This is a genomic window from Paraliomyxa miuraensis, from assembly GCF_026337845.1.
GTDB lineage: Bacteria > Myxococcota_A > Polyangia > Nannocystales > Nannocystaceae > Paraliomyxa > Paraliomyxa miuraensis.
Genome location: NZ_JAOVZF010000164.1, coordinates 115,344 through 173,014 on the forward strand (window position 1 = coordinate 115,344; position 57,671 = coordinate 173,014).

A 57,671-nucleotide genomic window follows, 5' to 3' on the forward strand; every position below is an offset into this window, starting at 1 on the left:
GATCCTTGCTCATCGGGATGTCGAAGCCCGTTGTGCCACTCTTGGTGTCGCAGCCGCCCAGGGTCAGGGCGCTCAGCAGGCCGATGCTGGCGAGAAGACGCTTCATATCGTGCTCCCAGTCGCGCACCGTGGCGCGGCGCGGGACTGTAGGACGCCCCCGCGCGTCGCGTCAACGAACGACCCCGCCGAGGTTTTCACCTCTCGAGCCCACTCGTTTGGTGGATGGGGTTGGTAGGTGGGGTCGGGTTGGGGCGGTGGAGGCGGCGAGGCCGACACACGAGCGTCCTCACAGCCGACCGCGCACGGCCAGGCCCAGTGTCCAGAGCTGCGGGAGCTGTCCGCGGAGATCGACCCCCTGCTGCTCGCCCGCCGCCTGCAGCACGCCCATGGGCAGCGCCACCCGCTGCTGCGGATGGTCGAGCACCGCCACGCCGTACCAGGTCCACATGTAGTCGAATTGCAGGCCCACCGCGAGGTGCTCCATCAGGTACACGCTGAGGTTGGCCTCGACCGGGACCTCGATCCCGTGGAAGTCCAGGCCCACGAGACCGACCGCGGTCTGATAGCGGGTTCGCAGCAGGTTGTAACCCACCCCACTCCCCACGAAGGCTCCGATTCGGCCACGAGGAACGAAGTGGACCCGGAACGACGGTCCGAGCTGGGCGGCCCGCAGCTCGTTCTCCTGCACGGCCAGCCCCGCGAGATCGACCTGCAAGAGGCCCGCTGCCTGGGCCCAGAGCGCCTGTTGCAGCACGGCCGGATCGAGACCGTAGAGCAGCAGGGCATTGGTGCCCGGCGTGACGTTGGAGGACAGCGTGCCCCACCCCCCACCGATGCCCGCCTCGAACCAACCGCGAACGTTCCCGCCGAGGAAGCCACCCACGCGGGCACCCGGACGTGCATCGTGACCCTGGCGGCAGAAAGCGCCGCGGCAGCCGAGCATCCCGACCCGTACGTCGGCGACCACCCCGCGGTGCTCGATCGAGCGAGGCCCCGCGGCCCTCGGCGCGTCCACGGCCGGGTCGTCGTCGAGGATGGGATCGGCTTCGGGGATCAGCGAGGGAGGCGGGCTTGTCGGACTCGTCGTCGACGGCGATGGGGGCGTCGCTGGGGCGGTGGTCGAGGTCGCAGGGGCCGATGGAGGCCGAGTCGTCGTGATCCGGGCGGGGGCTGTGAGCGGCTGGGGTTCCTGCATGCCCGTCGGCCGTTGCACGGGAACCACTCCCTCCCGGTCGGCAAAGGCGAGGGTCGGTGCGGCCTCCAGCGAACGCGGAGATCCCGCAGCATTGGCGGGAGGCAACGTGGGTGGTCCCGCCAGGGCCTCCTCGGGCACCGCCGCCGCGATCAAGGCCACCAGGAGCCCAACGAGCCAGCGCCGGGGGGATGGGGTCTGGAATCTCAAGGGAGCGTCTCCGACGGGCCTGCCCACGTTAGCAATGAAATGAATCGACGCTATGAAACCCTTCTTGCGAATGGTCGATGGCGTCGGCATCCATCATCACGGCCGACGGGGCTCCGAGTTGCCTCGTGGGCGATCCCAAGCAACGAGGCTCGTACGAGCGAGCGCAATCGAGCGGCCCAGACGAAACGAGCGAGGAGCGGTCGAACGCCCCTCGCTCGTGACGCCATGGGCCGCGACGTCGTCAGCCGAGCAGACGGCCGCGCAGCTCGTCACCGATGGTGCGGGGATAGCCGAGCAGCGAGACGACTACGGAGGTGACATGACGAACGAGGCTGAAGGGGATCATCGAGCGCATCTTCCTTTCTTTGGCTTTCGGTGCGTCTGAGACCCAGGCCACGCGCCTTTCATGCCCGGAGAATTGAATCTTTCGTCGCGCCCAACGTAGCGGCGGCTCACTTCGGCGGGTGAAACCCGTCAGGTCTCACCCCGCTCGTCTTCGTGGGCGGCGAGTCCCTGCCCGCGACTCGTCATGCGTCGTCGTCTTCGCCCGGTGGCAATGCGTCGCGAGCGGCGCCGGACGGAAGTGCACGACGAGCCTGCTCGATCGTCTTGGCCAGCTCGACGTTGTGCTTGGAACCCACCAGCGTCACGCGACGGCGTCCCTTGGCGTCGCGCCACTCGATCCGCACCGCTCTGCCCTGATCGCCCGGCATGTTGTACAGCCAGCTGCCGTCGGGCCCCCGGCGTATGCCCCAGCCACCAAACGCGGTCCATCGGTACTCCGTGGGCGCAACCGACTCGATCGCCGAGATCGGGATCGTCGGGCCGAACAACCCGTACTGCACCTGCACCTTGCCCTGCGACACCGTCACGCGAAGCACGGCGAACAACATCCACACCAAGAAGAAGATCGGCAGCCCGATGAGCGCACCGAGCCATGCGCCAGGCTGACCGAGGACCAACGGAACCAATATCCCCAGCGCGCCCGCACCGATGAGCGCACTCATGATCCACGGCGCCCGCTGCTTGTCGCGGTAGAGCACCAGGCCCTCGCCCTTCATGTACTGGCGCTCGTAGGGATCCGCGGTTTCGACCGAGGCGCCCTCGCGCGCGGTCATCGAGGCGCCTTCGCGTCGCGCCAGCGCTCGCTCGTCATCGTCGTCGTTGGGCTCGGCCATCGGGGAAGCTGCCGCGAGCAGTATCGCCGACGCGGGCATGCGAAGGCGTCTCGAAGCCCTCGAGGATCGCGATCGAGATCTGGCTGTTAGCGATTCCCGAGTTCGTGCGTTCGACCGAAGCGCGGCAAGCGGCACCCTCCCCGCCCTCCGCTCGAATCCCACCTCCACCCACACGAACGCCCTTCACCGTCCCAAAACTAACCAATGATTCAAATCCATTGTTGACTCAGGTTAGTTTTGAAAGTTATTCTACTGTCATGGAGATCGTCATGGACCAGCCCCGCGTCGACGTCTCCGCCTTCGATCCCCTGGCCCAGACCCGACTGGACCGTCCTTCGGAGGAGCCTTCCGAAGAGCCCTCGGAAGGACCCGAGACCGGAGCCTCGGCCTCCCGTGCATGGGATCTTCCCGAGCTCGAGGCCGTCGACGCCGAGCAGCGCCCCCTGCTCGGCCGCTTCCGGCTGCTGCGCCGCCTCGGGAGCGGCGCCATGGGGGTGGTGTTCGAGGGCTACGATCCCGAGCTCGACCGGCGGGTCGCCCTCAAGGTGCTGCGACCCGAGGTCGAGGCCCAACGCGGCCTTCAGGCCCGCTCCCGCATGCTGCGGGAGGCGCAAGCGCTCGCCAGGCTCCGCCACCCCAACGTGACGATGATCTACGAGGTCGGCACCAGCGACGACGGTGCGCTCTTCATCGCGATGGAGCTGGTCGAGGGCCGCACGCTGCAGCGATGGCTGCGAGCCCGACCCCGTGGCTGGCGAGACGTCGTCGAGGTGTTCCTCCAGGCCGGACGGGGCCTGGCGGCGGCCCACCGCGCCAGCCTCGTCCACCGCGACTTCAAGCCCGACAACGTGATCGTCGACGAGTCCGGCCAGGCGCGCGTGGTCGACTTCGGCCTGGCCCGCAGCGCCGGCCTGGCCGAGCTGCTGCCCACCCTCGACGAGGCCGAGAACGGCAGCGTGGCGCTGCACCTCACCCGCACCGGCGCGGTGCTGGGAACGCCCGCCTACATGGCCCCCGAGCAGTTCGAGGGCGGCCCACCGCGACCCGCCAGCGATCAGTTCAGCTTCTGCGTGGCACTGTTCGAAGCGCTCTACGGACGACGTCCCTTCCCCGGCAACGACTTGCCCTCGTTGCAGCGCTCGCTGATGCGGGGCCAGCCGGTGGGACCGCGCCGCGGCGTGCCCCGGTCGCTCTACCGCGTGCTGCGGCGCGGGCTGTCGATCGATCCCAAGCGACGCTACCGCTCCATGGAGGCCCTGCTCGAGGCGCTCGCCGCCTGCCGGCAGCGCCACAGCGCCCCCCGCTCGCTCGCGTTGGTGGCCGGCCTGGTGATGGCCGCGGCCCTGGGCAGCGTGCTGTCGCCCTACACGGGCTCGACCCTCAGCAGCACGTCGTCCTCGTCCACGTCGGCCTCGTCGGCGGGCACCACCTCGAGCACGCGCGCCGAAGATGGCAACCCTTCGCCGCCATAGGCCACGCGGTTGAAGGTCTTCATGACCTCGAGCAGGGCCACGGTGCGGCCCACCTCGATCACGTCGCCCGCCTTCACGAACGCCTCCTGGCCCGGGGCCGGCCGCACATAGAAGCGGCCGGACAACGGGCTGCGAAACACCAGGCCCCCCGCTTCGGCCTGGGCCACGCCGCCGCCCTCGCCCACTCCCGCGCGCGCGGGGCCGGCTTCGGGGTCCAGACGCAGCAGCTCGTCGTCGTAGGCCACGGCTCGACGCGCCGCCGCCGGGCCCGGGCGCTCGAGCACGACGCCTCCCGCGTCGTCGGGCGCCCGCAGGCGATGCAGCACGCCCAGGATCTCCAGCTCGCCCACCAACCCTCCGGGGCTCACCATGCTGCCCGCCGCCGGGGCTCCGCGCCACAGTCCCACGGCGGGAGAGCGCAGCACCAGGGCCGTGCCGTCGCGTTCCAGCCGCGCCACGAGCTCGGGGGTGAACAGCCGTCCGTCGACCTGCGCTCGCTTCATCGTGCCTCGCTCCTCGTAGTCCTCTCGTCCTCGTGTCGCCGTCGCTGGACCCGCCAGTCTCCTGTTCCGAACCTAGCGGGGCCCGTCGATCAGCACGTGGAGATCGTGCAGCGACCAGATGCGGCTGTTCTTGATCCTCCGGTGGCCGATCGTCTGATACGACGCTTCCACCAGCACCCGCAGGTAGTCGCGCAGCTCGTGCAGCGCCACGACCTCGTCGGTGTCCATCTGGCGCGCCGCGAGGTAGGGGTCCATGTCCTGCTCGATGCGGGCCTCGACCGCCTTCATGCCCTGCTCGATCTCCCGGCGCTTGTCGGGGTCGGTGGCCACGATCTCGAAGTCGTCGTCGAGCTTGGTGTTGTAGGTGGCGATGGCCAGCGTGCGCCCTTCCATCACCGACAGCCGCGAGATCGTGGTCGACAGCTGCACCACCGGGTCGTAGGGCAGCCCCGCCATCGCGTAGTAGCCGGCCCCCGAGGCCTTGCGCAGCAGCACCGTGAACATCGGCACCTGGTTGGTCGAGTTGGTGTAGATGAGGCTGCTGCCGTAGGCGAGCAGCCCCTGACGCTCGGCCTCCACCCCGATGTCGAAGCCCGCGATGTCCTGTAGCCACACCAGCGGGATCCCGTCGTCGTTGCAGGCGCGCGAGAACGCGGCGATCTTGGCGATGCCCGCCCGATAGAGGATGCCGGCGGGTCGTCGCGAGCCCGGCCGCTCCGGGTCGCCCACCAGGCCCTGACGATTGATCACGAACCCGGTGTAGAGCCCGCCCACGCGGCCGATCCCGCACACCATCTCCTCGCCCAGGCCCGGCATCACCTCCCAGAACAGGCTGCCGTCGCACAGCCGCGCCAAGACCTGGGTGGCGTCATAGGCCTCGCGATGGTCCGCAGGCAGGAGCCCCCGCAGCTCCGCGCTCGGGAACACGGGCTCCATGGGCCCCGCGTCGCCGCGATGGTAGGGCACGGCCGAGCTGGGCAGGCGCGCGACCTCCTGGCGCAGCGCTCGCAGCAGCGTCTCGTCGTCGGGCACGCGCGCGTCGGCACAGCGGCTGGCGTGCACGTGCACCTCGGGCCCGCCGATGTCGAGGCTGGTGATCTTCTGGCTCTTGGCGCCCTTGATGAGGGCCGCCCCCGCGATGACCATGTAGGCCTGCTCGGTCATGTACACGCGGTCGCTGATGATCGGCATGTAGCCGCCGCCCGCGATGCAATCGCCGAACACCCCCGCCAGCTGCGGCACGCCGTGGGCCGACAGCAGGCTGTTCATCTTGAAGATGTGCCCCGCCCCGGTCGCCCCCGGGAACGAGCGCGACTGCTCGGGCAGGAACAGGCCGCTGCAGTCGACCAGGTACACGGTGGGCAGCCGCAGGCGCAGCGCCATGGTCTGGGCGCGCTCGATCTTCTCGGGCGTGCGGGGCCACCACGAGCCGGAGGCGACCGTGTTGTCGTTGGCGATCACCATGCACCAGCGACCCTCGATCCGGGCGAAGGCCGTCACCACGCCCGCCGCGGGCGATTGCAGGCCCTTGTCGCCGAAGCGGTCGCCGTAATTGACGAACGTGCCCACCTCGTAGAGCCGCGTGCCCGGATCGGCCAGCCGATCGAGCCGCTCGCGGGTGGTGAGCTTGCCCTTGGCGTGGACGCGCTCGACGTACTGCGGCCCCCACCCGGCCGCCACCTCGGCCCGGCGCTCGCGCAGCCGAGCCTCGCGCTGCTCGATCGCGTCCACATGGGCCTCGAACGTGGCGTCGTCGCAGAGCTGGGCGCGAGGCGCCCCGATGGGCACGAGGGGGACGTGGGTCATGCGGGGCGATCTCCTGCGGGCGAGCCGGGCCGACTGGGCGAGCCGGGCGAGCCGGGCCAACCGGGGATGGCCCGCGTGTCATAGCGATTGTGACGAAAGGCCTCCGAGGCCAGGATGGCGCGGTGCATCGGCACCGTGGTGGGCACGCCCTCGCACACCAGCTCGGAGAGCGCGACGAGCATGCGATCGGCCGCGGCGTCGCGGCTGGGCCCGTGGGCGATGACCTTGCAGATCAGGCTGTCGTAGTGCGGCGGGATCCGATAGCCCGAGCTCACGTGGGTGTCCACGCGCACCGTGCTGCCCGTCGCATCGGCCGCGCCATCGGGGCTCTGCCAGCGGGTGATCGTGCCAGGCGCGGGCCGAAAGCCCTGCGAAGGATCCTCGGCGTTGATGCGGCACTCGATCGCATGCCCGCGCAGCTCGAGCTGCTCCTGCCGCAGCGACAGGGGGTGGCCGGCCGCCACCCGCAGCTGCTCGCGCACCAGGTCGACCCCGCTGCGCATCTCCGACACGCAGTGCTCGACCTGCAGCCGGGTGTTCATCTCCATGAAGCGCAGCACGCCGTCGCCGTCGAGCAGGAACTCCATGGTGCCCGCGCCCACGTAGCCGATGCGGCAGGTGGCCTCGACGGCAGCCGCGAGGCTCTGCGCCCGCACCGCCTCGGGGAGCACGGGTGAGGGCGATTCCTCGATGAGCTTTTGGTGGTTGCGCTGCACCGTGCAGTCGCGCTCGCCCAGGTGCACCGCCTGCCCGTAGCGATCGGCCATGACCTGGATCTCCACGTGGCGCCCGCCCTCGACCAGCCGCTCCATGTAGACCCGCGGATCACCGAAGGCCGCGCGCGCCTCGGCCTGGGCGTCGGCGAAGGCCTCGGCCACCTCGCCGGAGCCCCGGGCGATCCGCATGCCCCGGCCGCCGCCGCCGCTCTCGGCCTTGATGAGCACCGGGTAGCCGATTTCGTCGGCCACCGCTCGCGCCTGCTCGACATCGGCCAGCACTCCGTCGCTGCCCGGGATGAGCTGGAGGCCCGCCGCCCGCATGGCCTGCTTGGCCGGCGTCTTCTTGCCCATCAGGTGCATCACGTGCGCGGGCGGACCGACGAAGGTCACCCCATGGCTCTCGCACAGCGCGGCGAAGGTGGGGTTCTCGGCCAAGAAGCCCCATCCCGGATGCAGCGCCGTGCATCCGCTCTGGCGTGCCGCCTGGACCACTCGCACCGCGTCGAGGTAGCTGCCCGCCGCACGGCCCGGGCCCAGGCGCACCGTCTCGCGGCCGTCGAGGTACGCGGCCCCGGCATCTGCCTCGGAGACCCCGAACACCGGGGTGATCCCCAGCGCGTCGCAGGCCTTCGCGATGCGAACGGCGACCTCGCCGCGATTGGCGATGAACAGCCGGTGGAACGTGGCGAGCGCGGCCATGAGGCGCGCAGGCTAGCAGAAAACCGCTCTCCGCAGACCCGCCTCCGCGCGCGTGCTCGCCCGCCCGGTCCGACCCGCCCACATGTGCGCCGCCGTGCTCGCAAGACCGCCGGACCGACGCCGCTCGTCGATCTTTACGCTTGCGCATCGGGCTTGTTCTCGTTGTGATGGGGGACGCGATGGCCCGGGAAAACGTAGACGTCGACAATCTCCAGATCACCGGAGCCAGGCCCAGCGAGGGACCCGAGGCCCCGCTCACGGTGCAGGACGAGGTGATCATCGTCGTCAACCAGGCCTACGGCCCGGCCGGAGATCCCATCGTGGGCATCACCGACGTCGAGTTCGACGGCTTCCCGGCGCTGACCCTGCTGGTGCGCGCCGAGGGCCGCGAGGAGCAGGTGCACCTGTCTCCGATCCACGGCGATCGCCGCAAGGTGGGCATGGCCGACCTGCCCACCGGCACCAAGTGCGAGCTGCTGTGCCCCGTATCGCGCAAGCCCCTGCCTCGCGTCGGTCGCATCGGCGAGAGCGAGGCCGAGTACTGCGCCATCTACCTCACCAAGAAGCTCGACGAAGGCTCGATGATCTACGTGAGCGACACGTGGGGGCACCACCACTCGCGCATCGTGGACAACAACGAGATGATCTCGCTGTGGGTCGCGGCCGAGTCCGGCGAGTGAGCGGCTGGGGCTCCCAGTCGCAGGCCCGTGAGTAGGCTCGTGAGCACCCCCGCTCCGCCAGCAACCACGTGCATGCGTCGCGTCGTGCGAGCGGCGGCGCTGGGATGGACGCTGGCGATCTTCGTGCTGCTGTGGATGCCTCCGCCTCCGCCCCCGGAGCTGGTGTGGCCCTGGTGGGACTCGCTGGTGCACTCCTGCCTGCTCGCCGCGTTCGGTGGGCTGTGGACGTGGGCCGGGCGCCGTGGTGCATGGGTGCTCGTGGCGGGCGTGCTGGTCGGAGCGGTCACCGAGCTCGGCCAGGATCTGCTGCCCTGGGAGCGCCACACCAGCCTCGGCGACTTCGCGTTCGACGTGCTGGGACTGGTGAGCGGCTGGCTGCTGGCCCGCGGAGCGTGGCCGCGTGCGCTGGGCTCACGGCCACGCCGGTGGTAGCGGCGCACGGAGGGACGAACCATGCCACACGCTCGTCGTGCGCCGGGCTCGGCCGCGCGACGGTCGGACATCAGTAGGCCCAGGCGTCGATCGTCGGCATCGGCTCGGGCCCCGCGGTCGAGTCGTAGGCACGGCCGCCTTCGGGGCGCTCGCGCCAGAACAGCTCTTGATCGTACTTCGCCTCCTGGAGGAAGAACTGCACCGGCATCGCGATGGCGAGGGGCTCGCTGAGCCCGGCGTTCGCCAGCCTGGTCTCTCGCAGCGCCTGGGCCATGCACGCATCGCCTTCGGCATCGATCAGCGAGCCGCCCACGAGCATCGGCTGCGTCACGTGGCCGTCGGGCTCGACCGTGAGCTGCACCTCGACGCGCGTCACGATCACGGGGTCTCGAGTCATCGCGACCTCGTAGCAGCGCCGCAGCTCGGCGCGAGCGGACTCGATCACCTCGAGCCCCACGCGCCGTGCCGCCCTGCGCGTGGGGGCACCGGCATCGGCCTGTAGGGCCTGCGGCAGTCCGCCCGCTCGCACCAGCACCCGCGGCGCCTGGACGAGATCGTTGCCCGCATCGAGCAGGGACGGCCCCGTGTCACGGGTGTCTCGCAGGAACGCGATCACGCGCGGATCGTCGAGGCGCGCCCACTCGACCCTGCGCACGCGGATGAAGCGGTACAGCTCGCCCTCGCCCTCCTCGGGGAGCTCGCCCTCGGGCGCGGTCGCTGGCTCGGGGTCGTCGCTCTCGGAAGCGGCCCCCGGCGGCCCCGCCACGGACGGCGAAGGCGTCAGCGCCTCGGCCACCACGGCGGCGCTGGACTCGTCCGCGGTCGCGTCATCGTCGGAGGGCGCGTCGGCCTCGTGCTCGAGCCGCCACTCGAATTCGTAGAGCAGCTCGTAGATCTCCCCTCGCTCGGCGAGCGCCCGATCGGTCTGCCCGAACAGCTCCTCGTGCTCGGCCAGGTACAGCTCGCACATCGCCTTGCCGTCGCGGAGGTAGGCGGGGTCGTCGGAGGCCTTGAACGCCTGCAAGAGCCCGTGCCCCATGCGTGCGAGCAGCTTGTGACGCACGCCGTCGGCCGAGGAATCGGCGGGCAGCTGCAGCATCGCGTGACCCCACAGCGCGACCGCTTCCGGGTAGCGCGCCTCGGCGTAGCGCTCCTCGCCGAGCAGGTAGATCCGCGAGGCCGCAGCCGAGACGGGGCTCGCCGGCTCCGGCTCGACCTCGGGTGCCCGAACCTGCGGCGCAGGACTCGGCGTCACGGTGGGGACCCCAGCCGCGCTCGCACAGCCCAGCGCCATTGCTCCCAATCCGACCACTCCGACTCGCATCGACGGCTCCCAACGGCGGCGCATCCGCCTCCTTACGAACGAGGCAGGCGAAGCCTGGCGACAGGCCCGCGGCGCCGTCAGGCTACGCTCCCAACGGACCGGCGCAAATGCCCGTGGATCCGCCGCGATCTGCACACTCGACCGGCGTATCCGCCGCCACCGTCCGAGGGGCCGCTTTGAGGCTCGGCTTCGCGCCTCGACCCAGCTTTTTCGAGCCTCTCGATGTCGTGGGATCGCGCTCCTGGGGCGCGATCCCCGAAGTGGGCGGACGATGTGAGAGGACGGTCGGAAGAAGCGCCAACTCCATCGAGAACGCTGTACACCCAACTCAGTGCAAGAATCCCCTACGGAGCGGCCCGAGAAAGCACTTGATGTCCTGCTCCCGATGCCTCAATAATGGATAACAAATCACTCCCACATGGGTGGTGATTGGAACATCCAGGGATGTTGCTCGGAGTGGCCACGGAAGAAATCAGGTTTATCCTTACCTTCGCGAAAGGGGTTGCGACTGAAGGGCGTTCGGGCCCTCGGTCCTGTCCGGGAGGTGGTGGTGACACGGGGTTTCAACCTGGGGGAATGGCGAGCACGACGAGGGGCATGGGCGTCGACGGGCCGGAGCTCGGATCGCATGACGCGACCCGAACCGGGGCGACTGGGGTCCCTGCGTCGTCCGCCGCGGCGCGAGTCGACCGAGGTCGACGAGCCCGCCGAGCGGTGGATCATCGACGATCTCGAGCCGCTACATCACGAAGAACAAACGCTCCGCTAGACACGAGCTCGACTTGAGGCGATTCGGCCGGCGCCGTTGCCCTCGGGACGGGAGGGCGCGCCGCCGGCCACGGTGACGACGACTACGACCACGAGAGCGCGAGGGAAGGACGGTTGATGATGGCATCGAGGGAGAAGACGGTAACGCTCAGCATCGAGCCCGGTGAGGGCAAGGGCATGATCGAGCGCGAGGGAAGGCGGAGGGTACAGATCGACTTCTCGCCAGCGGCGTACGCCCGGCTAGACTCGATCCGTGAGCGAAGCGAGGCGCAATCCAACGCGGAGACGGTCCGCAACGCCTTGCGTCTGTACGACTGGTTCCTACGCCAGCGGGATGAAGGCTACGAGGTGAGACTGGTCAAGGGAGACGAGGAACGCGCGGTCGAGCTGCTGTGGTGAGAGCCACTGCCTCGGCCGCGCCTTCCGTCGAGGAGGCACGCGATGGCAAGGTCCGAGGCAAGGCCGCAAGAGCCCACGTCCGTGGATTTCGATCGAACGCTCGAGCTACCCGCCGAGCCGCTCGACGATCTCGACGAGCTCGAGACCACGATGGCGGGTCCGAGCCAGCCCCGCCAGACCCGCAAGCAGATCGTCTCGCACCCGCTCTCGCTCGACGACGATGACGACGACGACCAGCAGCAGGAGCAAGAGCTCCGCATCGCCCGCGAGCTCGCCTCGCGCCGGCTCTCGATCGCCCGCCGCGAGCAGCGCCACCGCCATGCGATCGAGCTCGGCGATCAGCGCCACCGCCACGAGCAACGCCTGCTGCGCGGTCGCCAGGAGGCTCGCATCGTGGCCGGCGTGCTGCTGCTGGTGGTGACCTCGGGCCTGGCGTGGATCACCATGCCCAACGCCGATGCGGCCCAGATCGTGTTCACCACCAGCTTCGGTGCGGTCGCCGGCTACCTCGGCGGCCGCACCCGCCGCGAAGGCCAGAGCTGAGCCGGACCGACCCCGGCCTCGAGCGCCTCGGCCGACCGTGGGTGCTCGGAGGTCGCAAGGCGTCGGGGGTGTCGAGCGCCTCTCAGCCGGGCGTGCAGCGGTTCACGAGCGAGAATTCGCCCTGACAGTACTTGCCGTCATATGGCCACAGCACGCCTTCGTCGTCGATGTAGAGCTCATTGGTCGGATCGAACGCGAACGGGCACAGATCGCACGCATCTCCCACCCCATCGAGATCCTGGTCGAGCGGTGGCAGCCAGCATGCGTAGGACCACAGGGCCTCGATCCCGCCCACGTCGTCGGGATGGAGCGGGAGGTTGGTCTCGAGGGTGAGGCCGGCCTCGGCCAGCGCCTGCTCGCAGCCCGGCGGGGGCAGCACGAAGCCCGGCGTCATCACGACCGAGGGGGGAATCCGACGGCACGTGGAGCTGGCCTCCTGCTCCTCGGTGCACTCCACGGCCAGGGGCACGCCGTGGGGGTCGAGGCGCGGGTACTCGCCGGGGTAGCTCACCGTGCAGCACTGACCGTTCGCCGACACCGGATGGAACCCGATCCGCCGCGGGTTCATGATCCCCTCGCAGGCCGAGCCCAGCTCGCACGCGTTGCCGAGGAAGTCATCGTCGGGGTCGTCGCTCAGCTGCTGCTCCTCGTCGCCGACCTGCAGGGGGTTCTCCACGAAGGGGCAGGTGTCACAGATGTCCCCGACCCCGTCGGCGTCGGTGTCGACGTGATCGCACACGCCGGCCGAGACCTCGCACTTACGGCCGGGTGGGCACTGGTCGTCGCTGACGCAGGCGATGCTCGGAGACACCGGCGCTCGCGGGCAGGCATCGACCAGGTTGGGCAGCCCATCCTGGTCGAGGTCGTCGTCGGGGCCGAACCCCACCACCCCGGCCGCTCCGGGCAGGGGGGCCAGCCCCTCGCAGGCATCGCCGATCCCGTTGGCGTCGACATCGGCCTGGCACAGGGTGGGATCGCCATCGGCGATGGGATCACCGGGCTTCCACGGCGAGGTGAGGTCGTAGCCCTCGCAGTTGGGCACGTGGATGCAGTTGTCGCAGGCATCGCCGATCCCGTCGCCGTCGGCATCGGCGGTGCTGGGCGCGTTGCGGATCCGCAGGTAGGGCGGCACCGCCGGGTTCGCTTCGTAGGCCGCGGCGGCTCGCCGGCATGGATCGCAGCTGTCGCCAAGCCCGTCGTGGTCGATGTCGAGCTCGTGGTTGAGCTGCGGGAACGCGACCACCGGGCACGCGTCGATCGGGTCGGCGATCAGATCGGCGTCCATGTCGCTCTGATCGGGGTTGTAGACGTTGCGCGCGTTGTCCTCGCCCAGGGCCACACAGTCGAGATCCTCATCCTCCAGGCAGGTCGGACCGTCGGGCCCGCAGACCTGGACCGGTGGATCACTCGGGTCGGTATCGGCCGTGCCGCCGTCAGCAACGCCAGTACCACCGTCCGTGGTGCCGGCATCGGTGTCCGTACCGCCGCCCGGAAGCTCGCCCACGTCCTTGCTGGGGATGACGCACGCGCTCTCGCACAGCCCCAGCCCCAGGATCCACGCACCAAGGATTCGATGTCTCATCGCCTCCTCATTCCGCGGGGCGACCTCTTCCGTCACTCGATCTCGATCGCGTTCGGGCAGGCCTGACGCACCTTGGCGACCTGCGCCGAGCCCGGATGCTCCCGAACGAAGCGCCCGGCTCTCGCGGCTGCGTCGGCGTGATGGAGCCGACAGGCCGCCACCGCCCGCCATGCGGAGCGCTCCTCGACGAGCGCACCGCGGGGAAAGCGTCGCTCGTGCTCGTCGAGCAGGCGCCACAGGACCCGAGCGTCATCCCGCTCGAGCGCCGTGCGAGCGCGATCCATGAGCGCGACCTCGGCCCGCAGGCGATCCTCGACCGGCCGAGCAGAGGTGTGAGGAGGTGATGGCGCGAGCGAAGTCTCGACCTCGGGAGCCCAGGTGGGCGACGGCGGAGCATCGGAGACCCCAGCGGATGCGGGCTCGGCCGCGGGTGCAAGCGTAGGAGGCTCGGCCTTCGACGCATGGCTCGAGGCTGCTGCGGGCTCGGTCGCGGGCGGCGGACCGAGTCCGACCCATGCCGTCACCGCGAGCTTGATCATCAGCAGCGTCCCCACGCCCAGCCCCACGCTGATGGCCGCGGGCTTGCCCAGGACCAACAGGCCCGCGGCCGCCGACCTACGGGTGCGATCGTGTCGAGCGTCTCGATCGCTCGACCACGGCTCGTCGTCCACCCGCTCGCCAGCGGCGATCCGCTCGCGGATCCGCGCCAGGTTCCGGGCCGCGCGCTCGGGGGGAGGCTCGAGGGTGGCCTCGTAGGCCTCCCAGTAGCGCTGCGCGGCCCTGGTCGTGGTGGTCGAATTGGTTCGGCGGCTCATCGGGTCCTCCGATCGCCCATGGCAAAGTGGCGGGCCACGACGCGCTCGAACCGGCGTCGCGCGAGGCGGAGCCGGGAGTAGGCGGTGTCGAGCTTGATGCCGAGCATGCGGGCGATCTCCGGCACGGCCAGCCCCTCGAGCTGGGCGAGCACGAACACCTCGCGCTGCGGCGGCTCGAGCCTGTCGAGGAATCGCTCGACCAAGGCCGCGGCGTCGCGCCGCGCCAGCACCTCCTCGGGCTCGACGGGCTCGGACGGCACCAGGGCCAGGCGCGGCGGCGCTCGTCGCCGTCGCTCGTGCACCTTGAGGGCCACGTTGCGCGCGATGCCGAGGATCCAGCTGCGGATCGGCGCTGCATGATCGAAGTGCGGCAGCCGCCGGTACACCACCAGGAACACGTCCTGCGTGGCGTCGTCGATCATGGCGTCGGGAACCCCGAGCGCTCGCAGGCACCGCCACACCGCGGCGTGGTGGGCCGCGTAGGCGTCCTCGAATGCGCGCTGCGGATCGTCACCCTCGATCACGCGAAGCGACCGAGGCGTCGAGCGGCTCGCGGCGTGGGGATGCAGCGCCACGCCCTCTCATCCCGCGAGGGGCATCGATCCGTCACCCGGATCCACGATTTCTCTACAAACCATTGGAATCAATCGATTTAATCGAGGCCCGAGCCCATCACGGCAGCAGCAGCTCCAGCCCCAGCGCCCCTCGACCCGCCACCGGCGACGCGCGGTACGCATCCCGTTCGAGGCCGGTCACCGAGAACCCGAGCTGCCGCAACGGCACCACGACCGACGCCCCCACCCACAGACCGACGAATCGGGCCAGGCGAAACGAAGCGGCGGCGGTCACGTTGGCCGCGACCCAGGTCTGCCTCGACGTGCGCCCGACGACGAGCCCCGCTCCCGTGCCCTGGCCACTCATGCGGCCGACGTCGAGACCCGCGCAGGGCAGCGCCGTCAGCCACGCACGAGGCCGGATCGCAGCGCACGCATGAGCTTCGACTGCCCACAGCGCCACGCGTACGCGCGCATCGGGTGCCACCGTGCGCTCGCGCGGCAGCCATCCAGCACCGCCCAGCTCCACGCGAAACCACCGGCGCTCGAGGCCCGCCGTCGCGGCTCCACCGAGGTTCTCCTGCGGGAGCAAGCCCGCCCCCGCGCGTGCTTCGACCCGCAGCAGCGCTCTCGAGGACGACTGCGACGAAGGAGGTGCCGCGTCCGATGATGGTGCCCGACCGGAATCCCGCACGGCGCCAGCATCGCTCTCGGACGATGAGTCCTCGACGGCGGCCTCGCTCGCCTTCGGATCCTGCGACGCCGGCTCGGTTGCATCCGACGCCACCGACACCAGCTCGCCCGACGGCCCGCCAGCGGAGTCGCTCGCCTCGGGCGAGCCCACCTCGGGCTCACCCGCGCTCGGCTCGGCCTCGGGCTCGGGCACCGCGAGGATCGGTGCCGTTGGAGCCGCATCGGTCACCGAGACCTTCGCCAGCAGCACGATCGCGTTCGCGAGCGTGTCGCACGTGGGGCTGTCGAGCTTGCGCGTGCTCTCCCCCCACTCCCCTCGCAGCACGACGGTCGCCTCGAAGCGCTCGTGCTCTCGACGCGAGACCTCGGCCACCACGTCCAGCTCGTCGGCCCGCTCCCCCAGCGCCTCGCTCAGCCGCGTGCGCACCTCGGCCTCGCGAGGGCAGCCCGCGGGTGCCTGCCAGCGCAGGCCCCCGCGCCCGACGCTCGCCGCCGAGGCATCGAGCCCCACCATGGACGCCACGAGCAGCAGCCCTCCTGCCAGCGCGCGCGCTCGGTCCCCGCTCACGACCGCTCCCAACGCGCCGCGCCCCCCATCGCTGACACATCCCCACGGCGCGGGCCGTTCGAGGCGATCGAGCTCGACCTCCAGGTGCTGTGGGCCGATGTGGTGCTGCCCGACGAGCCGCGGTGAACAGAGGGCGGGGGCTAGACGTTGTCCCAGGGGTTGGCGGCCGGGGTGGTCAGCAGGTCCTCGACGTCCTCCATGGTCAGCCTCTTGACCCCGCTGACGTCGCGCCCGAGCGCCCCTTCGGCGATCTCTCGCTTGCGCCGACCCAGCTCGACCATCTTCTGCTCCACCGAGTCCTCGACCACGAGGCGATAGACGTTGACCGGCTTGTCCTGCCCGATGCGGTGGGCGCGGTCGGTGGCCTGGTCCTCGACCGCGGGGTTCCACCACGGATCGAAGTGGATGACGGTGTCGGCCTCGGTGAGGGTGAGGCCGCTGCCGCCCGCCTTGAGGCTGATGAGGAACACCGGCGGTCCGCTGGGCTGCTGGAACTGCGCCACGAGCTCCTCGCGGTTCTTGGTCCCGCCGTGCAGCCACAGGTAGGTGATGCCCAGCTCGTCGAGCACCTCGCCGAGGATCTTCTGCATCTCCACGAACTGCGAGAACACCAGCACCTTGCGCCCCGAGCCCACGCAGTCGGCGATGAGCTCCCGGAACGCCTCGAGCTTGGCGGAGGGCGGGACCGCCGAGCCCTCGGGCAGGCCCAGCAGCTTCGGGTCGCAGGCCACCTGCCGCAGGCGAGTGAGCGCGGCGAGAATGGCCATCTGCGACTTCTCGATGCCCAGCTCCTCGATGCGCCCGGTGATCTCGTTCTTGGCCGCCTTGAGGATGCGGTTGTAGAGGCCGAGCTGGGCGCGCCCGAACTGCACGAACAGGGTCTGCTCGGTCTTGGGCGGCAGCTCCGAGGCCACGTCTTCCTTCTTGCGGCGCATCACGAACGGCCGCACGCGCACCTGCAACGACTCCAGCACCTTGCCGTCGCCGTCCTCGATGGGCTTGACGTAGTTCTTCTGGAAGTCGGTGAGCTTGCCCAGGAACCCGGGCGCCAGGAAGTCGAAGATGGCCCACAGATCCAGGAGATGGTTCTCGACGGGGGTACCCGAGAGCGCCAGCTTGTGATCGGCCTTGAGCATCTTGGCGCTCTTGGCCGTGGTGGTGGTCCAGTTCTTGATGTACTGCGCCTCGTCGAGGATGACGTAGCGGAAGCGCAGCTTGGACAGCTCCTCGATGTCGCGGCGCAGGATCGCGTAGCTGGTGACCACCACGTCGGTCTTCTTGAGCAGGCGGCGGTTCTCGCCGCGCTCGCTGCCGTGCCACACGAGCACCGAGAGCGTGGGCGCCCACTTGCCCACCTCTTGCTTCCACACCGAGAGCACCGAGGTCGGGCACACGATGAGCGACGGCGCCTGCCCCTCCTCTTCCTTGGCCTTGGTGAGCAGCGCGAGCGCCTGCACGGTCTTTCCCAGGCCCATGTCGTCGGCCAGGATTCCCGTCATGCGGTTCTCGTGCAGCTGCCACAGCCATGCGTAGCCCGAGCGCTGGTACTCGCGCAGCTTGGCGGTGAGCGCCTTGGCCTTGCGAGGCGCACGGCCGGCCTTGTCGCCGGTCATGCTCTGCATCAGCTTCTTGACCTCCTTGGCGACCTTGGCGGTGGGCACCTCGGAGAGCAGGCGCGAGAGGTTGCCGAGCTCGAGGGTGGAGACCTCGGCGTGGCCGCTCTTGTCGAACTGGATGTCGCCCGCGGCCTCGGCCACCGGCTCGAGGATCTTGGGGTCGAGCTTGACCACGCTGCCGTCGGCCAGGGTGATCCAGCGGCGTCCCTCGTGCAGCCAGCGCAGCAGATCGCGGAACGAGATCAGATCCTCCTCGCCCTCGACGTCGACGATGGCCTCGACGTCGAGGATCGAGCCGTCGCCGCCGCTGACCGAGACGCGCGGCGAGGGCGACTTGCTGCGGATGCGGGGCAGCTGCGGGATCCGCTTCTCCCAGGTCTCGGGCAGCAGCGGAATGCCGGTGATCAGGAACTCGATGGCCGCGTCGTCGCGGGCCGAGAACGCCTGCTCGGTCACGTCCCACTCGAGCCCGCGATCGAGCAGCACGCGGCGCGCGGCCGCCTCGGCATCGAGGTCGCGATAGAAGGAGATCGGGCTGTCGCCGACGTCGATGAGGCAGCGCGGGGACTCGGGATCCTCGCCGCCGACGCCCAGGGTCACGTTGCCGTAGGACGCGGCCAGGGCCACCTTGATGCGGCGCGCGTCGCCCTCGATGGTGGCGATGATCTTCTCGACCTTGCGCGCGTCGCTGGCCAGCGCGAACAGATCCTGCCGGGGCACGCCCACCGTCTGCAGGCGCTCGGACAGCGAGTCCATCTGCTCGGCGCCCATGCGCGCGTCCATCACGATGCGCGGCTGCTTGGCCACGGCCGAGAGCACCCACGGCGGGGTGTCGAGCACGGGGAAGGTCTCGCAGCTCTCGGGCACGATGTACCAGGTGGGCGCGCCGGTGACGATCTTGCCCTGGTCGGCCTCGAACGTGCGCCCGGTGCTGACCTGCTCGAGGAAGCCGTGCAGCTCGACCGCGCCGTCCTTGCGGGTCTCGGCCCGGACGCGCAGCACCAGCGACTCGGGCACGAACTTGAGCTTGCCGACCCCCTTGAGGCTGACCTGGCCGTAGCGCGCAAAGTAGAGCAACCCGGCCACCGCGGCTTCCTCGAGCACGTGGGCGCCTTCGTCGGTGCGCTCGAGCTGCTGGTCGAGGTAGTGCTGGATCAGCCGATCGGCGGGACCGAGCCCGCCGCCGGCGGACCGGCGCGCCATCATGGCGGTGCCGGCCTGGAACACGGTCACGGACCACTCGCCGCCGCGGTCGGCGAGCTGGTAGCGGCGCTGCGCCGCCCCGGTCTGCTGCTCGACGTCGACGACCCACGGATTCTGGGTGGTCGCGATCTCGGCCCCCTTGCGGTACTGGTCGGCCAGCGACATGCCCAGCGCCACGGCGTGGTGGCAGATCTTCTCCCAGCCATCGGTGAACGTGGGACAGGTGCACAGCCCCTCGAGCGACTTGCCCGCGAGCTTGAGCGTGGCCACGTGCGGCTGCGGGTGGGTCCCCTTGACCTTGCCACTGACGGCGTCGCCCTCGAACACGATGTCGGAGACGGCGCCTGCCTTGTACAGGTCTTGCCCGGCCTTGACCGCCTTGGGGCTGGCAATGCGGACCAGCGCCTGTGGCTCCACCAATGGAAGAAAGCTTTCGAGCTTCGACACTGCGGATCTCTTCGTTGGATCTCGTTGGATCGATGGATGGAGCACCGCCAGTGCGGCGCGATCCCGGGATGCCGTCCTCGACCGAACGGCTCGACTCTGCGATTCGGCGCGCCCCGGCGGCCTTCCTGCCGACGATGGCGGGGCTCGCCTGCAACGCACCCCCGCGGCGAGGCGCCGACGACCCCTCGAAACGATGGGTCGCGAGCTTCGCGCAACGACGGGGGTCTAGCATGGCCCCGCACGGGGGTCTAGCCTCCCGCGCTCACCTTCGACGTGAATCGTAGGCGCGCCAGCACCGCTACCACCGCGAACGTGGATGGGCTCAACCCGGGGGACCCGGGGATCGGGCTGCTGGCGGGAGCCGTGGCCGGGCCGCCATCGCGTGAGATTCTGCTCGTCTGCTGCGGCGACGTGCCCTCCGTGGGCGACGGAGCCCTGCGGTTGGTGCTCGACCTGCGCGAGCTCCAGCACGCCCGCACGCGCACGCTGCCGCCCGACGCCAATCTCGAGGCAGAAGGCCCGTTCGCGCATGCGCTGGTGTGGCCGCGTCCCCACCTGGGCAAGGACTTCAGCACGTGGTGCCTGGCTCGGGGCGCACTGGCGCTGCGTCCGGGAGGCTCGCTGTGGTGCGCCGTCCGCAAGGCCAAGGGTGCCGACAGCCTGGCCGAGCGCATGGTCGCGCTGATGGGAGAGGTCGACGTGGTGGCGCGCGACCGGGGCCACCGGCTGCTGCGGTCGCGTCGAACGGAGGCCATGGACCCGGCGCGAGCCCGGGCGTGGGTGGAGGCGGAGTACGTGATCGAGGATCCGGCCCTGCCCGGGCTGGCGCTGCGCTCGGGCCCGGGGGTGTTCTCGCGGCGCGAGCTCGATGCGGGCACGCGCGTGCTCATCGAGCATGCGGAGCGGCGGGCTGCGACGCCTCGGGGGGTGATCGATCTGGGCTGCGGCGTGGGACCGCTGTCGCTGTGGGCCGGCACCCGCTGGCCAGCGGCGCAGGTGCTGGCCGTCGACACCAACCTGCGCGCGGTGGCCATGGCCCAGGGCAACGCGAGCCGCCACGGGCTGGCCGAGCGCGTGCGGGTGCTGCCCAGCGATGGCCTTCCCCGACGGGAGGAGGCCGAGGCGATGGGACTGCGCACAGCCGTGGGGCTGGCCGTGGCGCCGGACCTGGCGCTGGTCAATCCGCCCACCCACGCCGAGCCCGAGGTGCTGGGGCGGTTCGCGGAGGATCTTCGGCAGTGGCTGGCGCCGGGCGGGGTGGCGATGGTCGTGGTGAACCGGCCGGGGCGCATGACCGAGCAGCTACGTCGAGCGGGGGCCGTCGTCGAGCCGTTCGAGTACCCGGGCTATCACGTGCTCGAGGCGCGCTGGCCCGCGGCGTGACCGGGCGTCGACGCGCGATGGTCCCTCGGCTCGTCAGCGCCGCGCCGGGGCGGGCGCCTGGATCCTCGCGAGGATCTCCTCGATGTCGGTGGGCTTGGTGAAGTGGACGTCGAAGCCGGCCTCGACCGAGCGACGGCGATCCTCGTCCTGCCCGTAGCCCGACAGCGCCAGCAGCCGAACGCTGGCGAGCCGAGGATCGCTCCGGATCGCCCGCGCGACCGCGTAGCCGTCCATGTCGGGCAATCCGATGTCGCAGATCACGGCGTCGGGGCGCCAGTGCTCCATGGCCTTGAGGCCCTCGCGGCCGCGCCCCGCGATGTAGACCTCGTGCCCGCGCGCGCGGAGCAGCGTCGCGAACAACTCGGCCGCGTCCTCGTTGTCCTCGATCAGCATGATCCGGACCCGTCCCGCGCTCCTGCGCGCGCCGGCACCAGCAAGCGCGGGCGCGGAACCGGGCGCGGAGGCGGGCTCGGGCTCACCGAGGGGCAGCCAGACCTCCAGCTCGCTGCCGCGATCGCGACCCTCGCTGCGCGCCTCGATGGTGCCGTGGTGGAGCTCGATGATGGTCCTGGACATCGCGAGCCCCAGCCCCAGCCCGCCGGACGAGCGCGCGAGCCCCTGCGGTGCCTGCTGAAAGGGGCGAAACAGGCGAGGCCGGAGCTCGGGCTCGATCCCCACGCCCGTGTCGGTGACCGTCAGCACCGCACCGTCGTCCCGGTGTCCGAGACGAACGCTCACCTCTCCCCGAGGCGGCGTGTACTTGAGCGCGTTCTCGATGAGGCTGTGGGTGACCTGCGCGAGTCGGACTCGATCACCGCGGACCCACAGCGGACGAGGGGGCATGTCGACGGTGAAGCGATGCTCGCGAACCCGGGGCCCGAGCGCGGAGACCACCTCGAGCACCACCTCGCACAGGTCGAGCAGGTCGGGCTCGATGGTGAGCTGGCCGCTTCGGACCCGCGTCAAGTCGAGCAGATCGTCGAGCAACCGTGCCATGTGGGAGATCTGCCGCTCGAGCACCTGTATGACGCGGGGGAGCTTGGCATCCTCGGTGACGACGGCACCGAGCACCTCGCTCGCGGAGCGAATCGCGGCCAGGGGATTGCGGAGCTCGTGACCGAGCACGGCGAGCAGCTCGTCCTTTTGGCGGACCTGCTGACGCAAGGCGGCCTCGATCGACTCGCGCTCGGCGATGTTCTCCGCGAGGCGCTGCGCCAGCTCCTCGGCCTCGCGGCGGCCCTCGACCGCGGCGCTCACCTCGAGCGTCCTCATGAACAGGTGGACGCCGGCCTTGGTCCATCGGACCCGCGTCGTCGCTCCAAGCACCGCCTCGACCGGCCCCCCGGTCTCGAGCACCGCCCTGGCGGCACGCAAGCACGCATCGGCATCCTCACGGGACAGGCACTCGCGGACGCGGCGACCCGACGAAGCCTCGGGGTCGACCCCGAGCGCATGGGCGGCCGTGCGCTCGACCAGACGGCACCGGAGGTCGACGGGCACTCCGGCCTCGTCTCGTATCAGGTCGAACAGCACCGCCCCCATGGGGAGGCTGTCGAAGATGGCGGAGAACACCTCGGACTCGAGAGGGGCATCGCTCATGTCGCGGCATCGGGGCACGCAACGCCCACTCGACCAGGAGCGGGGCTGCACAAGACTAGGCCCGCTCGACAACCGTACCAGAGCACGAGCGGGCTTGTCGAAGTCGTACGGCGATCGAGGCGCTCGTCTCACCCGCTCGGCGCCCTCGTCGCCCGGCACCCCAGCCCCCTCGATACGCCGTTTGCTCGAGATGAGCCATGGATCGAGCGCACGACGGTGGACATGGAGCGCTGCCGTCGAAGCATTGGGGTCGTGCAGCACGTCCTCGTCGCATCAGGAGTCGAGTGGCCCCGAGTCGGGCTGGGTACCTGGAACCTTCATGGCAGGGAGTGTCGCGACGCGGTCGAGCACGCCCTCGCGATCGGGTACCGCCACATCGACACGGCCCAGGCGCATGGCAACGAATCGGAGGTGGGTGCAGCAATCGCCCGCAGCGCCGTGCCGCGGGACCAAGTGTGGGTCACGACCAAGGTGGCCCGGGAATGGGCTCACCCGGCGCACGTGCAGCGCACGACCGAGGACAGCCTGCGACGGCTGGGGATGGACCACGTGGATCTGCTGCTGGTGCAGGGCCCTCCGAGCGAAGAGGTTCCGCTGAGCGAGACGTTGGAGGCCCTACGAAGGCTGCACGAGACGGGCAAGGCGCGATTCATCGGCGTGGCCGACCTGCTCTCCGAGTCGCTGCGAGAGGCCGTGGGTCTGGTTCCGGAGCTGCTCACCAATCAGATCGAGCTCAATCCCCTGAACGCTCACTACGGGCTGCGTGCAACGGCGCAGCGCCTGGGCGTCACGCTCACCGCGTGCTCGCCCCTGGCGCGAGGACAAGCGCTCGACGTTCAGCGGCTGGTGGAGATTGGCCGATCCGTCGGGAGATCGTCGGCCCAGGTGATCCTCCGATGGCTGCTGCAACAAGGCGTGGTGGTGATCCCCAAGGCGACCTCCACGGAGCACCAGCGCGAGAACCTGGAGGTCTTCGACTTCGTGCTGAGCGAGCCGCAGATGGAGGCGATCGACGAGATCGACCGCGCATCCCAGTTCATCGAGCCGATCGCGGTATCCCAGTGGGAGTGAGACGGGGCGGGATCCGCACCACCCGTGGGGCACGAGCGAGCGGACGGAAGGAGCGCACCGTAGGCGGGCGTGTAATGGCCGCGACACTCACTGGTTGACCGGTTCGCGAGCCGGCGGCGAGACTGGAACGAGCGGTGCCATCGAAACGGCATATCGTCGGCGGGCTGGTGAGCGTGGCACTCCACGCAGCCTTGCTGGCATGGGGCCTGGGCCAGGCGTCGCCGACGACCACGCAACGACCCCCGGCTCCGATCCCCGTCGAGTTCATCGAGATCACGCCGCCCACGCCGCAGCCGCTGGCACTTCGGGCCGACGGAGGCCAGGAGCGCGCAACCCCGAGCCCCACGCCGCCCCGCGGCGAGGGAGCCGAGCCGCTGCCTCGACCCGATCCCACCCCGGCCCCGCACGAGCCGCGAGCCGCGAAGCCGGAGCCTCCACGAGAGCCCGCGGCCACGCCATCCCCGGCGTCCTCCCTCGAGGCCGAGCCCGCGGACGAGGACGAGCCCGCCAACGAGGAGACGCCGTCGACCTCGGCGGACGAGGAGCCCGATGAGGACCCGGCGGGCGCTCGGCCTTCGGGCACGCCGGCCGGCACGGGATCGTTGGGTCGAGGCCGCGGCGGCACTGGCTCCCACGGCACGCCCGACCACTCGGCATATGGCGCGGAGCTCGTACGGTTGATCATGACCGAGATCGACGAGGATCCCGTGCCGGGCCTGAGTCCCAAGGACTCGATCGAGGTGGAGCTCGAGGTGCTCCCCAGCGGACGCCTGGCCCGCCGGGGTCTGGGCAAGTACGACTACGCCCGGGTGGTGCGCACGACCCTGGGGCCGATGCGGCTGCGCGCGATCCTGCGCCGGATCCTCCGGGCCTCCCAGGACTTCCCGCCGCACCCCTCGAGCTTTCCGCGGCAGCGCTATGTCGTTGGGATCACGGTCGAATTTCGAGGTCTCCACGGGTAGCGACGCGACCCTGGCGCGGTCGCACCGGCTTCGCTCGCCCCAAGGAACCTTCCGGCTCGCCCGTTGTCCCCCTCGCGCTCTTCCAACGAGCACGAGGTACTCATGCGAGCGCGGCCAGGTGCTTGGCTGCTCGGGTGCGTGCTGACGGTCGCGGGCTGCATTGCGTCGCCCGCCACCGAGCCGACGCCCGAGTTCACGGATGACATCCAGGACGCAGGCCCTCCGACCGCGGTCCAGGCCATCCATCACGTGCGCCAGCAGGTGAGCCCGGTGCTCACGTGGCGGGAGAACCCCTCGCCCACCGTGCCGATGACCCTCACGGCCAGCGACGGCACGGGGCTCGACCTGGTCTCGATGAAGGCCCGGGTGGTGATCGAAGATCCGCTGGCGTTCACCGAGCTGCACCTGGTGTTCGACAACCCCGAGCCCCGCCGCCGCGAGGGTCGCTTCGAGATCGAGCTGCCGCCCGGCGCGGCGCTCTCGCGGCTGGCCATGAAGATCCGCGGCGAATTCCAGGAAGGCGAGGTGGTCGAGCGGGCCAAGGCTCGGCGCACCTACGAGACCTTCATGCATCGCCGCCCCGACGTGGATCCGGCGCTGCTCGAGCGCGAGGCGGGCAATCGGGTGCAGGCCCGGGTGTTTCCGATCCTCCCGCACGAGCGCAAGGAGATCATCGTCTCGTTCTCGCAAGAGCTGGGTGCGAGCCCCTACCGCCTGCCGCTGCAGGGGCTGTCGACGATCGAGGACTTCGACGCCCGCGTGGTGGTCAAGACCCACGACGGCGCTCGCGATCGCAGCTCGCTGTCTGGAGCGATATCGGCCCAGCGGGTGGTGGAGCTGCAGCGAAGCCACTTCACGCCCGAGAAGGATCTGGTGATCGAGCTCGATGGAGCGGGCGAGGCGGCCGGTCTGCATGCGGGCGATCTGACGGTGGTGCGCGTGCGCCCACGGGCCGAGCGCCCGGCCTCGCGCCCCGAGTCGCTGCTGGTGCTGTTCGACACGAGTGCGTCGGCGGGCGTGGGCTTCGAGGACCGAGTGGAGCGGCTCGGTGCCGTGCTCCGCGAGCTGGCGCTGGAGCAGGACTTCGAGCTGCGGCTCTTGGCGTTCGATCAATCGATCCACACCGTGTTCGAGGGCATGGGCTCGGAGCTCGGGGTCGACACGCTGGCCGATCTGGTCGAGGGCCGAGCCCTCGGCGCCTCGAACCTCGAGCAGGCGCTGATGACCGCCGCGGGCCTGAAGGGACACTGGGACCGTGCGCTGCTGGTCTCCGACGGCGTGGCCACGGCGGGCCGCACCGAGCGCGGGGCGCTGCGGATCGCGGCGCGCGGGCTCGAGGCGGTGGGCGTGCGGAGGATGGACGCGCTGGCTCCGGGGGCTCGAGAAGACCGCGAGGCGCTGGGCGATCTCACCACCGCGCTGCCCGATCCAGGGGTGATCCTCGATGACGAGGCCACCGCGGCGAGCATCGCCGAGGGCCTGGGTCAGGCGCCGTTCGACGACGTGGCGATCACGGTGGAGGGCGCGACGTGGAGCTGGCCCAAGTCGCTCGAAGGCACCGGGCCCGGCGACGACGTGCTGGTGTTCGCGCACTACGAGGGTCCGCGACCGCCCCTGGTGCGGGTGATGTTCTCCGATCCCTCGATTGCGACGCAGGAGGTCGAGACCCTCGAGGTCGAGCGACCGCTGGTGGAACGGGCGTGGGCCCAGGCGCGGATCGATCGCATCGAGCACGAGAAGTCACGGGTGGCGACCTCGAATCCGTCGGTGATCACGGAGCTCGATGCGCGCATCGTGGAGCTGTCGACTCACTACCGCGTGCTCACCGAGCTCACCGCGCTGCTCGTGCTGGAGACCGAGGCCGACTATCGCCGCTTTGGGATCGATCGACGCGGCAAGGCCGACATCATGACGGTCGACGGCGGCAGCATCCGGCTACAGCGGCGAACCGAGGAGGCCCGCGAGACGCTGGCGGTGGCGGCCGATCTCGCCGCGATCGACGACGCCGGGGAGGACGAGCCCCTGGTCGTCGCCGATGCGCGTACGCGAAGCGCCGGCGAGGAAGCGCGCAGCTCGAGCGTCCTGGGGTTGATGGCGCAGGAGAGCGGGCACTTCGTGGCCTCGACCCACGACGGCGATGACGGGTGGGGAGGCCTGACCGGCACCGAGGTCGGCGAGGCGTTCGGCGTGGGTGGCCTTGGTCTGGTGGGTCAGGGTCGCGGAGGCAGCGGCACGGGTGAGGGCACGATCGGCCTGGGCGAGCACGGGCTCATCGGCCACGGCGGCGGCGGCGGCGGGACGGGCTCGGGCTACGGCCGAGGATCGGGCGCGGGCTTCGGCGGACGTGGCCTTCGGATCGACGACGGTGCGATGGGCCTGGGCACGATCGGCACGGTGGGCGGACCGTGGGGTGGGCTCGATCAGCCCCAGGGCGCGTCGTCCGGCTGGGGCAGCCCGATCGGGTGGAGCGAAGCCGGCCGTCACCAAGCGGTTCCGAGGGTGCATCAGGCCAAGGCCAAGGTGCAGGGCTCGATCGACGAGGACATCATCCGTCGGATCATTCGGGCGCACATCAACGAGGTACGCCTCTGCTACAACCAGGGCTTGACGCGCAACCCATCGCTGGCGGGGCGCGTCGAGGTCGCGTTCACGATCGGCGAGGCAGGCACCGTGATCACCTCGGGGATCACGTCGTCGTCGCTGACCGACCAGGGCGTGCAAGAGTGCATCGCCAAGGCGGTACGCCGCTGGAGGTTCCCCAAGCCCCCGGGTGCCGGGGTCGTGCAGGTGGCGGCTCCGCTGGTGTTCTCGGCCGAGGGCGTGCGCATGGCGGGTCGGCCCGTCGGGCGCGTCCGGCCGTTGGGTCCGCCACCCAAGCGGCGCCGCGCCGCCAAGGCACCGCACTCCGGCCGCTTCGCCGAGGCGCAGCGGCTGCTCGCGGCGAACCAGACCGACGACGCCTACGACCTGGCGTGGGACTGGGTCGAGACCCAGCCCGGCGACATCCTGGGCCTGTTGGCGCTGGGCGAGGCGCTCGAGCAGCGCGGCCGCCCGGCCCTGGCCGCGCGGGTGTACGGGTCACTCATCGATCTGCACCCCTCGCGCGCCGACGTGCGACGCGCGGCCGGTCAGCGACTCGAGCGGCTGGGCGAGCCCGCGCTGGCGCTGGCGATCGACAGCTACGACAAGGCCGTGAAGGCGCGGCCCGATCATCCCTCGGGCGCGCGGCTGCTGGCATGGGCGCTGGTGGAGCAGGGCCAGCACGAGCGAGCATTCGAGGTGCTGAGGCAGGCCCTGCACCGGCGCTACCCGAGCGGTCGCTTCGAGGGGGTCAAGAGCGTGCTGCGACAAGACCTCGCCGTGGTGGCGGCGGCCTGGCTCGCCGCTGGCAGCGAGGCCGACCGCCAGGACGCACGGCGACGCCTCACCGAGCACCACATCGATCCGGCGACCTCCGCTTCGACGCGCTTCGTGGTGACGTGGGAGACCGACACCACCGACGTGGACCTCGCGCTCCGGGCTCCGGGCTCCACGCGTCGTCACGGTCGACGGATCGCCGACGTGACGACCGGCTACGGGCCCGAGGTGCGCGTGCTGACGGGCAGCCAGATCCCGTCGCGGCTGCGGGCCACCGTGCAGTACTACGATCGCAAGGCCATGGGGCATGCGATGGGCACGCTGCAGATCGTCGCGCACGACGGCAACGGCGGGCTGCGGGTGCAGGCGCAGCCGTTCGTGCTGATGGAGCAGGGCGGGTCGCTCGTGCTGGGGGTGTTCGACACGGGCGTGGAGCCCGGGCTCAACGCGAGCTGAGGCCCCGCGCCAGGCATGGACGCACGGGGTCCCGTCGCCGCTCGATCCGCGATACCCTGCCCTCGTGGTGGACTGCATGCGAGGACGAACCTGGGGATGGATGTGCCTCGGCCTCTTGCTCGGCTGCGCCCAGGGCGACCCGCCCGGCAGCACCAGCTTCGGCCCCGGCCCATGGATGCTGCCCGGCGAGAGCGGTGATCAGGAGGAAGGCGGCTCGGGAGCAGCCACCGAGAGCACGACCGGCAGCGCCGACGGGAGCGGCGGCGGCTCGATGGGGCCGATGACCACGGCCGATCCGAGCACCAGCGGCATGCCGATGGGCAGCACCGACGACGGCGATCCCACCAACGACTCGCAGGGCGGAACCTTCGGCATGGATGATGGCGGCACCGGCATGCAGCCCGCCAGCGGCTGGTGGGCGCACTGCATTCCCAACTCGATCGCGTGCGATGCAGGGCTGGTGTGCCTGAGCACCGACGCCGGCAACGACGGGGTGTGCACCAACGTCTGCAACCCACCGGGCAACCCGGGCAGCTGCGGTGCATCGCCGGGCGGCACGAACATGCCGATCTGCCTGAGCGTGGGCGGCGACAGCGTGTGCGCGCTGGGCTGCGAGGGCGGCCTGACCTGCCCGGGCGGGATGATCTGCATCAACGAGAGCGACGATCTGGGGCCGATCTCGATCTGCATCTGAGCCGCCCCCGTCGAGCGTCCAGACGCGAAAAAGAGGGGCCCAAGGGCCCCTCTTCGTGTTCCACCGTGCCCGTGCGGGCCGGCGACGCCGGGTGCTCCCGCACCCGCCTGGCTCAGATGATGAACGGAGCGATCACCACCGCCACGATCGTCATCACCTTGATGAGGATGTTGAGCGACGGGCCGGCGGTGTCCTTGAAGGGGTCGCCCACGGTGTCGCCGATGACGGCGGCCTTGTGGCGCTCGGAGCCCTTGCCGGTGTTGACCTTGGCGTCGAAGTCCTTCTTCTGCTCCTCGACCTGCTTCTTGGCGTTGTCCCACGCACCACCGGCGTTGGACATGAACAGGGCGAGCATCACGCCGGCCACCAGGGTGCCGGCGAGCAGGCCACCCAGGGCCTTGGGCGACCAAAAGCCCATGATGACGGGAGCGGCCAGCGCGAGCAGACCGGGGGCCATCATGCGCTTGATCGAGGCCTGGGTGGAGATCGCCACGCAGCGAGCGACATCGGTCTCCTTGGCCGCCTCGAGCACGGTCTCCTTCTCCTCGTCGGTCAGCGCGCGCTCCTCGTCCTCGGCTGCCTTGACCAGCTCGAGCGCAGGGCGCAGAGCCTTGATCTCGCGGAACTGACGACGTACCTCCTGGATCATGTCCATCGCGGCGTCACCCACGGCCTTCATGGCCATGGCCGAGAACAGGAACGGCAGCATGCCACCCACCAGCAGGCCGATGAGGACCGGCGGGTCGGTGAGGTACATCGGCATGTTGATCGTCGACCGGTAGGCCGCGAACAGCGACAGCGCCGCCAGGGCGGCGGAGCCGATCGCGAAGCCCTTGCCGATGGCCGCGGTGGTGTTGCCCACCGCGTCGAGGTTGTCGGTGCGATGCCGGACCTCGGGAGGCAGGCTCGCCATCTCGGCGATGCCGCCCGCGTTGTCGGAGATCGGACCGTAGGCGTCGACCGCGAGCTGGATGCCCGTGGTGGACAGCATGCCCAGGCCCGCCAGCGCCACGCCGTAGAGGCCCGCGTACTGGTTGGCCAGGAAGATCGCTGCGCAGATGATGACGATCGGCAGAGCAGTGGAGCGGAAGCCCACCCCGATGCCCGCGATGATGTTGGTCGCCGGCCCGGTCATCGACTGCTCGACGATGCTGGTCACCGGGGGCTTGTACTTGGAGCAGTAGTAGCCGGTGATGAGGCCGATGGCGACGCCAGCCCCCAGACCACCGGCCATGGCGATGAGCAGGTCGAGCGTCTCGAGCGTCTTCTTGCCGCCCTCGAGATCGAGCGCGACCGGGTGCCCCCCCGTCTTCGCCATGCCCAGGAAGTAGTCGATGATGAAGTACGACAGGACCAGCATCACGCCGGCGGCACCGAACGAGCCGCCGTCGAGCGCGTGCTGCGGGTTGCCGCCTTCCTTGGTCTTGACGAAGAAGGTCGCGATCACCGAGATGATGATGCCGACCGCGGCAATGACCAGCGGCAGCAGCACCAGCTCGAGACGACCGCCCGCCGCGACCGCGCCGAGCATCATGGCTCCGACGATCGAGGCCACGTAGGACTCGAACAGGTCGGCACCCATGCCGGCCACGTCACCCACGTTGTCGCCCACGTTGTCGGCGATGGTGGCGGGGTTCAGCGGGTGATCCTCGGGGATGCCCGCCTCGACCTTGCCCACCAGATCGGCGCCCACGTCGGCCGCCTTGGTGTAGATGCCGCCGCCCACGCGAGCGAACAGCGCGATCGAGGAACCACCCATGGAGAAGCCGGCGAGCAGGTTCACCACGTCGTAGAGGGCTCCACCGCTGCTGCGGGCCTGGCCCTCGACGTTTTCGAACGCGCCGAACTGGCCGTTGAACACGAAGAAGAGCACGCCCAGGCCGAGCAGGGCGAGGCCCACCACGCTCATGCCCATCACGGCGCCGCCGCGAAAGGCCACGGTGAGCGCCGGGGGCAGGCCGGTCCGAGCGGCGGCAGCGGTGCGCACGTTGGCCTGGGTGGCCACCTTCATGCCAGCGAAGCCGGCGAGGGCCGAGCACAGCGCGCCCACCACGAAGGCCAAGCCGATGAGCGGCGATCCCTTTCCGGTGGAGACGTTGAGGCCCACGAGCACACCCGCGACCACGAGCACGAAGAGACCGAGCACCTTGTACTCCGCCGCGAGGAAGGCCATGGCGCCCTCCTGGATCTTGGCGGCGATGGTCTTCATCTCGGTGTTGCCGGCATCCTGCTTGCCGATCCAACCCGCGGTGACGAACGCGTAGGCCAACGCGACGACACCAGCGATGGGTGCGAGGAGGAGAAGCGTCTGACTGTCCACGAAGAGCGTTTCCTTTCGGCGAGCGGCTACATACCAGAACCTCTACGGGATGGCAGCAGGACCGCTCGGGGGAGAAGATTGATTGAAGGCGTTCATGGCCGACCGCACGCCGTCGCGGATGACGGCGGTGGCGGCCCGGGCAGCGCGGTCCACGACGTCGGGCAACATTGCCGTGTCGTGCGGGTCGAAGTCGGTGAGCACCCAGCGGCTCACGTCGCCGCCCCGGAGGGGACGGCCAATGCCCACGCGAATGCGCACGAATTCGGAATTCCCCGACTGTGCGATGATGTCGCGAAGGCCGTTGTGGCCCCCATGACCCCCGCCCAGCTTGATCGCAAGGCGACCGGGCGGGAAGTCCAGCTCGTCGTGCACGACGAGCACCTGCCCCGGGGGTACCCGATGGAACTGCGTAGCGGCGACCACGCTCTTTCCGCTGCGGTTCATGAAGGTCTGGGGCTGAAGCACCACCACCCGCTGGCCGGCCACACTGGCGGTGGCGGTTCGGGCGTGGAACTTCTCACGCCATGGCGCGCTCGACCCCGGGGGGAGGTGATCGTCGAGCCAGCGCTCGACCACCATGAACCCCACGTTGTGCCGGTTGTGCGCATACTCGCGGCCGGGATTGCCCAGACCCACGAGCAGCCAGGGGGATCGATCCTCCATGGCCACGGCCCAAGGCCGTGCCCGACCCCCCTCGGGGGCCGGACCCGACCACGATGAGGGCTACTTCTTGCCCTTCTTCCCCCCGCCGCCCTTGGCGGGGGCTGCTTCCTCTTCCTTCTTGGCCTTGGGGGCCTCGACGAGGGCAAGCGGAGCCTCGGGGTTCTCGAGGAAGGTGGTGTTGGGCAGCGACACGTCCTTGATGCGCATGGTCTGCCCCGCGTCGAGCGGCGACAGGTCGATCGCGAGCTCCTCGGGCAGGTCGAGCGGCTTGGCCGACACGTTGACCAGGCGGCGGTAGGTCTTGAGCTTGCCGCCCTTCATCACGCCCGCGGCGCGGCCGTGGTAGGTGACCGGGATCTTGCGCTCGACCGGTACTTCGAGGTCGACGCGCAGGAAGTCCACGTGCAGCACGTGGTCGCGCACCGCGTCGCGCTGCAGGTCGACCACCATGCAGGGCACCGTCTGCGCCCCGCCCTCTTGCTCGACCTCCACGTGGAACACGGTGTTGAGGTTGCGGGCGGGGTCGGTGGCCTTCTGGAACAGGTGGGGATCGATGGTCAGCGACAGGTTGTCGCCACCCTGCCCGTACATCACGGCGGGCACCTGGCCCTGGCGGCGAAGCTGGCGTGCCACGCCCTTGCCGTGTCCGGTCCGCACCTTGGCGGAGATTCGTCCGTACTCGCTCATTTGTCTTGCTGTCTTCTTGCTTGGTGGGCCTCGGATAGGAGCCTCCACCATGGGGGCTCGCCGCCGAGGGCCCGGGAAATTTCGTGTGTGAAGTGCTCGAGGAAGCCGTCGGTCCGTTCTGGCGGCAACTAGGCCCCCCTCTGGAGGGCAAGCTGGCTGCACCGCCAGCCCGAAGCGGTTGCGGGGCGAGCAGTGTAGAGCGCCCCACTGCCCACCAACGAAGCCCCCCTGTGGGGGGCAAGCTGGCTGGCTGCTTGCCTATCGGTGAGCGCGGGGGGCATGGCTAGTGAAAGAGGCTGCTAATCGAGTCGCCGTGGTGGATGCGCTTGATCGCCTCGCCGAGCAAGCGGCCCAGGCCCAGCACCTCGAGCCGGTCGCAGCGCTCGACGCGGTCCTCTTGCGGGATCGTGTCGGTGACCCAGACCTTCTCGAGCACCGACTTGTTGAGCCGGTCCATCGCCGGACCCGAGAACACGCCATGGGTGGCCAGGGCATAGACGGCGGTCGCGCCGTGCTCCTTGACCGCGATCGCCGCATTGCACAGGGTGCCCGCGGTGTCGATCATGTCGTCGATGAGGATCGCCCGCTTGCCGGCCACGTCGCCGATGAGGTGGTGCACCTGGCTGACGTTGGGCCGGTCGCGTCGCTTGTCGATGATGGCCAGGCCGCACTCGAGGTGCTTGGAGTAGGCCCGGGCCCGCTCCACGCCGCCCGCGTCGGGCGACACCACCACCGTGTCCTCGCCCCCGAAGCCCTCGCGCTCGAGCTTCTCGCGCAGCACCGGGGTGGCCAGCAGGTGATCGAACGGGATGTTGAAGAAGCCCTGGATCTGGCCCGCGTGCAGCTCGACCGACAGCACCCGGGTGGCTCCCGCCGCGGTGAGCAGGTCGGCCACCAGCTTGGCCGAGATCGGCGTGCGCGGCTTGACCTTGCGGTCCTGCCGCGCGTAGCCGAAGTACGGCATGATCGCCACGATGCTGCCCGCGCTCGCCCGCTTGAGCGCGTCGATCATGATGAGCAGCTCCATCAGGTTGCGGTTGGGCGGCGAGCACGTGGACTGCACGATGAAGCAGTTCACCCCGCGGACGTTCTCCCCGATCTCCACGAAGATCTCGCCGTCGGAGAACCGCTCGACACGCGCGGCTCCCACCGGGATGCCGAGGTAGTGCGCGACGTCCCGGGTGAGGTTGGGGCACGAGTTGCCCCCGAAGATGGTCAGCGTCTTGTGCACGGGTCGCGAGCCCAATTCGAGGGTGGTTTCGAGGCTGGTTTCGAGGCCGAGGTCGAGAGGGGTTCGGGGGGAGCGACGGACGGCGAGGCGAGCGAGGAGTGCTTGGTTGGGGCGGTAGGATTCGAACCTACGAATGTCGGTACCAAAAACCGATGGCTTACCACTTGCCGACGCCCCATCGGAGGAGGGTGAAGAACGGCGGCCACGGGCCCGTCGAGCGCGGCGTTATAGGAATGGGGCCCGGTCGCTGTCAATGTGAGGGCACCCGACGACGGCGCGTGGCCGCGCGAGGGCAGCGCGCGGCGGGGAGGGCGACCCGGTGGCCCCAAAGGGCCTCGACCCCGCGCTTGCGCCCCACCAGACCCGCGCCAAGCCGGCCGAACGCGCGCGACGGGACCCGAAGTGTACGCTGGATCGCATCAGGCTCACCCTCACGGGGCGCAGCCTCCGCTTTTTTCCCTCACTTGCTTGGAGTTCCGTGGCGCTCGGACGGACAATCAAGGGAACGATGGCCGGGACCTCTCCTTCGTCGTGATCGGCGCACCCAACAAGATCTGCCCTTCGTGCCAGGCCCGCTGTCGGGCCGACGCCGTCTATTGTGCGACCTGCGGCGCCGACGTCCGCAACGTGGCCGCAGTGAGCGGCGACCCGTACCTCGGCCTGGAGATCGCCGGCAAGTACAAGGTGGAGCGATTGATCGGCGAGGGCGCGATGGGCCGTGTGTACGAGGCCAAGCAGGTCACGCTCGACAAGCCCTTTGCCGTCAAGATCCTGGCGCCGCACCTCATGCACGACGAGCAGAGCCACGCTCGCTTCGCCGCCGAGGCCCACAACTGCGCCAGCCTGAACCACCCCAACGTCGTCTCCGTCGTCGACTACGGCCGCACGGCCGAGGGCGTGACCTTCATCGTGATGGAGTTCATCAAGGGGGTCACGCTCGAGCGCATCATCACCGAGCAGTACCCGCTGGTGCGCGAGCGCATCGTGGATCTCACGCTGCAGGTGCTCGCGGCGCTCACCGAAGCGCACGGCCTGGGCATCCTGCACCGCGACCTCAAGCCCGAGAACATCCTCGTGCAGCAGCTGCGCACGCACGGCGAGCTGGCCAAGGTGCTCGACTTCGGCATCGCCAAGCTGATGGACAACCCGGTGGGGCCGGGGCTGACCTCGGCCGGCATGGTCTGCGGCACGCCCGAGTACATGTCGCCCGAGCAGTGCCGCGGCCACAAGCTCGACGCGCGCTCCGATCTCTACTCGGTGGGCGTGATCCTCTATCAGATGCTCGCCGGGCGTCCGCCGTTCGAGAGCGAGTCGGCGGTGGAGATCCTGCACAAGCACCTGCACGACGCTCCGGTCCCGCCCAGCCGCCTGCGCGGCACGGCCCCCGATCCGCTCGAGGCGGTGTGCCTGCGCGCGATGTCCAAGGATCCCGCCCATCGCCACGCGTCGGCGATGGAGTTCCGCGAGGAGGTCATCGCGGCCAGCAGCGCGCCGCGGGTGGCCGCCACCATCCGCTGCAACACGTGCGGCGCCAACCTCAAGATCGAGCATCGCTTCTGCCCCAGCTGCGGAGCCCCGGCGCCGTCGGCCGAGCCCTCGCCCTCGCTCCAGCGCCGCACGAGCCAGACGCAGCTGGCGGTGCTGGACACCGACCTGGGCGGCCCCGTCCCGCTGGTCGGGCGCGACCGTCAGCTCCAGGCCGCCCAGGCGCTCCTGGGGCGCCCGATCCCCGGGCTCAGGATGCGCGTGCTGGTGGGGGATCGCGGCATGGGCAAGACCCGGCTCGTGGACGAGATCGCCGACCTTGCCGAGCCGGCGGGCTGGCGCGTCTACTACGTCAGCACCGATCCCAGCGGCGCTCGCACCCCGCTGTTTCCCGTGCTCACGATGGTGGCCCAGGTGCTCGAGCTCGACCCGGCCACGTGCAGCACCCAGGATCTGTTTCGCGCCGCCAACCTGGTGGGCCTGGGCTTCGAGGAGCTGCCGGGGCTCGCGGAGCTGTTCCGGCTGCAGGGCCCCGCCCACGATCTCGAGCACGCGGTACGACGTCGGGAGTGCTTTGCCTCGGCCACGCAGGCGATGCTGGCCGGTGGTCGCGGCCAGCCGCTGCTGCTGGTGTTCGAGGACATCGACGGCTACGACAACGCCTCGCGCGAGGTGCTTCGCCGCCTGTCTCGCCGCCGCACCGATCTACCCGTGCTGTGCCTGGTCACGAGCAAGGAGTCGTCCCTCGACTGGCTGGACGGCGCCGCCGAGGTGCTCGAGCCGCTCGACGAGGAGGCGGTCGTCGAGGCCTGGCGCGAGCTCGCAGCGCAGCGCACCGGCCTGCCGCTGCCGCCCGCCGACATCATGCAGGCGATTCCCATGTCGCCGCTGCGGCTCGAGCAGTGCATACGACTGGCCATCCGCGGCAAGACGGCGCCGGCGCCCGCCAAGGACACCGACCTGCTGCGCATCCGGGTCGACGCACAGCCGCCCGCGGTCAAGCGCCTGCTCGAGCTGGCCGCCGTGCTCGGTGATCGCTTTCCTCAGGGCGATCTGATCGACCTCGCACGCCGAGACCCGGCCCCCATCCCGTGGAAGCCCGAGGACCTCAAGCATGCCCTCGATCAGGCCCACGGCGAGGGCTTGGTGGTGGCGTTCTCCTCCAAGGAGCGAGGCTTCGCCCACCGCACGCTCCATGACTCGATCTACGCCGCAATCGACTCACGCCGGCGCGAGCAGCTGCACGGGGTGGCGGCCGACGTGTCTCGGGTGGCGCGGCTGTCGACGGTGACCCGCGCCGTGCACCTGGTGCGGGCCCGGGATCCACGTGCCCCCGAGGTCCTGGTCCAGGCCGCGCTCCTCGCCGAGCGCAGCTTCGACGATCCCACCGCCGCCGACTTCCTCAATGCGGCGCTGCGCCTGTCCGCCGTGCTCACCGGCGGCACCAGCCGCTCGCTCCAGGCCGAGGTGGCCCGGCACGCCACCCGAGTCATGCGCAGCCCCGAGGCCTCCACCCGCGCGGTGGAGCTGCTGCGCGGGGAGATCGATCGCGCCACCACGCCGGGCGAGGAAGCGGCGGTGCGCTGCTCGCTGGGGGTGCAGCTATTGCGGCTCGAGAAGTGGGACGAGGCGCTCGAGGCCCTGCACAAGGCGCTCGGCCCCGCCATGCAGGCCGACGACCGCGCAATCATGGTGCAGATCACCAAGGAGATCGCCAAGGTCCATGCGGGCAAGGGCGACCGCAAGCGTGCCATTCGGGAGCTGCGCGAGGGCCTGGACGTGTTCACCCTGGGCGAGGGCCCGCGCACCACGGCCGATCTCGATCTGTGGGCCTACTTGCTGCGCGTGTGCGAGATGTACCGCGCCGACGATGAGCTGCAGGAGTCGCGCACCTGGTGCGAGCACGCGCTGTTCCAGGCCGAGCGCGCCGGGAACCACCTGGGGCTGATGCGGTGCCACGGGCAGATGGCCTGGGTGCTGCGCGACCTCGATCAGCTCGCGCTGGCCGAGCAGCACCTGGCGCGGGCCCTCAACGAGGCGCGGCACTTCGGCGATCGGCTCACCACCACCGAGCTGCTCATGGAGCGTGCCCGCGCTCGCGCCTCGCGCGGGCGCCTGGCCGAGGCCCTGCGCTACGCCGAGGAAGCCTTGCGCCTGGCCCAGGGCATCCAGTGGCAGACTGGCATCGAGCACGCCGAGCGAGCCATCAACATGCTCACCCAAAAGGAGCCGCCGCCGCTCAGCGCCGGGCCCACCGAGCACTCCGGCATGTTCGACTATCCCTCGTCGGTGCGGATGCGCGACCAATCGGGGCCCTTCAATCGGCCGCTCACGTCCTCGTTCCGGCGGGTCACCAGCGAGCGGCAGGCGGTGGACGACGGGCCCGAGGCACCATCGGCCCGTGATGCCGACCGGCGACGCAAGGACTGAGCTTCGGGGATCACCATGGCCGAGATCGTCTACGATGCCCAGGGAAGCCCCTTCGAGCTGCGAAGCGGGGGGGCGTCGGTCTCGGGGCTCCATCGCTCGATCCGCGAGGCCATGGACCACACGCGCAGCGTCTCGAGCGTGCTCGACGACGAGCGCAATCGTGACGCGCTGACGCGGGCGCTGCTGGGAATGGGGATGCTTCGCCCCGACGAGGCGGTTGGCCTGCCGTTCCCGGAGCTACGAGCACGAGCGAGGGACGCGTTGTCGGCGGGGGCGGTGGTGCTCGTGCCCCACGTGCCCGATCGACGGCTGATGGGGACCGTCTACGAGCCCCCGCCGGAGCGGGTCGAGGAGCTCGCGGGGGACGACGAGCCCGAGGTCCGGCCCACGCACACGCTCGAGCTGCGCCTGGTGGACGCCAGCGGCGAGCCCGTACCCGGCGAGCCCTTTCGGGTGGAGCTGCCCGGGGGCAGCATCCGCGAGGGTCGGCTCGACCAGCGCGGAGTGGCACTGCTCACGGGCATCGCCGACGCCGGCACCTGCCTCGTGAACTTTCCGCGCTGGGACAAGGACTGCTGGAAGCCCGCGTAGTCCATTGCATCTGGGCTTCCTCGGCTCGCGGCGTCATGCGAAGCTCGAGGGCCCGTGACGAGCCGGAGCGTCCCTCGCGACCCGACCGGAGCGCTGCCACTGGTGGTGCCGAGATCGGCCGTCCACGAGCGCCTCGACGAAAACGCGGCACGCCGGCTGCTCCTCGAGGGGCTCGAGGACGGCAACGTGGGCCTCGAGCACGAGCTAGAGCGGCTCGCCAAGGAACTCTGCGGCACCATGGTGCAGAGCGTTCGCGAGGCAGTCGACGTGGTTGCCCATGCCCTCGGCACGGGTCGTCTGGTCGCGATCACCCTGCCATCGACGCCCCGGCTGCTCGACGCCGCTCGAGTGACCGATCTGCGGGAGGTGGGTGGCTGGGAGGTCGTCGACCCGCTGCGGCCCGCAGGCCCACCCGAGCCTCCGCCACGACCAGCCGCCACGACGTGGATCTGGTTCGTGGTCGTCGACGAGCGCGGCGTGCCGGCGCAGGGTCGCTTTCGCCTCGCGCTCGATGGCACCGCGGAGGATGGCGAGCTCGACGAGCGCGCGCACCGGCGTACGGAGCTGCGCGAGGGCGCCGATGGCTGGCTGGCGGTGCTGGATCTTCGCTGGGACGATGGATCGTCGCGACCACCCATGCCGAGCCGCGGCGACGACCCCAAACCCGGTGCATCCGTGGTGTCGCTCGAGCTGGTGGACGAGCGCGGCGACCCCATGCACGCCCGCTTCGCGCTCACGAGCGCCGATGGCGAGAGCCTCGCCACCGGCGAGCTCGGACCTCGCTGGCAGCGAGCGCTCACCGGCGAGGGTCCGGTGTTGCTCGAGCTACTGGAGCTTCGACCAGAGGCAAGCCGCCCATGACGACGCGAGAGCACCCCGTGGAGGTCACGCTGCGTGGCCATGTCGTCCCCATGCAGATCGAGCGCGCGATGCACCATCGCATCGTGGTCACGCGCCCCGTGGTGCGCAGGCCCAGGCGTGCTCCGTTCCGCGCGGCGCCACGCTCGGGCCTGCTCGTGCCCGCACCATGGACGGACGACGTCCACCCCATCTCGTACATCCTGGCGGGCATCCACGCCGCGCGGTCCGCCGGTGATGCGCTGCTGCTCGTGGTGGGGCACGTCGCCCCCGCGGAGGCGCGAGCCCTGGGACGCGCCCGTGCGGAGGCCCTGAGGTGCGTGGTGGAAAGCGACGCCGCGGCGTGGGTCGAGCTGGCGCAGACCCACGGGACGCTCGCCGACGTCAAGGCCTACCTTCAGTACCTCAACGCGATGCTCGGCTGGAGCTGCGCCATCGACGTGGTCGACGAGACCCGCGGGCCCTCCACCGAGCGAGCCATCGCGGCCTTTCAGCAGGAGTACGACGACACGTTCGGGCGAGCGATCGACGTGGATGGGATCTGCGGACCGCAGACCCTGGGAGCCCTCTTCGAGGTCATGCGCATGGAGTGGAACAAGTGGCTGCTCAAGCACGGGCTCGGGCAGGAGGACGTCGACGCGCTCGACATCCGCTGGCTCGACGGCTCGGGCCTCGATCCCACCCTGCCCGGGGTGGTCGAGCTCCGCGAGCGGTCGGGTGTCGATCTGCTGGTCGTCCCTCGTGCCGCGCTCGGTGCCGACGAGGCAACGGTCGAGCTGGTGTACGGCTCGACCGTCGCGCGCTACGAGGTCTTCGACGTCCCGCTCGAGCCGTGGGCCTGGGTGCGTGGGCCCTACACCATCGTCACCGACCTGCTCCCCGACGAGCCCGCCGCCAAGGAGGTGTACCTGCTGCGATCGATGGACGGCGAATTCGAGACGCGCCTGACCCTGCCCGACGACGCCGTGGACACCGGGGTGCTCGAGCTGCAGTTCTTCGCCCTGCCCTGCGACAAGCGCTACGAGCTGCGGGTGACCGTGCACGATGGTGAGACCTACCCGCTGTTCTCCGATGTGCCCTATTGCGAGCTGCACCGGCTCGCCTGCGACGGCCAGCCGCAGGAGGCGTCATGAGCAAGTCCTACTTCGAGGAGCCCCGTCGGGGTCCCATCGCGCTGGCGCCCTCGGGTGATCCGTTCCTGGCGCGTGGCAACGTGATCCCGCCCAGCGGGCCCGCCGATCCGCGGCAGCGGGTTCGCAACGATCGGCGCACGCCCGAGCCCTACCACGACCTGCGGATCCGTCCCGACCTCACCGGGACCTACTTCGAGCGCAAGGGTCGCTATCGGCTGTTCATCAACCACGTGGGGGGGCACCTCGAGGGGCTGCTGACGCTGGTGACCAACGACTTCATGTATCACCGCAAGACCGCGTCGCTCGAGTCGGAGGAGCGGCTGCCGTTCGACTGGGGCATTGCCGGGTTCCTGGGTCGACCCGCCAAGCGCAGGCTCGATCCGATCGCGTTCCGCTTCGCCGGTGATCACGTCGGGGGCACGTACATGCTCGCGGTGCCGCGCTGGCTGGGGGAGAGCAAGATCTCCGGCTCCGCCGCCACCGACGGCACCTACGACCTCGGGTTCTGCGCGCCACGTGGTGACGGAGAGGAGCTCGTGCTGACGTGGTTCGGCTGGTTCGTCGACCGTTGGTTCCAGGCCGACGCGCGCTTTGGGGTGGAGTCCGCCACGGACACGCTCGAGACCGTGGCGATCCGGAGCTCGCGCCAGCCCGTGCTCCTCGATCGCTACCTCGCGCGGCCTTCGGTGCCCTACGACGTGCGCACGCACTACTGGTTTCCGCTGACGCCGCAGCAGCGCAACAACCTCGGGCCGCTGGCGCAGGAGCTCCTTGCTCGACGCCGGCGAGTGATGCCCGAGCAGGGCTATGCGCCGGCGCCCAGCAAGGACAAGGGCAAGCGGCTGGGTCTTCGCGAGCTGTTGATGGCCGAGCGCGGGCTCGGTCGTGGACAGCAGGACACCCACGCCCGGGACAACATCGTCATGGCGATCGACCGGATCGTGTATCGGGTGTTCGAGAACGCCTACACCATGCCGATCGAGCGTGGAGGTCTCGGGCTCGACGATCTGACCCACCTGCGGACCCGGGTGCTTCGGCTCCTCGATCGCTGGATGCTCGACGCCAGCGAGGGCCACGGGCAACAGTCTATGGGCACGGCGCTGCAGCGAGCCGTCGACAAGGCCAGCTTCCAGCCGAGCAACTACTCGCACCTCGAGAAGTACCTCGGCATCGCGCCCCGGGGCTGGCGTCGGTTTCGCTACGAGGTGGACTTGCGGGTGCTCCAGATCATCGAATTCGACGAGGGTTCTGCCGCGGAAGAGCTGGGGGAGGAGCTGATCGAGAAGATCAAGGAGAAGCTCCAGGGCAAGCTCGGCCGGCTCCGCAAGTTCATGAAGTACCTGCCGCTGTCGTACATCGTGGGTCACATGACCGTGCGGTACCTGGGGGAGGAGCAAGCAGAGGAGGGCGCTCCCCGGGACGAGCCCTGGGAGGCGGAGTACGAGATCGGGCTGGGCGGCATCCAGCTCGGCAAGTCGGCCGGGACCGCCGACGGTTCGTTCGAGATCCGGGGCACCACCGAGCTATGGGCAACCCGTCCCCCCACCAAGGACGATCTGGTGGGAACGGCGACCTATGGCGAGGGACATGCCTTCGCAGGCGCCGACATCGGCGGCGGGGGCGACGGCGCGGGAGCTGGCAAGAGCATGCTCAGCCTCTATGGCACGGGCGAGGAGCCGCCGGTCTCGTTCTGGTTCTCCGGAAGCCTCGCCGAGGACTCGATGGGGGCTTCGGCTGGCTTCCAGGGCCTGGTGGGCGCCGCCTGGCTGCTCGATGGACAGGGCAGTCAGGTCCCGCTCGAGCCGAAGACGGCGGACGAGGAGCAGGCGTTCTCGGGGTACTGGAACGACCGCGTGCCATCGCTGGCGGTGCACTTTCCGATCAATGGAGCGCGGCTACCCGTACCGACGGAGAAGGAACGCGAGCGAATGCTCGAAGAAGGGAAGCTCAGCGTCAAGGAAGCGCTCGATGCGTTCGCGGCCTGCGAGCTGCCGCTGCTGGCGAATCCGCTGGCGAGGATCACGGTGGATGGGCATGCGGATCCGCCGGGGACGGTGGAATACAACAAGGACCTCTCAAAGGATCGGGCAATCAGCATCCGCAACTATCTACACGGCGTCCTCGGCGACAGACTCACATTTGGTCTCCCGTACGACAAGTTGAGGAGCATTCAGCGTCTCACGTGGAGTGGGCACGGAGAACCAGAGCCGAGTGGCCCGAGTGGCAAGACTCCACCTTCGATCGAAGAATTCGATCCTGCGCAGCGACGGGTCGATGTCGAGGTTTCGGTGATCACGGAGCAATCCCTGGAGTGGGAGCTGCGTCGCTCGAAATAGCAACTGTTCGATCTCATTCCAGATCCCACGCCACGATCCGGCAGCCCGTCTTGGTGCAGATCGTGCCGATGAGCTGACGTGGATCGGTTCGCAACCACGATTCACGTACACTCGGACCTCGCCACGTAAGATTGTGCTCCAGCTCGAGGATTCCGAGCCAAACCCGCCGCTCGGCGCCATCGCGACAATCGAAGGCAAACAAGGGCAACGCGGTTGCGCTGCTCGTGACGTCTGCACACCCCGTGGTTCCTTTGAACGGATGGGCCTGACCCGCCCCCAAGTCCAGGACGAACATCTCGTTCGAGGGATCCGTATAGACCACGTACTGGCCCATGGAATAGGGCGTCCGGTTGAACACTGGCTGTTGCGTCCACGCTCTCGCCGCCACGACATCTAGCCATGTCGTGGCGATGGGAGCGTCCTCGGGAAACGAGTGGCGTTCGATTTCCCGAACATGCCGATTGCGGCTCCAGCTATCCGACCCCAGCAACACCTCCTCCGGCACCCGCACCACCCACTCCGGCGACCACAGATACCGATCCCACGACCCAACGCACCGCACCAGTGCCCGCGGTGGATCCAGCACCACCTCCTCCACCTTGCACGACTTGCCGAGCTCGAGCACCTGCTCCTCGCCGCGCGTGGTGTTCTGCATCACCACCTGCTCGGTCTCCTCGTCGAGAACCGCCCTCCAGCCTCCGGCCATCGCCCAGGTGGTCGGCGCGGTGCACCGATAGCCGTCGGGTCGCAGCTCCACCTTCTTGCACTCGTCGGAGAACTCGATCGGAAGGAACAGCGGCGCCTCGGCGGGATCGAGCCACGTGGGGCCCAGCCAGCGCTCGGTATCGGGACGGTGACCATCGTCGAGCCAGTGCCAGAACGGCTCGGTGGGCGGCGGCGGCGGCTTGCGAAGATCCGGCCAGTAGGCCAAGCGATACGGCGGATCCTTGCCCTCGTGCGCGTCGTCCTGACCGTCGCCGACCTCCCGCTGCTGCTCGAAGACCCACGCCTGCCCCGTGCCCGCATTGACCACCCACCAGCGAGGCTTCGCCTGCTCGTGTGGCCATAGCAGCACGACCTGCCCGTCGGAGGCGTGCACGACGACGTCGTGCAGCACCCCGCCCACCTCGGCCTGGCCGAACGCAACCCCGAGCTTGGTGTAGCTGCCGCGATGGAGCCGCTTCAAGACGGCCAGCACCTCGCCGGTGTCGAGATCGAGCAGCCGTGCCTCGAGCACGGGCGAGTCGTAGTCGGGACCATCCTGCACCAGTACGAAGCCACGGTTGGGCGCGAGCGGCCAGGGCTCGTCGGGCAAGCGCAGGTGCTTGCCTTCCATCAACACCTTGGGCTTGGGGAGCTTGCGCGGCTCGAATGGCGGCGCGTCCACCAGCCGCAGCTCACCGTGCTCGATGACCTTCACGTCGTCGGCCGTCACCCGGACCCGCCGAGCCGGCGTCGCAACCACCGGCTCGGGCGCCTCCACCGCGAGCTCGCCCGGCGGTGAGGACTCTGCGGTGGCCGAAGGTCCCGCGCAGCGGGCGTCACACGCAGCAAGGCAGAGCAACACCATGCTCGGTGCTCGCCAATGGTGACCACGTGCGGCGGTCGTCATCCTGGGCGCTCGAGACAAGCGCCGCGGATCCTCGCACACCACGACGATGACACCAATCCGAGGCGACGCGCCGCCCATCCGCGTCCGAAATCACCCACTTCCGCGTCCGAATCGTCGGTACGCCGTCAGACCGCCGGCCAGGCCGGGCCATGCTGACGACCGGAGGTTCCCCCCATCGTGATCACCCCCGTCGCCACCGTGATCTTCGCCATCGCCATGGCCCTTTCGCTCTCGGTCGAGGCCGACAGCTTCTTTCACACCGGCTCTCCCTCGGCCACCCCGAACGCGGAGGCCGCAGAGCACGAGGCCCTCGCCGAGGGCGAGACGGCCACGGCGGTCGCCGCCGACGGCTCGGTCGCCGAGACTTGACCGGCCAGCCCTCGTCGGCCGACAACACGCCGGGTCGACGTCGTGCAATGACCTCCCCACCCCCAGCGCTCGCGCGCGTGCGCAAGCTGCTCGCGCTGGCGACCTCCCCAAACCCGCACGAGGCGGCCCTCGCCGCGGCCCGGGCCCAGGCGCTGATCGAGGCCCACCGGCTGCAGGAGTGGCTCGACGCCGAGCAGCGGGTACACGAGGACCCCGATCCGATCGTCGACGCCCGCGACGAACCGCTCGAGGTGAGCCGACGGCTGCGCAAGTGGAAGGTGGTGCTGGCCTCCACGCTCGCCGAGGCCAACGACTGCATCGCCTATACGCTCGAACAAGGCCAGGAGCGAGCCATCGTGCTCGTGGGGCGGCTGCGGGATCGCGCCGCGGTGATCGAGCTATGGACCTGGCTGGTCAAGCGTATCGAGTGGCTCTCGGCCACCCACGGTGCAGGACGCTCGCGGCAGTGGCACGAGGCCTTTCGCATCGGAGTGGTCGACGCGGTGGCCGAGCGCTTGCGACACGGATCCGACGAGGCCCGGCACGAGCTGTCGTCCACCGCGCTGGTGAAGGTGGAGCCGCTGCGCGCGGCCCATCGAGAGGCGCTGCAGCGGTTCGCGAGCGAGCGGCTGGGTCTCTCCAGCGGGCGCGGCATCTCGGTGGACGCGCATGCGTGGGCCCGCGGTCGCGCGGCGGCCGACGACGTGGAGCTGCCCTGAGCGGGTGTGCCCGGGCCGCGAATCAACCGGCCCCCGTCGCGCGTACCATCGCCCCATGCGCCGCTCGCTGGTCGTCTCCCTCGCACTTGCCCTCGGGTGTACGCCGTCGCAGCCCAGCGCCGAGCAAGCCCCGAGCGCTCCCACTCCGGCTCCCGCTGCGCCGGCCCCGAGCCCGGATCCCGGCCAGGCCCCGGCGGCACCCCCAACGACCCCACCGCCAGCGCCTCCCGCGGACCCAGTCCCCACCGCAGCGAACGAGCTCCTCAACGGCCTGGTCCCCGAGGCCGAGCGCATCGCGGTCACCGACGCGGCCGCCAAGTCGCTCGAGCTTCGCGTGATCGACTTCGAGATCTGGGTCACCGATGGCACTCGCCGCGCCCCGCTCCGCATGCGGGCCGAAGAGGTCACCCGCACGACGCCGGGGCACGACGGCAGCGGCGAGCCCACGCTGGCGTTCGATTACACGGACGGCATGAGCTGCGTCGACGAGAGCAACCACGCCGAGCTCTCGGTCCGCTCGCTGCTGGCCCGGCTCGAGAACGCAACGGCGATGAAGCCCCACGTCGCGGACGACTTCGAGAGCTCCGCGCGGGGCTTTGCCCGCGCGGCTCGGCTCGATCCCTCCCTCGACGTGGCCTGGATCAACCTCGCATGCGCGCTGGCCATGCAGGGCAAGCGCGGCCCGGCGACCACCGCCCTCGCTCCTCTGCTCGAGCGCAAGCCGCTCTACACGATCCACAAGGTGATGTCGGATCCCGAGCTGGAGTCGCTGCGCGAGGTTCCGGCACTGGTAAGCAAGCGGGCCCCCAAGCCGGGCACGGCGAAGGTCCGCGAGCTCACCCTCGCCTACTCCGAGCACCTGTCGCTGGTGGCCGCGCGGCGCGTGGAGGACTCGTGGGGTGCGTGCAACTTCGTCGAGGATCTGCGGATCCTCGACGCCAGCACCGGCAAGGAGATCCTCACGCTTCCGCTGGTCGGCTGGGACGAGTCCGAGCCCGAGTGCGAAGACGACGCCCCCGATCGGCGGCTGCGCCCCGAGGCCAAGTCACGCGTGCAGGCGCGCCTCGACACCATGGATCGCTTCCTTCGCGACATGGGCTTTTCGGTCTCCGAGGGGCTCGAGCTGGTCGAGCCCGACGACGACGAGGGTCCCGCCGTTCGGGCCGCACTCCCCAAGGCCGGCTTCGAGCTCGTGATCGACGACGACGAGCTACGCGTGGAGAAGGCCGGCAAGACCCTCGTGGCCATACCGCAGACCGAGGCCCAGGGCATCACCCGGGCCGGTCACGATCCTCGCGCCGGCATCGCATTCATCGAGTGGTTCCACGACGTGCCCGAGGGCTGCGACGACGGCTCGGACGGAACCGGGTTCATCGTGGTTGCGCTACCGCGACCCATCCACTGAGCAGTGCCGGTCACTCGCCAACGGCCAGCGAGTCCACGTAGGCATTCGCCCAGGTCGCCTCGCGGCCCGATGGGGCATACACCCCGGCCTGGTACAGCCGGCTTCCGTCGAGCACCAGGCGGATCGTCGCATACATGCCATCCCCGGCGCGCAGCTCCAGGCGGCGGCTCGGAAACCCCCGGAATTCACGTGGATCGATCTCCATCAATTGGCCGCCGAATTCCCGCCGCATCTGCGTGACCGAGCCGTCGAGCGCGGCCTCGGGATCCGGCACGAGCAGCAGCTCGTTGACGTTGACTCCAAACTGGTGGCCATCGAACACCCCGCGGTGACCGATCAGCGGCGGCATGCCCGAGACGTCGCGCCAGCGACCCATGCGAGCGGGTGCCTCGACGCGATAGCCCCGCCGTGCATCGTGCAGCGGCCCCCGGCGTGGCTCGGCCCGTGCATCGAGCGAGTCGAAGAAGCGCTGCGCATCGACGGCCGAGGCGCCGCCCGTGACCTCGAGCGTATGGAGCCGCTCGTCCTGAACCAGCGCGCGCAACCACACCACACCGGCGCGGCCCGTGAGCGTGAGGCCGAGCCCGTGCTCACGCCACGGCGCCCGCTCGCTCACCGCCCACTTCGACGCCAGCTCGCGCTCGAGCTCCTCGAGCGCAGTGGCGACCATCGCGGGCCTCGAGACGATGGTGAAGGTCGCCCCGCGCCGCTCGGCCTGTAGCGTGCGGTGGTCGGCCGTGCTCGGCTCACCCGTACCGAACGAACGCGGCAGCGCGGGCATCACCACCTCGAAGCGCCCGCGCGCATCGGTCACCCATACCCAGTCCTCCGGAATCGCGCTCGGGTCCTCGTCCGCCCGTGCCGCCTCGACCCCGGGCTTGCTCTCGATGGGAGCGCCGGCGGACGGCTCGACCTCCGAAGAGCCACACGCCCCCGCGGCGGCCCAGACCACCACGATCCACGCCCTACCCCCCATAGTCTCCGCGCAACGCCTCGATGGTCGCGTCGTCGACCGCACCGGTCGCCGTGAGACCCTTGGCCCGCTGGAACCGACGCAGGGCGGCCTCGGTCTTCGGACCCAGCTGGCCATCGACCCGGCCGAAGTAGAGCCCGAGGTTGCGCAACCTCGCCTGCGCCCCGCTGTGGGTGTCCACCGGATCGAGCCCGCCCACGTGCAGCTCGTACTCCTCGGCCCCGTCCCGAAGCGCGAGCTTGGCCTTGCGAACTCCGATCGGGAGCGGCTGGTCGATCCACCCGTCGCCGTCGGTACCGGCCTCGATCACCTCGCCGTCGTCGTACTCGAGCCGGTACGCCTCGCCCGCGCGCGGCTCGTCGCCGTCGAGCAGCCGCAGCCGCAGCCGCAGGGGCACCACCGCCAGCTGGAAGGTCCCCACGGCGTCGGTCTGCACCGGCTCGTCACGCGACCGGCGAGCGGGCACCTGCACCACGTCGCCGGGAAGCAAGCAATTGGGATCCTTGCGCTGCTCTCGCAGCGCGTCGTTCTCGGGCTGCTCCCACAGCGACTGCGGCAGCCAGCCGTGCAGCGCCGCAATCGTGGCCATGCACTCGCCCTGCTTGACCCTATGCGCGCTCATTGGCCGCCTCCCAGCACGTGTCGCATGATGTCGAACAGGCACACCTCGGCCTCGGGGTGGTGGCAGATCGCATCGTGTGCCGCCCCCTCGCCCGTCACCCGGAATTGCCGGCGCTCGTGGTAGTCGGTCCGGTGCTCGACCACCGCGTGGCGCTGCCCGGGAAACAGCGCCTGCGCGCTGGGGGCCGGCACGGTGCCGTCGCCGTCGTCGCGGCGCACGAGCTCGAGCCCGCGGTCGGAGGGATTGGGCGTGCGATAGTAGAGGGTCCGCCCGTCGCTGCGACGCGCGTACCAGGTGGGGGGCGCTCCTCCCATCGGGCCCCCGTAGCCCCCGACCATGCGATAGTCGCGATCGTTGCGCGGCGGCAGCTCGAAGTGAGCGCCCATGTCCGTCTCGAGCCCATCGCCGTAGATCGCCCAGGTCTTGGGGTGCTTGTAGTCCTGCAGCCAGTCGTGAAAGCTGCGTGCGTCCTCGATGCGAGCCCGAACGTCCTGCTCGCGCGCAGGCGGCAGGGCGTAGCGCTCGGTCCGCGGGGCGAGCAGCCCCGGGGGCGAGTCCGGTCGCAGGTAGTCGTCCCAGCTCACCGGATCGATCGGCCGCCGCACCGGGTCCTCGAACTGCGTGACCGACAGCCATGGCTGGCTGCCCGTGTCGCGATACTGCGGCGTCACCATCAGCTGCATGGGCCCCGGCAGCGCGCTCAGGATCGTCTGGAAGCTCTCCCGCGACGTCCCCAGGATGTTGCGCAGCACGATCCCCGGCGGACTGAGCGCCCCGCCGTCGGGCCCCGCTCGCGCTCCGGTGAACATGCGGCGGTAGAACACCGCGGCCCCCAGCGCCGGCTGGGCGATGTGCACCACGCCCATGGCCTTGCCGGCAACGCCGGCGTCCTGCTTGAGCATGGCCCGCGTCACCAGCCCGCCCATGCTGTGGCTCACCAGGATGTACTTGCTGGCCGTATGCTCCCGCAGGATCTCCCCGATGCGCGTGGCCACGGCGCGCGCCGAGGTGCGGTTGTCCTGCCGCCAGTCGTAGCCCACCGCGTACACCGGGGTGGCGAACGCACCAAAGCGCTGCGCCTCGAGGTCACCCAGGAACCGACCGTAGAAGCCCCACGCCACCCCCGCCCAGCCGCGCGCGAGGCGATTGGCCGGAGGATCGCTGCCCGTGTCCATCACCGCGCCGTCGGTGGCCAGCGACAGCAACCGTCGCGTGGTCTCGGCTCGATTGGTGGCCCACCCGATCATGTTCCCCACGCTGTCGGGGTCCCAGCGATCGTCGGCCCCCAGCCGCAAGCGCGAGCCCATGACCCCGGGCACGAACACCACGGGGACGGTCTGGGTGCGCAGGGTGTTGTCGCCCACGCGACGGACCCGAATCGGCTCGTTCATGCTGACGGTTCCTCCCCCCCGGGCGCGCTCGTCGGAGCCGACGACGAGGGCTCCTCGTGCCAGCGGAGGCTGGCCAGGAGCGCATCGAAGGCCGCATGCAAGATGCTGGCTCGCTCGGGCTCGGCGGTCCCGAACACCTCCACCATGCGCACGTCCGTCGGCTCGACGGACCCCGCTTCGGCCCCCTGCGATCGGGGCGACCCGATGACAAGCCCGGCCCGCACCACGGCACGCTCGCGATGCGGCGGGGTGAGACCTCGCTGCCGATGACGGACCCACCATCCCCACGACCACGATCGCTCCTCGCGATCGAGCAGCTCGCCGCCCCTGGCATCCTCGGCCACGCCGTCGTCGAGCGCGGGCATGCTCGCCCCGACCGGGCGCACCGCCAGCCGCAGCCGCAGCCGATCCTCTGCATCCACGTAGGTTCGACTGCGCGGGCCCACCAGCGCTCGCGCGACGTCGAGCGCGATCGGTCCCACCCGCTCGCGCCGGTACTCGGGGCCGGCCGGCCGGGGCGCCGGCCCACCGCTCAGGCTCACACTCTCGAGCGTGGGCCCGAACCGCGGACCGAGCAGGTCGAGCGCGGCCACGCGCAGGTGCAGCTTGACATGGTCACCCTCCGGAAGGTTGGCCACCACCACCATCCCCGCGACGTGCTCGGCGTCGGGCCCGACCTCGTAGGCCAGGAACCACGCCCGCCGCCCGTCGAGCACGGTCTCCCCCTGGTCGAGCACCTGGCCGAAGGGGAACACGGTGGAGATCGACTCTCGCACCTCTTCGAGCACCGTGGTCGCGGGCGTCGCACCGCCGGCCGGAGCCTCGAGCTCGACCGTCAACGACTCGGGCCCGTCGTCGTCGCCGAATGCGTAGCGCGTGGCGTCCTCGAGTTCGGCCGGGGGCTGAAAGCCCACGTGGTCGATGACACACGGCACCTGCATCCTCGCCAATCCTAGCCGCTGGCGGTCGTTCGTGGGAGCCACCGTGTCGCATCGAAGCGACGGGCTCGGGGGCGGTGCTCGGGGGCGGTGCTCGACCGCACGAGCCCAATCCGGCGTCTTGGACGGCCGACAGCCATCCTGCTACGTTGCTCACCGCCGCTGGCCCTCCCGGGGATCCCCTTGGGACCCAGATCCCCAGAACCCTCGATCCTGGGCTGGGGCCGGGCCGGGGCCGGGACCACGCCCACGCCCACGCCAGGAGCGCACACGATGCCCGAGCTCACCGACTCACGACCATCACGGCGGCATCCGATCGAGCCCCGGCCGCCACGAGGGGCCGCGTGGCGCCGCGCGGCGGCGACCCTGGCCGTGCTCGGCGCGCTCGTGACCGGCGCGGCTGCTCCATCCTCGGCCTCGGCTGCGGTGAGCGCCCGGGGCGAGACCACCGGCTCGGTGCTGGGCATCGAGATGAAGGTCAAGCACTTCACGCTGGGCAACGGCCTGCGGGTGTTCGTGCTCGAGGACCACAGCACGCCCATGTTCGCGATGCACATCGCCTATCACGTGGGCTCGCGCGACGAGCAGCCCGGGCGCACCGGCTTCGCCCACCTGTTCGAGCACATGATGTTCAAGGGCAGCGGCAGCGTGCCCGACGGCGGCCACTTCAAGTACATCAACGAGGCCGGCGGCACGCTCAATGCGTTCACCACCGCCGACGTCACCCAGTACCACGAGGTGGTGCCCAGCCACTACCTCGACATGGTGCTGTGGCTCGAGTCCGATCGCCTGCGCTCGCTGGCGGTGACCGACGAGAACTTCGAGAACCAACGTGCCGCGGTCAAGGAAGAGAAGGCCATGCGGTACGACAACCGGCCCTACATCAAGGCGCTGCGGACGTTCTTCTCCGACGCATGGGCCGGCACCGGCTACGGACACACCACCATCGGCAGCGAGGAAGACCTCTCGGCCGCCGCCACCTCCGACATCCAGGGCTTCTTCGACACCTACTACGTGCCCAACAACGCGGTCATGGCCATCGTGGGCGACGTGGACTACGCCGAGGTCGAGCGCAAGGTCGACGAGCGCTTCGGCAACATCCCCCGCGGGCCCGACCGGGCACCGCGGCCGGCCATCGACCACAGCATGCGCGGCCCCTACGTCCGCACCATCGAGGACCCGCTGGCTCCCCAGCCGCTCTACCTCATCGGCTGGAAGACCGTCCCCACCCACGATCCCGATCACGCCCCGGTCCGCATCCTGATGAGCGTGCTGCTGCGCGGCGACTCGTCGCGCATCACTCGGCTGCTCAAGGACGAGCGTCGCATGGTGGTGGCCTCCGTCCCCACCGAGGGCATCGGCGGGGGCATCGACGCCGGCGTGGCCGCCGGTGCGTTCGTGCCCTCGCCCGGCCACGGCTTCGACGCCATCAAGGCCGTGGTCAAGGCCGAGGTGGGCAAGGTCAAGAAGCGCGGCATCAGCCCCAAGGAGCTGCAAAAGGCCATCAACCAGCTCACCGTCGACACGGTCTCGGATCTGGCCACCAACAACGGACGCGCCCGCGGCATCGCCCAGGGGGCGCTGTTCTACGACGACCCCGTGCACGCCCTCAGCGAGCTGGAGAGCTACCGCAAGGTCACCCCCAAGGACATCAAGCGCGTGGCCAACCGCTACCTCACCGACGACTGGCTCACCCTCGAGATCGTGCCCAAGCGCTGAGGACCCCATGCCGACCTCGATCGCCCGTCCCCCCCGCCAACAGAGCAACGCGCTCCGTCGTACGAGCGCCGCCCTGGCCCCATCGTCTCGAGGGTCGATCCGAGGATCGATCGGAGGGGTGCTCGGGGGGCTGCTCGCATGCTCGATCGCGTGCAACCCCACGGGTGAGACCGTCACGCCCGGACCCAAGCCCGGTCCATCCCCCACCCCAACCGAGACGGCGCCGGCCCAGGGCCGCCGCTGGCCCGCCCCTCCTCCGCCCACCGCCCCCAAGCCGGTGCGCTTCCCCGACGTGGCCAGCTTCCAGCTCCCCACCGGCCTGACCGTCTACATCATCGAGAACCACGAGGTCCCCATCGTCAGCGCTCAGCTCGTCGTGCGCTGCGGCACCATGGACGACGAGTTCCTGGCCGCGTTCGCGGCCCGCATGCTGGGCCAGGGCACCCAGAGCCGCACCAAGGCCAAGCTCGACGAGGCCATCGAGTTCGTGGGCGGCAGCCTCGGCGCCTTCGCGGGCACCCACGTCTCCACCGTGTTCGCCCACAGCCTGGCCAGCGACCTCAAGCTCGCGCTGCTGCTGATGGCCGACGAGGTGCAGAACCCGGTGTTCCCACCGGCGGCGCTCGACAAGGTCAAGCAGGAGGCCAAGGCCGAGCTGCGCAATCAGATGGCCCAGCCGGGCGTGCTGGCCGACACCCTGTTCAACCAGGTGGTCTACCCCGAGGGCCATCCCTACGGGCGTCCCGCTCCCACCGAGGCCAGCATCGACGCGATCGGACTGCCCGACGTGCGGCGGTTCCACTCCACGTTCTACCGGGCCAACAACGCGTTCCTGCTGCTGTCGGGCGACATCACGGCCGAGCAGGCCAGGCCGCTGGTCGAGCGTGCGTTCGGCACCTGGGCCACGGCCGAGCTGCGGGATCTGCCTCCCAACCCGCTCAATCGCTTCACGCGCTACACCCTGCCGTCCGAGCTGGTCGTGCACGTGGTCGACCGACCCGACGCCACGCAGTCCACCATCCGCGTGGGCAACCTGGCGCTGGCGCGCAACCACGAGGACTGGGCCGCGCTCGCGGTCGCCAACCAGCTGCTCGGCGGCGGCCCCAACGCGCGGCTGTTCCAGGATCTCCGCGAGGATCGCAGCCTCACCTACGGGATCTACTCCCACGTCGAACCGGGTCAGGCGCCCGGCACCTTCGTCATCGAGACCCAGACCCGCACCCCCACCACCGGGGCCATGCTCGCCGGCATCTTCGGGCACATCGCCCGCATCCGCACCGAGGACCCGCAGCGAATCGAATTCGAGAACACCGTGCGCGAGCTGGTGGGCTCGTTCCCGCTGCAGGTGGAGACCGCCGATCAGATCGTCGGCAAGGTCAACGAGCAGCTCGTCTACGGCCTGCCCCGGGACTACTGGCGAACCTACCGCGACGGCCTCGCGCAGGTGGAGCTCTCCGAGGTCCGCAAGGCGGCCCAGCAGTACATCCACGCGCTGCCGGTGGTGGTGGTCGTGGGCAACGCGGCCGAGGTTCGACCGCAGATCCAAGAGGTGCTGCCGACGGCAAAGGTGATCGAGTACGACGGCCAATTGCGGAAGAAGTAGCGCTCGTCACCCCTCGCGGCGCCAGTGCCCCGACTTGCCGCCGTCCTTCTCGAGCAGCACGACCGCCTCGACCGCCATGCCGCGGTCCATCGCCTTGCACATGTCGTAGATCGTCAGCGCCGCCACGCTGGCCGCTGTCATGGCCTCCATCTCGGGGCCCGTGCGATCGATCGCCCTCACTTCGGCTCGCACCTCGACGCCCGGCAGCGACTCGACGACCTCGAACGTCACGTCGACCGCGGTCAGCCGTACCGGATGACACAGCGGAATGAGCTCCGCACAGCGCTTGCTCGCAGCGATGGCCGCGATGCGAGCCACGCCCAGCACGTCCCCCTTGCCCACCCCGCCCTCCGTGATGCGCCGAAGCGTGGCCGGGGCCATACGTACACGAGCCGCAGCCACCGCTCGCCGGGGCGTCTCCGGCTTGCCCTCGATGCCCACCATGTGAGCCGCCCCCGCGGGGGAGAAGTGAGTCAGCGGGTCATCGCTGGACATGCGGGCATGGTAGCCCGGAAGGGACCGATTTCGACGCGCAGCCGACTCACCCGCCCCCGCTGGCCGGGTTTGCGCCAGGCGTGATATCCCTGCCCCGCGCGCGGGAACGGCTTTCATGAGAATCGGAATTCCCAAGGAGATCTTCGAGGGCGAGCGGCGGGTGGCGGCCACCCCCGACACGGCCAAGCGCCTGCAAAAGCTAGGGTTCGAGGTGCTCGTGGAGTCGGGCGCCGGTGAGTCCGCGAGCTTCCCCGACGACGCCTACACGGCCGTCGGCTGCACCATCGTCGACGGCCCCACCCAGCTCTACACCGACGCGGACATCATCGCCAAGGTCCGGCCCCCGGGCTACCACCCGGTCGCGGGCACCGAGGAGGTCGAGCTGATGAAGGAGGGCAGCACGCTCATCTCCTTCATCTGGCCGGCGCAGAACGAAGCCCTGGTGGAGATGCTGCAAGGGCGCAAGGTCACCTCGCTGGCGATGGACCAGGTGCCCCGCATCAGCCGGGCGCAGAAGCTCGACGCGCTCTCGTCCATGGCCAACATCGCGGGCTATCGCGCGGTGGTCGAGGCCGCCAACCACTTCCCGCGCTTCTTCACGGGGCAGATCACCGCCGCAGGCAAGGTCCCACCGGCCAAGGTCATGGTGATCGGCGCCGGCGTGGCCGGCCTGGCCGCGATCGGGGCGGCCCGTGGCCTGGGCGCGATCGTGCGGGCATTCGACACCCGACCCGCCGTCAAGGAGCAGGTCGAGAGCATGGGCGCCGAGTTCCTCGAGCTCGACTTCGAGGAGGACGGCGCCGGGGCCGGTGGCTACGCCAAGGTGATGAGCCCCGAGTTCATCGCGGCCGAGATGGCGCTGTTCCTCGAGCAGGCCCAGGAAGTCGACATCATCATCACCACCGCGCTGATCCCCGGCCGCCCCGCGCCACGGCTCATCACCCGTGAGCACGTCGAGGCCATGCGCCCCGGCTCGGTGGTCGTGGACCTCGCGGCCGAGCAAGGCGGCAACTGCGAGCTCACCCAGCCCGGCAAGGTGGTCAAGCACAACGGCGTGACCATCGTGGGGCACACCGATCTGCCCAGCCGCCTCGCCGCCGTGGCCAGCCAGCTCTACGGCACCAACATCGCCCATCTGCTGGACGACATGGGCAAGGCCGAGGGCTACCACGTCGACATGGACGACGAGGTCGTCCGTGGCGCCCTCATCACCCACGAGGGCAACAAGACCTGGCCGCCCCCCAAGCCGCCCGAGCCCTCGCCCTCGGAGGCCAAGAAGGCCGAGCCCGCCCCGGCCCCCGTGGTGGTCAAGAAGGGCGGCCACGGCCAGCCCAAGGAGCCCGGCTCGCCGGTGCCGCTGCTGCTCGCCGGCGCCGCGCTGCTCGGCGTGGGCGTGGGCGCACCGCCCTCGTTCCTCTCGCACTTCACCGTGTTCGTGCTCGCGATCTTCGTGGGCTGGCAGATCATCTGGAACGTCAGCCCCGCGCTGCACACCCCGCTGATGAGCGTGACCAACGCGATCAGCGGGATCATCATCATCGGCGGCATGCTGCAGGTCTCGGGGGCACCGATGTCGGCCACCGTGATCCTGGGCGCGGCCGCGATCCTCGTCGCCACCATCAACATCGCCGGCGGCTTCCTGGTCACCCAGCGCATGCTGCAGATGTTTCGAAAGTAGCCAGCCCTCCGCGCCCCTCCGCGAGATCGACCAGTTGGGATAACGACGATGTCCGAGAGCCTGCTCACCGTCGCATACATCGCAGCCAGCGCCCTGTTCATCCTGAGCCTCGGGGGCCTGAGCAACCAGGAGACCGCGCGTCGCGGCAACCTCTACGGGATCATCGGCATGGTGATCGCCCTGCTCGCCACGGCCGCCGGTGCCGGAGTCAGCGGGGGCGGCTACGCCGTGCTCGCCGCGGCGATCGTCCCCGGGGCCATCATCGGGGCCGTGCTCGCCGCACGCGTGGCCATGACCTCCATGCCCGAGCTGGTCGCCGTGCTCCACAGCTTCGTGGGCCTGGCCGCCGTGCTCGTGGGCATCGCCAGCTACCTGGGCCCCACCTCGCTGTCGGGCACCGAGCTGACCATCCACCAGATCGAGATCTACGTGGGCGTGTTCGTGGGGGCAGTGACCTTCACCGGCTCGGTGATCGCGTTCGGAAAGCTGCGGGGAAGCATCAGCGGCAAGCCGTTCATCATGCCGGCCCGCCACATGGTCAACCTGGCCATGGTGCTGGGGTCCTGCTACCTCGGCTACGACTTCGTGGCGGCCGGCCATGGCGCGGCTCACCCCGGCCTGATGCCGCTGCTCATCATGACCGGCATCGCCTGCGTGCTGGGCGTGCACATGGTCATGGCCATCGGCGGCGCCGACATGCCCGTGGTGGTGTCCATGCTCAACAGCTACTCGGGCTGGGCGGCATCGGCGGCGGGCTTCATGCTCAGCAACGACCTGCTCATCATCACCGGCGCGCTGGTCGGCTCCAGCGGCGCGATCCTCAGCTACATCATGTGCGCCGCGATGAACCGCTCGTTCATCAGCGTGATCCTGGGCGGGTTCGGCACCGACGGCGGAGCCCCGGCAGCGGGCGGGGCCAAGACCCCGCAGGGTACGGTCACCTCGGTCGAGGTCGACGAGGTCGCCGAGCGGGTCAAGGACGCCACCTCGATCATCATCATCCCCGGCTACGGCATGGCGGTGGCGCAGGCCCAGCACTCGCTGTCCGAGGTGGTCAAGATCCTGCGTGGCAAGAAGAAGGATGTCCGCTTCGCGATCCACCCGGTCGCGGGCCGCCTGCCTGGCCACATGAACGTGCTGCTCGCCGAGGCCAACGTCCCCTACGACATCGTGCTCGAGATGGACGAGATCAACGACGACTTCCCCGGCACCGACCTGGTGCTGGTGATCGGCGCCAACGACATCGTCAATCCCTCGGCGCTCGACGATCCCAGCTCGCCGATCGCGGGCATGCCCGTGCTCGAGTGCTGGAAGTCGGGCAACACCATCGTCATGAAGCGCTCGATGGGCACCGGCTACGCCGGCGTCGACAACCCGCTGTTCTTCAAGGACAACTCGGACATGTGGTTCGGCGACGCCAAGAAGAACATCGACGCGCTGCTGTCCAAGCTGCGGGGGTAGGGAGCGCGTTCGACTGCTAGACCGCCA

At 70.1% G+C, this 57,671-nt stretch carries 47 protein-coding genes and 1 tRNA gene (2 of these 48 cut by a window edge); 23 read left to right on the forward strand and 25 right to left on the reverse strand.

The genetic code is table 11. From position 1 onward, the window contains the following. From OEB96_RS43680 to OEB96_RS43690, 3 genes are all read right to left on the reverse strand, one after another. Positions 1–106 carry the 5' end (the start) of a hypothetical protein gene (locus tag OEB96_RS43680; RefSeq protein ID WP_266222925.1) on the reverse strand. The gene continues 863 nt to the left of window position 1, outside the view, so the window shows 106 of its 969 coding nt (coding positions 1–106); its start codon is at positions 104–106; the stop codon falls past the left edge of the window. Positions 107–286: 180 nt separating this feature from the next. Beyond that, a complete protein-coding gene (locus OEB96_RS43685) occupies positions 287–1,015 on the reverse strand; it encodes a hypothetical protein (protein WP_266222926.1) in 729 nt (242 codons plus the stop codon). A gap of 914 nt (positions 1,016–1,929) precedes the next feature. Beyond that, the gene (locus tag OEB96_RS43690; protein ID WP_266222927.1) at positions 1,930–2,580 is read right to left on the reverse strand and encodes a hypothetical protein; all 651 of its coding nucleotides are present in this window, start codon (positions 2,578–2,580) and stop codon (positions 1,930–1,932) included. 269 nt (positions 2,581–2,849) lie between these two features. Here OEB96_RS43690 and OEB96_RS43695 point away from each other — a divergent pair, with 269 nt between their 5' ends. Next, positions 2,850–4,052 (forward strand): serine/threonine-protein kinase, encoded by a 1,203-nt coding sequence (locus OEB96_RS43695; protein WP_266222928.1) that lies wholly within the window; start codon positions 2,850–2,852, stop codon positions 4,050–4,052. Here the strand turns inward: OEB96_RS43695 and OEB96_RS43700 are convergent. The 3 genes from OEB96_RS43700 to OEB96_RS43710 form a co-directional block, all read right to left on the reverse strand. Further along, a complete protein-coding gene (locus tag OEB96_RS43700; RefSeq protein ID WP_266222929.1) occupies positions 3,944–4,555 on the reverse strand; it encodes an acetyl-CoA carboxylase biotin carboxyl carrier protein in 612 nt (203 codons plus the stop codon). The genes OEB96_RS43695 and OEB96_RS43700 overlap by 109 nt on opposite strands. A 72-nt stretch (positions 4,556–4,627) precedes the next feature. After that, positions 4,628–6,361 carry an acyl-CoA carboxylase subunit beta gene (locus OEB96_RS43705; RefSeq protein ID WP_266222930.1) on the reverse strand — a complete coding sequence of 578 codons (1,734 nt, stop codon included), beginning with the start codon at positions 6,359–6,361 and terminating at the stop codon, positions 4,628–4,630. Further along, the gene (locus OEB96_RS43710; RefSeq protein ID WP_266222931.1) at positions 6,358–7,779 is read right to left on the reverse strand and encodes an acetyl-CoA carboxylase biotin carboxylase subunit; all 1,422 of its coding nucleotides are present in this window, start codon (positions 7,777–7,779) and stop codon (positions 6,358–6,360) included. The genes OEB96_RS43705 and OEB96_RS43710 overlap by 4 nt, the downstream gene beginning before the upstream one ends. A 179-nt stretch (positions 7,780–7,958) precedes the next feature. Here OEB96_RS43710 and OEB96_RS43715 point away from each other — a divergent pair, with 179 nt between their 5' ends. Further along, positions 7,959–8,459 carry a hypothetical protein gene (locus OEB96_RS43715; RefSeq protein WP_266222932.1) on the forward strand — a complete coding sequence of 167 codons (501 nt, stop codon included), beginning with the start codon at positions 7,959–7,961 and terminating at the stop codon, positions 8,457–8,459. A gap of 72 nt (positions 8,460–8,531) precedes the next feature. Continuing rightward, positions 8,532–8,891 (forward strand): VanZ family protein, encoded by a 360-nt coding sequence (locus tag OEB96_RS43720; RefSeq protein WP_266222933.1) that lies wholly within the window; start codon positions 8,532–8,534, stop codon positions 8,889–8,891. 70 nt (positions 8,892–8,961) lie between these two features. On the opposite strand, the gene OEB96_RS43725 is transcribed toward OEB96_RS43720, so the two are convergent. Continuing rightward, positions 8,962–10,146 carry a hypothetical protein gene (locus tag OEB96_RS43725; protein WP_266222934.1) on the reverse strand — a complete coding sequence of 395 codons (1,185 nt, stop codon included), beginning with the start codon at positions 10,144–10,146 and terminating at the stop codon, positions 8,962–8,964. Between the two features lie 697 nt (positions 10,147–10,843). Between OEB96_RS43725 and OEB96_RS43730 the strand changes: the two genes are divergently transcribed. The 3 genes from OEB96_RS43730 (at position 10,844) to OEB96_RS43740 (ending at position 11,925) form a co-directional block, all read left to right on the forward strand. Then, a complete protein-coding gene (locus OEB96_RS43730; protein WP_266222935.1) occupies positions 10,844–10,984 on the forward strand; it encodes a hypothetical protein in 141 nt (46 codons plus the stop codon). Between the two features lie 116 nt (positions 10,985–11,100). Continuing rightward, on the forward strand, positions 11,101–11,382 hold the full coding sequence (locus OEB96_RS43735; protein ID WP_266222936.1) for a hypothetical protein: 282 nt from the start codon (positions 11,101–11,103) through the stop codon (positions 11,380–11,382). Between the two features lie 42 nt (positions 11,383–11,424). Beyond that, positions 11,425–11,925 carry a hypothetical protein gene (locus OEB96_RS43740; RefSeq protein ID WP_266222937.1) on the forward strand — a complete coding sequence of 167 codons (501 nt, stop codon included), beginning with the start codon at positions 11,425–11,427 and terminating at the stop codon, positions 11,923–11,925. Positions 11,926–12,007: 82 nt separating this feature from the next. On the opposite strand, the gene OEB96_RS43745 is transcribed toward OEB96_RS43740, so the two are convergent. From OEB96_RS43745 to OEB96_RS43765, 5 genes are all read right to left on the reverse strand, one after another. After that, complete coding sequence (locus OEB96_RS43745) at positions 12,008–13,507, reverse strand: thrombospondin type 3 repeat-containing protein (RefSeq protein WP_266222938.1); 1,500 nt, start codon at positions 13,505–13,507, stop codon at positions 12,008–12,010. Between the two features lie 32 nt (positions 13,508–13,539). After that, positions 13,540–14,322, reverse strand: a complete 783-nt coding sequence (locus OEB96_RS43750; protein ID WP_266222939.1) for a hypothetical protein — start codon at positions 14,320–14,322, stop codon at positions 13,540–13,542. Beyond that, entirely contained in the window at positions 14,319–14,897 is a 579-nt protein-coding gene (locus OEB96_RS43755; protein ID WP_266222940.1) for an RNA polymerase sigma factor, read from the reverse strand. The genes OEB96_RS43750 and OEB96_RS43755 overlap by 4 nt, the downstream gene beginning before the upstream one ends. A 97-nt stretch (positions 14,898–14,994) precedes the next feature. Beyond that, positions 14,995–16,137 (reverse strand): hypothetical protein, encoded by a 1,143-nt coding sequence (locus tag OEB96_RS43760; RefSeq protein ID WP_266222941.1) that lies wholly within the window; start codon positions 16,135–16,137, stop codon positions 14,995–14,997. 140 nt (positions 16,138–16,277) lie between these two features. Further along, a complete protein-coding gene (locus tag OEB96_RS43765) occupies positions 16,278–19,403 on the reverse strand; it encodes a DEAD/DEAH box helicase (protein ID WP_266222942.1) in 3,126 nt (1,041 codons plus the stop codon). A gap of 312 nt (positions 19,404–19,715) precedes the next feature. Between OEB96_RS43765 and OEB96_RS43770 the strand changes: the two genes are divergently transcribed. Next, complete coding sequence (locus OEB96_RS43770; RefSeq protein ID WP_266222943.1) at positions 19,716–20,786, forward strand: methyltransferase; 1,071 nt, start codon at positions 19,716–19,718, stop codon at positions 20,784–20,786. Between the two features lie 33 nt (positions 20,787–20,819). Here the strand turns inward: OEB96_RS43770 and OEB96_RS43775 are convergent, their stop codons facing one another. Continuing rightward, complete coding sequence (locus OEB96_RS43775) at positions 20,820–22,385, reverse strand: hybrid sensor histidine kinase/response regulator (RefSeq protein WP_266222944.1); 1,566 nt, start codon at positions 22,383–22,385, stop codon at positions 20,820–20,822. A 252-nt stretch (positions 22,386–22,637) separates the two neighbouring features. Here OEB96_RS43775 and OEB96_RS43780 point away from each other — a divergent pair, with 252 nt between their 5' ends. The 4 genes from OEB96_RS43780 to OEB96_RS43795 all read left to right on the forward strand — a co-directional run bounded on the left by OEB96_RS43780 (position 22,638) and on the right by OEB96_RS43795 (position 28,925). Continuing rightward, a complete protein-coding gene (locus tag OEB96_RS43780) occupies positions 22,638–23,456 on the forward strand; it encodes an aldo/keto reductase (RefSeq protein WP_266222945.1) in 819 nt (272 codons plus the stop codon). Between the two features lie 167 nt (positions 23,457–23,623). Then, positions 23,624–24,418: a hypothetical protein gene (locus tag OEB96_RS43785; RefSeq protein WP_266222946.1), complete on the forward strand. Its 795-nt coding sequence runs from the start codon at positions 23,624–23,626 to the stop codon at positions 24,416–24,418. 102 nt (positions 24,419–24,520) lie between these two features. Beyond that, positions 24,521–28,231 carry a TonB family protein gene (locus tag OEB96_RS43790; RefSeq protein ID WP_266222947.1) on the forward strand — a complete coding sequence of 1,237 codons (3,711 nt, stop codon included), beginning with the start codon at positions 24,521–24,523 and terminating at the stop codon, positions 28,229–28,231. Positions 28,232–28,307: 76 nt separating this feature from the next. Continuing rightward, positions 28,308–28,925: a hypothetical protein gene (locus OEB96_RS43795; protein ID WP_266222948.1), complete on the forward strand. Its 618-nt coding sequence runs from the start codon at positions 28,308–28,310 to the stop codon at positions 28,923–28,925. A 112-nt stretch (positions 28,926–29,037) separates the two neighbouring features. On the opposite strand, the gene OEB96_RS43800 is transcribed toward OEB96_RS43795, so the two are convergent. The 5 genes from OEB96_RS43800 to OEB96_RS43820 all read right to left on the reverse strand — a co-directional run bounded on the left by OEB96_RS43800 (position 29,038) and on the right by OEB96_RS43820 (position 34,004). After that, positions 29,038–31,245 carry a sodium-translocating pyrophosphatase gene (locus OEB96_RS43800; protein WP_266222949.1) on the reverse strand — a complete coding sequence of 736 codons (2,208 nt, stop codon included), beginning with the start codon at positions 31,243–31,245 and terminating at the stop codon, positions 29,038–29,040. A gap of 42 nt (positions 31,246–31,287) precedes the next feature. Continuing rightward, entirely contained in the window at positions 31,288–31,908 is a 621-nt protein-coding gene (gene pth / locus OEB96_RS43805; RefSeq protein ID WP_266222950.1) for an aminoacyl-tRNA hydrolase, read from the reverse strand. A gap of 60 nt (positions 31,909–31,968) precedes the next feature. After that, entirely contained in the window at positions 31,969–32,595 is a 627-nt protein-coding gene (locus OEB96_RS43810; RefSeq protein ID WP_266222951.1) for a 50S ribosomal protein L25, read from the reverse strand. A 283-nt stretch (positions 32,596–32,878) separates the two neighbouring features. Next, entirely contained in the window at positions 32,879–33,826 is a 948-nt protein-coding gene (locus OEB96_RS43815; RefSeq protein ID WP_266222952.1) for a ribose-phosphate pyrophosphokinase, read from the reverse strand. Positions 33,827–33,929: 103 nt separating this feature from the next. Then, positions 33,930–34,004 (reverse strand) — tRNA-Gln (locus OEB96_RS43820). 353 nt (positions 34,005–34,357) lie between these two features. On the opposite strand from OEB96_RS43820, the gene OEB96_RS43825 reads away from it, so the two are divergent. Genes OEB96_RS43825 through OEB96_RS43845 form a run of 5 tightly spaced genes read left to right on the forward strand, consistent with a single transcriptional unit; the run spans position 34,358 to position 42,659 of the window. After that, positions 34,358–37,741 carry a protein kinase domain-containing protein gene (locus OEB96_RS43825; protein ID WP_266222953.1) on the forward strand — a complete coding sequence of 1,128 codons (3,384 nt, stop codon included), beginning with the start codon at positions 34,358–34,360 and terminating at the stop codon, positions 37,739–37,741. A gap of 15 nt (positions 37,742–37,756) precedes the next feature. Then, a complete protein-coding gene (locus tag OEB96_RS43830) occupies positions 37,757–38,332 on the forward strand; it encodes a hypothetical protein (RefSeq protein WP_266222954.1) in 576 nt (191 codons plus the stop codon). A gap of 54 nt (positions 38,333–38,386) precedes the next feature. Further along, positions 38,387–39,193 (forward strand): hypothetical protein, encoded by an 807-nt coding sequence (locus OEB96_RS43835; protein WP_266222955.1) that lies wholly within the window; start codon positions 38,387–38,389, stop codon positions 39,191–39,193. Continuing rightward, entirely contained in the window at positions 39,190–40,323 is a 1,134-nt protein-coding gene (locus OEB96_RS43840) for a peptidoglycan-binding domain-containing protein (RefSeq protein ID WP_266222956.1), read from the forward strand. Before OEB96_RS43835 ends, OEB96_RS43840 begins: the two co-directional genes overlap by 4 nt. Next, positions 40,320–42,659 (forward strand): OmpA family protein, encoded by a 2,340-nt coding sequence (locus OEB96_RS43845; protein ID WP_266222957.1) that lies wholly within the window; start codon positions 40,320–40,322, stop codon positions 42,657–42,659. Before OEB96_RS43840 ends, OEB96_RS43845 begins: the two co-directional genes overlap by 4 nt. A 13-nt stretch (positions 42,660–42,672) precedes the next feature. Here the strand turns inward: OEB96_RS43845 and OEB96_RS43850 are convergent, their stop codons facing one another. Then, positions 42,673–44,229: a hypothetical protein gene (locus tag OEB96_RS43850; RefSeq protein WP_266222958.1), complete on the reverse strand. Its 1,557-nt coding sequence runs from the start codon at positions 44,227–44,229 to the stop codon at positions 42,673–42,675. A 219-nt stretch (positions 44,230–44,448) separates the two neighbouring features. On the opposite strand from OEB96_RS43850, the gene OEB96_RS43855 reads away from it, so the two are divergent. Genes OEB96_RS43855 through OEB96_RS43865 form a run of 3 tightly spaced genes read left to right on the forward strand, consistent with a single transcriptional unit; the run spans position 44,449 to position 46,764 of the window. After that, a complete protein-coding gene (locus OEB96_RS43855) occupies positions 44,449–44,640 on the forward strand; it encodes a hypothetical protein (RefSeq protein ID WP_266222959.1) in 192 nt (63 codons plus the stop codon). Positions 44,641–44,687: 47 nt separating this feature from the next. Continuing rightward, positions 44,688–45,359, forward strand: coding sequence for a DUF7168 domain-containing protein (locus tag OEB96_RS43860; RefSeq protein WP_266222960.1), 672 nt, complete (start codon positions 44,688–44,690; stop codon positions 45,357–45,359). Between the two features lie 55 nt (positions 45,360–45,414). Next, a complete protein-coding gene (locus OEB96_RS43865; RefSeq protein WP_266222961.1) occupies positions 45,415–46,764 on the forward strand; it encodes a tetratricopeptide repeat protein in 1,350 nt (449 codons plus the stop codon). Between the two features lie 10 nt (positions 46,765–46,774). Here OEB96_RS43865 and OEB96_RS43870 read toward each other — a convergent pair whose 3' ends face one another. The 4 genes from OEB96_RS43870 to OEB96_RS43885 are packed head-to-tail and all read right to left on the reverse strand — an operon-like array spanning position 46,775 to position 50,691. Continuing rightward, entirely contained in the window at positions 46,775–47,719 is a 945-nt protein-coding gene (locus tag OEB96_RS43870; RefSeq protein WP_266222962.1) for a hypothetical protein, read from the reverse strand. 10 nt (positions 47,720–47,729) lie between these two features. Then, complete coding sequence (locus OEB96_RS43875; RefSeq protein WP_266222963.1) at positions 47,730–48,359, reverse strand: peptidoglycan-binding domain-containing protein; 630 nt, start codon at positions 48,357–48,359, stop codon at positions 47,730–47,732. Next, positions 48,356–49,750: an esterase/lipase family protein gene (locus OEB96_RS43880; RefSeq protein ID WP_266222964.1), complete on the reverse strand. Its 1,395-nt coding sequence runs from the start codon at positions 49,748–49,750 to the stop codon at positions 48,356–48,358. The genes OEB96_RS43875 and OEB96_RS43880 overlap by 4 nt, the downstream gene beginning before the upstream one ends. Continuing rightward, complete coding sequence (locus OEB96_RS43885; protein ID WP_266222965.1) at positions 49,747–50,691, reverse strand: hypothetical protein; 945 nt, start codon at positions 50,689–50,691, stop codon at positions 49,747–49,749. Before OEB96_RS43885 ends, OEB96_RS43880 begins: the two co-directional genes overlap by 4 nt. 270 nt (positions 50,692–50,961) lie before the next feature. Between OEB96_RS43885 and OEB96_RS43890 the strand changes: the two genes are divergently transcribed. Beyond that, entirely contained in the window at positions 50,962–52,407 is a 1,446-nt protein-coding gene (locus OEB96_RS43890; RefSeq protein ID WP_266222966.1) for a M16 family metallopeptidase, read from the forward strand. A 118-nt stretch (positions 52,408–52,525) separates the two neighbouring features. Further along, on the forward strand, positions 52,526–54,010 hold the full coding sequence (locus OEB96_RS43895) for a M16 family metallopeptidase (RefSeq protein WP_266222967.1): 1,485 nt from the start codon (positions 52,526–52,528) through the stop codon (positions 54,008–54,010). Positions 54,011–54,016: 6 nt separating this feature from the next. Here OEB96_RS43895 and moaC read toward each other — a convergent pair whose 3' ends face one another. Continuing rightward, positions 54,017–54,505, reverse strand: coding sequence for a cyclic pyranopterin monophosphate synthase MoaC (moaC, locus tag OEB96_RS43900; RefSeq protein WP_266222968.1), 489 nt, complete (start codon positions 54,503–54,505; stop codon positions 54,017–54,019). A gap of 115 nt (positions 54,506–54,620) precedes the next feature. Here moaC and pntA point away from each other — a divergent pair, with 115 nt between their 5' ends. Together pntA and OEB96_RS43910 are read left to right on the forward strand one after the other, a co-directional pair. After that, positions 54,621–56,183 (forward strand): Re/Si-specific NAD(P)(+) transhydrogenase subunit alpha, encoded by a 1,563-nt coding sequence (pntA, locus tag OEB96_RS43905; RefSeq protein ID WP_266222969.1) that lies wholly within the window; start codon positions 54,621–54,623, stop codon positions 56,181–56,183. A 48-nt stretch (positions 56,184–56,231) separates the two neighbouring features. Then, positions 56,232–57,644 (forward strand): NAD(P)(+) transhydrogenase (Re/Si-specific) subunit beta, encoded by a 1,413-nt coding sequence (locus tag OEB96_RS43910; protein WP_266222970.1) that lies wholly within the window; start codon positions 56,232–56,234, stop codon positions 57,642–57,644. Positions 57,645–57,660: 16 nt separating this feature from the next. On the opposite strand, the gene OEB96_RS43915 is transcribed toward OEB96_RS43910, so the two are convergent. Continuing rightward, positions 57,661–57,671, reverse strand: the 3' portion of a protein-coding gene (locus OEB96_RS43915; RefSeq protein WP_266222971.1) for a PHP domain-containing protein. Its footprint extends 820 nt past the window's final position; the window shows 11 of its 831 coding nt (coding positions 821–831); the start codon falls outside the window, past its right edge — the gene reads right to left on this strand; its stop codon occupies positions 57,661–57,663.

Excerpts from the sequence above, each read along its gene's own strand:
- OEB96_RS43885 (WP_266222965.1), bottom strand. The coding sequence starts at position 50,691 with ATGCAGGTGCCGTGTGTCATCGACCACGTGGGCTTTCAGCCCCCGGCC.
- OEB96_RS43830 (WP_266222954.1), top strand. The coding sequence starts at position 37,757 with ATGGCCGAGATCGTCTACGATGCCCAGGGAAGCCCCTTCGAGCTGCGA.
- OEB96_RS43710 (WP_266222931.1), bottom strand. The coding sequence starts at position 7,779 with ATGGCCGCGCTCGCCACGTTCCACCGGCTGTTCATCGCCAATCGCGGC.
- OEB96_RS43700 (WP_266222929.1), bottom strand. The coding sequence starts at position 4,555 with ATGAAGCGAGCGCAGGTCGACGGACGGCTGTTCACCCCCGAGCTCGTG.
- OEB96_RS43735 (WP_266222936.1), top strand. The coding sequence starts at position 11,101 with ATGATGGCATCGAGGGAGAAGACGGTAACGCTCAGCATCGAGCCCGGT.
- OEB96_RS43890 (WP_266222966.1), top strand. The coding sequence starts at position 50,962 with ATGCCCGAGCTCACCGACTCACGACCATCACGGCGGCATCCGATCGAG.
- OEB96_RS43705 (WP_266222930.1), bottom strand. The coding sequence starts at position 6,361 with ATGACCCACGTCCCCCTCGTGCCCATCGGGGCGCCTCGCGCCCAGCTC.
- OEB96_RS43850 (WP_266222958.1), bottom strand. The coding sequence starts at position 44,229 with ATGGTGTTGCTCTGCCTTGCTGCGTGTGACGCCCGCTGCGCGGGACCT.
- OEB96_RS43875 (WP_266222963.1), bottom strand. The coding sequence starts at position 48,359 with ATGAGCGCGCATAGGGTCAAGCAGGGCGAGTGCATGGCCACGATTGCG.
- OEB96_RS43810 (WP_266222951.1), bottom strand. The coding sequence starts at position 32,595 with ATGAGCGAGTACGGACGAATCTCCGCCAAGGTGCGGACCGGACACGGC.
- moaC (WP_266222968.1), bottom strand. The coding sequence starts at position 54,505 with ATGTCCAGCGATGACCCGCTGACTCACTTCTCCCCCGCGGGGGCGGCT.
- OEB96_RS43715 (WP_266222932.1), top strand. The coding sequence starts at position 7,959 with ATGGCCCGGGAAAACGTAGACGTCGACAATCTCCAGATCACCGGAGCC.
- OEB96_RS43910 (WP_266222970.1), top strand. The coding sequence starts at position 56,232 with ATGTCCGAGAGCCTGCTCACCGTCGCATACATCGCAGCCAGCGCCCTG.
- OEB96_RS43775 (WP_266222944.1), bottom strand. The coding sequence starts at position 22,385 with ATGAGCGATGCCCCTCTCGAGTCCGAGGTGTTCTCCGCCATCTTCGAC.
- OEB96_RS43865 (WP_266222961.1), top strand. The coding sequence starts at position 45,415 with ATGCGCCGCTCGCTGGTCGTCTCCCTCGCACTTGCCCTCGGGTGTACG.
- OEB96_RS43790 (WP_266222947.1), top strand. The coding sequence starts at position 24,521 with ATGCGAGCGCGGCCAGGTGCTTGGCTGCTCGGGTGCGTGCTGACGGTC.
- OEB96_RS43860 (WP_266222960.1), top strand. The coding sequence starts at position 44,688 with ATGACCTCCCCACCCCCAGCGCTCGCGCGCGTGCGCAAGCTGCTCGCG.
- OEB96_RS43745 (WP_266222938.1), bottom strand. The coding sequence starts at position 13,507 with ATGAGACATCGAATCCTTGGTGCGTGGATCCTGGGGCTGGGGCTGTGC.
- OEB96_RS43740 (WP_266222937.1), top strand. The coding sequence starts at position 11,425 with ATGGCAAGGTCCGAGGCAAGGCCGCAAGAGCCCACGTCCGTGGATTTC.
- OEB96_RS43730 (WP_266222935.1), top strand. The coding sequence starts at position 10,844 with ATGACGCGACCCGAACCGGGGCGACTGGGGTCCCTGCGTCGTCCGCCG.
- pth (WP_266222950.1), bottom strand. The coding sequence starts at position 31,908 with ATGGAGGATCGATCCCCCTGGCTGCTCGTGGGTCTGGGCAATCCCGGC.
- OEB96_RS43795 (WP_266222948.1), top strand. The coding sequence starts at position 28,308 with ATGCGAGGACGAACCTGGGGATGGATGTGCCTCGGCCTCTTGCTCGGC.
- OEB96_RS43690 (WP_266222927.1), bottom strand. The coding sequence starts at position 2,580 with ATGGCCGAGCCCAACGACGACGATGACGAGCGAGCGCTGGCGCGACGC.
- OEB96_RS43880 (WP_266222964.1), bottom strand. The coding sequence starts at position 49,750 with ATGAACGAGCCGATTCGGGTCCGTCGCGTGGGCGACAACACCCTGCGC.
- OEB96_RS43750 (WP_266222939.1), bottom strand. The coding sequence starts at position 14,322 with ATGAGCCGCCGAACCAATTCGACCACCACGACCAGGGCCGCGCAGCGC.
- OEB96_RS43840 (WP_266222956.1), top strand. The coding sequence starts at position 39,190 with ATGACGACGCGAGAGCACCCCGTGGAGGTCACGCTGCGTGGCCATGTC.
- pntA (WP_266222969.1), top strand. The coding sequence starts at position 54,621 with ATGAGAATCGGAATTCCCAAGGAGATCTTCGAGGGCGAGCGGCGGGTG.
- OEB96_RS43720 (WP_266222933.1), top strand. The coding sequence starts at position 8,532 with ATGCGTCGCGTCGTGCGAGCGGCGGCGCTGGGATGGACGCTGGCGATC.
- OEB96_RS43695 (WP_266222928.1), top strand. The coding sequence starts at position 2,850 with ATGGACCAGCCCCGCGTCGACGTCTCCGCCTTCGATCCCCTGGCCCAG.
- OEB96_RS43845 (WP_266222957.1), top strand. The coding sequence starts at position 40,320 with ATGAGCAAGTCCTACTTCGAGGAGCCCCGTCGGGGTCCCATCGCGCTG.